Origin of the sequence: Nocardia sp. NPDC056564 (assembly GCF_042793755.1) — a bacterium.
Taxonomy (GTDB): domain Bacteria; phylum Actinomycetota; class Actinomycetes; order Mycobacteriales; family Mycobacteriaceae; genus Nocardia.
In genome coordinates this window covers 1-57,159 of sequence record NZ_JBHTUR010000026.1, presented here as the reverse complement: position 1 = coordinate 57,159, position 57,159 = coordinate 1, and the positions used below count along the sequence as shown (strand labels likewise).

At 67.3% G+C, this 57,159-nt stretch carries 50 protein-coding genes (1 of these 50 only partly in view); 23 read left to right on the top strand and 27 right to left on the bottom strand.

Annotation, left to right across the window (positions count from 1 at the left end):
• Positions 1-221, bottom strand: partial view of an aminodeoxychorismate synthase component I gene (gene pabB, locus ACFQ9K_RS40180; RefSeq protein ID WP_378717397.1) — the beginning only. Its footprint begins 2,020 nt before the window's first position; the window shows 221 of its 2,241 coding nt (coding positions 1-221); the start codon lies at positions 219-221; the stop codon falls past the left edge of the window.
• An 89-nt stretch (positions 222-310) separates the two neighbouring features.
• Here pabB and ACFQ9K_RS40175 point away from each other — a divergent pair, with 89 nt between their 5' ends.
• From ACFQ9K_RS40175 to ACFQ9K_RS40165, 3 genes are all read left to right on the top strand, one after another.
• On the top strand, positions 311-1,366 hold the full coding sequence (locus ACFQ9K_RS40175; protein WP_378717398.1) for a phosphotransferase family protein: 1,056 nt from the start codon (positions 311-313) through the stop codon (positions 1,364-1,366).
• Between the two features lie 71 nt (positions 1,367-1,437).
• A complete protein-coding gene (locus tag ACFQ9K_RS40170) occupies positions 1,438-1,968 on the top strand; it encodes a DinB family protein (protein ID WP_378717400.1) in 531 nt (176 codons plus the stop codon).
• A gap of 145 nt (positions 1,969-2,113) precedes the next feature.
• Positions 2,114-3,244 (top strand): NDMA-dependent alcohol dehydrogenase, encoded by a 1,131-nt coding sequence (locus ACFQ9K_RS40165; protein WP_378717401.1) that lies wholly within the window; start codon positions 2,114-2,116, stop codon positions 3,242-3,244.
• A gap of 31 nt (positions 3,245-3,275) precedes the next feature.
• On the opposite strand, the gene ACFQ9K_RS40160 is transcribed toward ACFQ9K_RS40165, so the two are convergent.
• From ACFQ9K_RS40160 to ACFQ9K_RS40145, 4 genes are all read right to left on the bottom strand, one after another.
• Positions 3,276-3,923 (bottom strand): peroxiredoxin-like family protein, encoded by a 648-nt coding sequence (locus ACFQ9K_RS40160; RefSeq protein ID WP_378717402.1) that lies wholly within the window; start codon positions 3,921-3,923, stop codon positions 3,276-3,278.
• 88 nt (positions 3,924-4,011) lie between these two features.
• Entirely contained in the window at positions 4,012-4,359 is a 348-nt protein-coding gene (locus tag ACFQ9K_RS40155) for a DUF1801 domain-containing protein (protein WP_364728650.1), read from the bottom strand.
• Between the two features lie 85 nt (positions 4,360-4,444).
• Entirely contained in the window at positions 4,445-4,936 is a 492-nt protein-coding gene (locus tag ACFQ9K_RS40150; RefSeq protein ID WP_378717403.1) for a GNAT family N-acetyltransferase, read from the bottom strand.
• A 28-nt stretch (positions 4,937-4,964) separates the two neighbouring features.
• Positions 4,965-6,158, bottom strand: a complete 1,194-nt coding sequence (locus ACFQ9K_RS40145) for a serine hydrolase domain-containing protein (protein ID WP_378717404.1) — start codon at positions 6,156-6,158, stop codon at positions 4,965-4,967.
• Positions 6,159-6,200: 42 nt separating this feature from the next.
• On the opposite strand from ACFQ9K_RS40145, the gene ACFQ9K_RS40140 reads away from it, so the two are divergent.
• The 3 genes from ACFQ9K_RS40140 to ACFQ9K_RS40130 all read left to right on the top strand — a co-directional run bounded on the left by ACFQ9K_RS40140 (position 6,201) and on the right by ACFQ9K_RS40130 (position 10,565).
• Positions 6,201-7,034, top strand: a complete 834-nt coding sequence (locus ACFQ9K_RS40140; protein ID WP_378717405.1) for a serine hydrolase domain-containing protein — start codon at positions 6,201-6,203, stop codon at positions 7,032-7,034.
• A 95-nt stretch (positions 7,035-7,129) separates the two neighbouring features.
• A complete protein-coding gene (locus tag ACFQ9K_RS40135) occupies positions 7,130-7,663 on the top strand; it encodes a DUF3145 domain-containing protein (protein ID WP_150406344.1) in 534 nt (177 codons plus the stop codon).
• An 82-nt stretch (positions 7,664-7,745) separates the two neighbouring features.
• Entirely contained in the window at positions 7,746-10,565 is a 2,820-nt protein-coding gene (locus tag ACFQ9K_RS40130) for a P-loop NTPase fold protein (protein WP_378717407.1), read from the top strand.
• A gap of 30 nt (positions 10,566-10,595) precedes the next feature.
• On the opposite strand, the gene ACFQ9K_RS40125 is transcribed toward ACFQ9K_RS40130, so the two are convergent.
• Positions 10,596-11,360: an IclR family transcriptional regulator gene (locus tag ACFQ9K_RS40125; RefSeq protein WP_378717408.1), complete on the bottom strand. Its 765-nt coding sequence runs from the start codon at positions 11,358-11,360 to the stop codon at positions 10,596-10,598.
• Between the two features lie 145 nt (positions 11,361-11,505).
• Between ACFQ9K_RS40125 and ACFQ9K_RS40120 the strand changes: the two genes are divergently transcribed.
• Genes ACFQ9K_RS40120 through ACFQ9K_RS40105 form a run of 4 tightly spaced genes read left to right on the top strand, consistent with a single transcriptional unit; the run spans position 11,506 to position 16,203 of the window.
• The gene (locus ACFQ9K_RS40120) at positions 11,506-12,327 is read left to right on the top strand and encodes a hydroxypyruvate isomerase family protein (RefSeq protein WP_378717409.1); all 822 of its coding nucleotides are present in this window, start codon (positions 11,506-11,508) and stop codon (positions 12,325-12,327) included.
• Positions 12,328-12,360: 33 nt separating this feature from the next.
• On the top strand, positions 12,361-13,251 hold the full coding sequence (locus ACFQ9K_RS40115) for a 2-hydroxy-3-oxopropionate reductase (RefSeq protein WP_378717411.1): 891 nt from the start codon (positions 12,361-12,363) through the stop codon (positions 13,249-13,251).
• A 2-nt stretch (positions 13,252-13,253) separates the two neighbouring features.
• Positions 13,254-15,029 (top strand): glyoxylate carboligase, encoded by a 1,776-nt coding sequence (gene gcl / locus ACFQ9K_RS40110; protein ID WP_378984368.1) that lies wholly within the window; start codon positions 13,254-13,256, stop codon positions 15,027-15,029.
• Positions 15,030-15,036: 7 nt separating this feature from the next.
• Positions 15,037-16,203, top strand: a complete 1,167-nt coding sequence (locus tag ACFQ9K_RS40105; RefSeq protein WP_378984365.1) for a glycerate kinase — start codon at positions 15,037-15,039, stop codon at positions 16,201-16,203.
• Positions 16,204-17,771: 1,568 nt separating this feature from the next.
• Here ACFQ9K_RS40105 and ACFQ9K_RS40100 read toward each other — a convergent pair.
• The gene (locus tag ACFQ9K_RS40100) at positions 17,772-18,500 is read right to left on the bottom strand and encodes an IclR family transcriptional regulator (RefSeq protein WP_378719539.1); all 729 of its coding nucleotides are present in this window, start codon (positions 18,498-18,500) and stop codon (positions 17,772-17,774) included.
• Between the two features lie 100 nt (positions 18,501-18,600).
• Between ACFQ9K_RS40100 and ACFQ9K_RS40095 the strand changes: the two genes are divergently transcribed.
• From ACFQ9K_RS40095 to ACFQ9K_RS40075, 5 genes are all read left to right on the top strand, one after another.
• Positions 18,601-19,767 (top strand): pyridoxal-phosphate-dependent aminotransferase family protein, encoded by a 1,167-nt coding sequence (locus tag ACFQ9K_RS40095; RefSeq protein ID WP_378719541.1) that lies wholly within the window; start codon positions 18,601-18,603, stop codon positions 19,765-19,767.
• A 298-nt stretch (positions 19,768-20,065) separates the two neighbouring features.
• Positions 20,066-21,418 carry an MFS transporter gene (locus ACFQ9K_RS40090; RefSeq protein ID WP_378719543.1) on the top strand — a complete coding sequence of 451 codons (1,353 nt, stop codon included), beginning with the start codon at positions 20,066-20,068 and terminating at the stop codon, positions 21,416-21,418.
• A 72-nt stretch (positions 21,419-21,490) separates the two neighbouring features.
• Positions 21,491-24,430 carry an FAD-binding and (Fe-S)-binding domain-containing protein gene (locus ACFQ9K_RS40085; RefSeq protein WP_378719545.1) on the top strand — a complete coding sequence of 980 codons (2,940 nt, stop codon included), beginning with the start codon at positions 21,491-21,493 and terminating at the stop codon, positions 24,428-24,430.
• A gap of 7 nt (positions 24,431-24,437) precedes the next feature.
• Positions 24,438-25,232 carry a fumarylacetoacetate hydrolase family protein gene (locus ACFQ9K_RS40080; protein ID WP_378719547.1) on the top strand — a complete coding sequence of 265 codons (795 nt, stop codon included), beginning with the start codon at positions 24,438-24,440 and terminating at the stop codon, positions 25,230-25,232.
• 100 nt (positions 25,233-25,332) lie between these two features.
• Positions 25,333-26,295 (top strand): helix-turn-helix transcriptional regulator, encoded by a 963-nt coding sequence (locus ACFQ9K_RS40075; protein ID WP_378719549.1) that lies wholly within the window; start codon positions 25,333-25,335, stop codon positions 26,293-26,295.
• 6 nt (positions 26,296-26,301) lie between these two features.
• On the opposite strand, the gene ACFQ9K_RS40070 is transcribed toward ACFQ9K_RS40075, so the two are convergent.
• From ACFQ9K_RS40070 to ACFQ9K_RS40060, 3 genes are all read right to left on the bottom strand, one after another.
• Positions 26,302-26,970, bottom strand: coding sequence for a DUF2993 domain-containing protein (locus ACFQ9K_RS40070; protein WP_378719551.1), 669 nt, complete (start codon positions 26,968-26,970; stop codon positions 26,302-26,304).
• 788 nt (positions 26,971-27,758) lie between these two features.
• A complete protein-coding gene (locus tag ACFQ9K_RS40065) occupies positions 27,759-28,106 on the bottom strand; it encodes a DoxX family protein (protein WP_378719552.1) in 348 nt (115 codons plus the stop codon).
• Positions 28,103-28,597, bottom strand: coding sequence for a nuclear transport factor 2 family protein (locus ACFQ9K_RS40060; protein ID WP_378719554.1), 495 nt, complete (start codon positions 28,595-28,597; stop codon positions 28,103-28,105). The genes ACFQ9K_RS40065 and ACFQ9K_RS40060 overlap by 4 nt, the downstream gene beginning before the upstream one ends.
• 123 nt (positions 28,598-28,720) lie before the next feature.
• Here ACFQ9K_RS40060 and ACFQ9K_RS40055 point away from each other — a divergent pair, with 123 nt between their 5' ends.
• Complete coding sequence (locus tag ACFQ9K_RS40055; protein WP_378719556.1) at positions 28,721-29,647, top strand: LysR family transcriptional regulator; 927 nt, start codon at positions 28,721-28,723, stop codon at positions 29,645-29,647.
• Here the strand turns inward: ACFQ9K_RS40055 and ACFQ9K_RS40050 are convergent.
• From ACFQ9K_RS40050 to ACFQ9K_RS40040, 3 genes are all read right to left on the bottom strand, one after another.
• Positions 29,628-30,752: a serine hydrolase domain-containing protein gene (locus ACFQ9K_RS40050; protein WP_378719558.1), complete on the bottom strand. Its 1,125-nt coding sequence runs from the start codon at positions 30,750-30,752 to the stop codon at positions 29,628-29,630. The genes ACFQ9K_RS40055 and ACFQ9K_RS40050 overlap by 20 nt on opposite strands.
• An 87-nt stretch (positions 30,753-30,839) precedes the next feature.
• Positions 30,840-32,000 carry a DUF6545 domain-containing protein gene (locus tag ACFQ9K_RS40045; protein WP_378719560.1) on the bottom strand — a complete coding sequence of 387 codons (1,161 nt, stop codon included), beginning with the start codon at positions 31,998-32,000 and terminating at the stop codon, positions 30,840-30,842.
• 22 nt (positions 32,001-32,022) lie between these two features.
• Positions 32,023-32,523: a hypothetical protein gene (locus ACFQ9K_RS40040; RefSeq protein WP_378719561.1), complete on the bottom strand. Its 501-nt coding sequence runs from the start codon at positions 32,521-32,523 to the stop codon at positions 32,023-32,025.
• 147 nt (positions 32,524-32,670) lie between these two features.
• On the opposite strand from ACFQ9K_RS40040, the gene ACFQ9K_RS40035 reads away from it, so the two are divergent.
• From ACFQ9K_RS40035 to ACFQ9K_RS40020, 4 genes are all read left to right on the top strand, one after another.
• Positions 32,671-33,336 (top strand): epimerase, encoded by a 666-nt coding sequence (locus ACFQ9K_RS40035; RefSeq protein WP_378719563.1) that lies wholly within the window; start codon positions 32,671-32,673, stop codon positions 33,334-33,336.
• Positions 33,337-34,087: 751 nt separating this feature from the next.
• On the top strand, positions 34,088-34,852 hold the full coding sequence (locus ACFQ9K_RS40030; protein ID WP_378719564.1) for an SDR family oxidoreductase: 765 nt from the start codon (positions 34,088-34,090) through the stop codon (positions 34,850-34,852).
• Positions 34,853-34,987: 135 nt separating this feature from the next.
• Complete coding sequence (locus ACFQ9K_RS40025) at positions 34,988-35,386, top strand: hypothetical protein (RefSeq protein ID WP_378719566.1); 399 nt, start codon at positions 34,988-34,990, stop codon at positions 35,384-35,386.
• A 219-nt stretch (positions 35,387-35,605) separates the two neighbouring features.
• On the top strand, positions 35,606-36,541 hold the full coding sequence (locus tag ACFQ9K_RS40020) for an alpha/beta hydrolase family protein (protein ID WP_378719568.1): 936 nt from the start codon (positions 35,606-35,608) through the stop codon (positions 36,539-36,541).
• A 6-nt stretch (positions 36,542-36,547) separates the two neighbouring features.
• On the opposite strand, the gene ACFQ9K_RS40015 is transcribed toward ACFQ9K_RS40020, so the two are convergent.
• The 3 genes from ACFQ9K_RS40015 to ACFQ9K_RS40005 form a co-directional block, all read right to left on the bottom strand.
• Positions 36,548-37,294 carry a HEAT repeat domain-containing protein gene (locus tag ACFQ9K_RS40015; RefSeq protein WP_378719597.1) on the bottom strand — a complete coding sequence of 249 codons (747 nt, stop codon included), beginning with the start codon at positions 37,292-37,294 and terminating at the stop codon, positions 36,548-36,550.
• Positions 37,295-37,358: 64 nt separating this feature from the next.
• Positions 37,359-37,775 carry an STAS domain-containing protein gene (locus ACFQ9K_RS40010; RefSeq protein ID WP_378719570.1) on the bottom strand — a complete coding sequence of 139 codons (417 nt, stop codon included), beginning with the start codon at positions 37,773-37,775 and terminating at the stop codon, positions 37,359-37,361.
• Between the two features lie 143 nt (positions 37,776-37,918).
• On the bottom strand, positions 37,919-38,338 hold the full coding sequence (locus ACFQ9K_RS40005; protein ID WP_378719599.1) for an Hsp20/alpha crystallin family protein: 420 nt from the start codon (positions 38,336-38,338) through the stop codon (positions 37,919-37,921).
• Positions 38,339-38,482: 144 nt separating this feature from the next.
• Here ACFQ9K_RS40005 and ACFQ9K_RS40000 point away from each other — a divergent pair, with 144 nt between their 5' ends.
• On the top strand, positions 38,483-38,842 hold the full coding sequence (locus tag ACFQ9K_RS40000) for a helix-turn-helix transcriptional regulator (protein ID WP_378719571.1): 360 nt from the start codon (positions 38,483-38,485) through the stop codon (positions 38,840-38,842).
• 54 nt (positions 38,843-38,896) lie between these two features.
• On the opposite strand, the gene ACFQ9K_RS39995 is transcribed toward ACFQ9K_RS40000, so the two are convergent.
• From ACFQ9K_RS39995 to ACFQ9K_RS39980, 4 genes are read right to left on the bottom strand one after another with little or no spacing between them, the layout of a single operon-like run.
• A complete protein-coding gene (locus ACFQ9K_RS39995) occupies positions 38,897-39,907 on the bottom strand; it encodes an ABC transporter ATP-binding protein (protein ID WP_378719573.1) in 1,011 nt (336 codons plus the stop codon).
• Entirely contained in the window at positions 39,908-40,732 is an 825-nt protein-coding gene (locus tag ACFQ9K_RS39990) for a carbohydrate ABC transporter permease (RefSeq protein ID WP_378719574.1), read from the bottom strand. It abuts the gene before it with no gap.
• Entirely contained in the window at positions 40,729-41,643 is a 915-nt protein-coding gene (locus ACFQ9K_RS39985; protein WP_378719575.1) for a carbohydrate ABC transporter permease, read from the bottom strand. The genes ACFQ9K_RS39990 and ACFQ9K_RS39985 overlap by 4 nt, the downstream gene beginning before the upstream one ends.
• Complete coding sequence (locus tag ACFQ9K_RS39980; RefSeq protein WP_378719578.1) at positions 41,636-43,021, bottom strand: extracellular solute-binding protein; 1,386 nt, start codon at positions 43,019-43,021, stop codon at positions 41,636-41,638. The genes ACFQ9K_RS39985 and ACFQ9K_RS39980 overlap by 8 nt, the downstream gene beginning before the upstream one ends.
• A 113-nt stretch (positions 43,022-43,134) precedes the next feature.
• Between ACFQ9K_RS39980 and ACFQ9K_RS39975 the strand changes: the two genes are divergently transcribed.
• Complete coding sequence (locus tag ACFQ9K_RS39975; protein ID WP_378719580.1) at positions 43,135-46,158, top strand: alpha-mannosidase; 3,024 nt, start codon at positions 43,135-43,137, stop codon at positions 46,156-46,158.
• Positions 46,159-46,319: 161 nt separating this feature from the next.
• Here ACFQ9K_RS39975 and ACFQ9K_RS39970 read toward each other — a convergent pair whose 3' ends face one another.
• From ACFQ9K_RS39970 to ACFQ9K_RS39950, 5 genes are all read right to left on the bottom strand, one after another.
• Entirely contained in the window at positions 46,320-47,594 is a 1,275-nt protein-coding gene (locus ACFQ9K_RS39970; RefSeq protein ID WP_378719582.1) for a cytochrome P450, read from the bottom strand.
• On the bottom strand, positions 47,591-48,706 hold the full coding sequence (locus ACFQ9K_RS39965) for an alpha-hydroxy acid oxidase (RefSeq protein WP_378719585.1): 1,116 nt from the start codon (positions 48,704-48,706) through the stop codon (positions 47,591-47,593). The genes ACFQ9K_RS39970 and ACFQ9K_RS39965 overlap by 4 nt, the downstream gene beginning before the upstream one ends.
• On the bottom strand, positions 48,703-50,271 hold the full coding sequence (locus tag ACFQ9K_RS39960) for an NAD(P)-binding domain-containing protein (RefSeq protein WP_378719587.1): 1,569 nt from the start codon (positions 50,269-50,271) through the stop codon (positions 48,703-48,705). The genes ACFQ9K_RS39965 and ACFQ9K_RS39960 overlap by 4 nt, the downstream gene beginning before the upstream one ends.
• Before the next feature lie 21 nt (positions 50,272-50,292).
• Positions 50,293-51,690, bottom strand: a complete 1,398-nt coding sequence (locus ACFQ9K_RS39955) for a class I adenylate-forming enzyme family protein (RefSeq protein WP_378719588.1) — start codon at positions 51,688-51,690, stop codon at positions 50,293-50,295.
• Positions 51,691-51,760: 70 nt separating this feature from the next.
• The gene (locus tag ACFQ9K_RS39950) at positions 51,761-52,399 is read right to left on the bottom strand and encodes a WXG100 family type VII secretion target (RefSeq protein WP_378719590.1); all 639 of its coding nucleotides are present in this window, start codon (positions 52,397-52,399) and stop codon (positions 51,761-51,763) included.
• Between the two features lie 35 nt (positions 52,400-52,434).
• Here ACFQ9K_RS39950 and ACFQ9K_RS39945 point away from each other — a divergent pair, with 35 nt between their 5' ends.
• Positions 52,435-52,974, top strand: a complete 540-nt coding sequence (locus tag ACFQ9K_RS39945) for a hypothetical protein (RefSeq protein ID WP_378984360.1) — start codon at positions 52,435-52,437, stop codon at positions 52,972-52,974.
• A gap of 26 nt (positions 52,975-53,000) precedes the next feature.
• Here ACFQ9K_RS39945 and ACFQ9K_RS39940 read toward each other — a convergent pair whose 3' ends face one another.
• Both ACFQ9K_RS39940 and ACFQ9K_RS39935 read right to left on the bottom strand, forming a co-directional pair.
• On the bottom strand, positions 53,001-54,032 hold the full coding sequence (locus ACFQ9K_RS39940; RefSeq protein WP_378719594.1) for a WD40 repeat domain-containing protein: 1,032 nt from the start codon (positions 54,030-54,032) through the stop codon (positions 53,001-53,003).
• Positions 54,033-54,075: 43 nt separating this feature from the next.
• Positions 54,076-57,159, bottom strand: a 3,084-nt coding sequence (locus ACFQ9K_RS39935) for a hypothetical protein (RefSeq protein ID WP_378984357.1), incomplete at its 5' end; no start/stop codon positions are given.

Below are 57,159 nucleotides of genomic sequence, written 5' to 3'. Positions count from 1 at the left end.
AGGTCCGTCTCGCGGATCACCGCGGCCGAGATGCCGACATCGCGGGCGACGTCCGGCCGACCGGGTCCGGGGGAGATGACGATGTTGTCGAAGCGGGCCAGTTCCAGCTCGCCGGCCTCGTCGTTGCGCACGACGGTCGGCTCGATGCCGTTCACCTCGCTGATCAGCTGATACAGGTTATAGGTGAACGAGTCGTAATTGTCGATCAACAACGTGCGCATGGTGCCCGAAACCCTACGCCGCCCAGGTTGGGCCCAACTGTTGTCTAGTGCCCTCAGTTCGGTTCGACCGGTGGTGCACAATGTGGGACATGTCTGTTGCGCAACCAGTCGGCGTCGATCCGGCACTCGTCGATTTCGCCCTCGTCGGCAAGTGGATGGATGAGCAGGGCTTGCCCGCAGGGGAATTCGAGGATGTGACCGCCCTGGGCGGCGGGACGCAGAACGTCATGCTGCGGTTCGGCCGGGGCGGCGCGGACTACGTGCTGCGCCGTGGCCCGAAGCATCTGCGGGCCAAGAGCAACGACGTGATCCGTCGCGAGGCCCGCCTGCTCGCCGCGATCAACGGCACCGACGTGCGCGCGCCGCGGGTGATCGCGGCCTGCCCCGACGACTCGGTGATCGGCGCCGTCTTCTACCTGATGGAGCCGATCGACGGCTTCAATCCGGCCAACGAGCTGCCGGAGCTGCACGCGGGCGATCCGGCCGTGCGCAAGGCGATGGGCCTGTCCGCGGTCGAGGCGATCGCCCGGCTCGGCGCGCTCGACTATCAAGCCCTCGGGCTGGCCGACTACGGCAAGCCGGACGGCTTCCTGGAACGGCAGGTCCCGCGCTGGCTCGGCGAGCTCGAGTCGTACTCCGCCAACGAGGGCTATCCGGGCCCGCAGATCCCCGGCGTCGAGCGGACCGGCGAATGGCTGGACCGCAACCGGCCCGCGCAGTGGACGCCCGGCATCCTGCACGGCGACTGCCACCTCGCGAACATGATGTTCGCCTACGACGGACCGCAGGTCGCGGCGATGGTCGACTGGGAGATGTCCACCATCGGCGATCCGCTGCTCGATCTGGGCTGGCAGATCGCGACCCGGCCGGAGCCGGGCACCACCGGTGCCGCGCTGGTGGGCAAGCTCGGCGCCGCGGGCGGGCTGCCGACGCCGGAGGAGATGGTGGCGCACTACGGGCAGTTCTCCGACCGCGACCTCAGTGCGGTCCCCTGGTACACCGTGCTGGCCTGCTTCAAGCTCGGCATCGTGCTGGAGGGCACGCACGCCCGCGCCTTCGCCGGCAAGGCGCCCAAGCAGGTCGGTGACTTCCTGCACGCGATCACGCTGGAGCTGTTCGAGCGCGCGCACCGATTGATGGAGTGATTGTCGGGATGTTGCCGACAGTTGACTGAATATCCGTGGTTGCTGATATTCGGCCAGGTTAAGTTTGCCGCATGCCGATCGTTCCTGATGTGAAGAACTGGACCTGGGTGCTCGAACGCGCCTGTGCCGATTGTGGTTTCGACCCCGCCGCGACCGGCTACGCGGATGTGCCCGCACTGGCCAGGGATACCGCGACGCGGTTCGCCGACGTGCTGGCCCGCCCCGATGCCCGGGTCCGCCCGGACGACGCGACCTGGTCGCCGCTGGAGTACGGCGCGCACGTCCGTGACGTGTGCCGCCTCTTCGACCACCGCCTCGCGCAGATCCTGGGCGGCACGCCGGACGGCACGGTCCCGCGCTTCGCGAACTGGGATCAGGACGAGACGGCCGTGGCCGACCGCTACGACCTACAGGACCCGGCGCAGGTGGCCGCCGAACTCGCCGGCGCGGCCGAGACGATCGCGCGCGCGTTCGAGTCCGTTCCGCCGGAGCGGCGCGGCCTGCGCGGGGAGCGCAGCGACGGCGCGGACTTCACCGTCGACTCGTTCGCGCTCTACTTCATCCACGATCTGGTCCATCACGTGCACGACGTGCACGGCTGACATCCGGCGCAAGACTAGAACGTGTTCCGAACTCTCGAGTGCCGATACCGGTTAATTTCCAACCCGGTACTAGAACGCGTTCCACTTTTGGCTTAGTGTGGGTGCAGTCACATATAAGCACGTGCATGCGAGAGGGTCGACAGGAATGAAGACGAAGGGCGCGATCCTGTGGGGGATCGACCAACCATGGTCGGTAGAAGAGATCGAGGTCGGCGATCCGGTCTCCGGCGAGGTGCAGATCCGGCTGGAAACGGCCGGCATGTGTCACTCTGATCATCACATCGTGACCGGCGCGACGCCGATGCCCGCGTTCCCGGTGATGGGCGGGCACGAGGGCGCGGGCGTGATCACCAAGCTCGGGCCGAACTGCCCCGCCGACCTGGCCGTGGGCGACCACGTCATCCTGTCGTTCATTCCCGCGTGCGGGCGCTGTCCGTCCTGCGTGAGCGGCAACATGGCGCTGTGTGACCTGGGCGCGGGCCTGCTGATGGGCCAGGCGATCAGCGACGGCACCTACCGGATCCAGGCGCGCGGGGAGAACGTCATCCCGATGTGCCTGCTCGGCACGTTCTCGCCGTACATGACGGTGCACCACACCTCGGTGGTCAAGATCGACCCGAGCATCCCGTTCGAGGTGGCCTGCCTGGTCGGCTGCGGCGTGCCCACCGGCTTCGGCTCCGCCACCCACGTCGCGCAGGTCGAGCCCGGCGAGACCGTGGTGATCGCGGGCATCGGCGGCGTCGGCATGAGCGCGCTGCAGGGCGCGGTGCTCTCCGGAGCCTCGAAAGTCGTTGCCATCGACCCGAATCCGTGGAAGCGCGAGCAGGCGCAGAAGTTCGGCGCCACGCACACCTACGAGAGCATGGCCGCCGCGATCATGCCGCTGATGGAGGCCACCGAGGGCCGGATGGCCGAGAAGGTCATCCTCACCATGGGCGAAATGCACGGCGACTACGTCGAAGAGGGCCTGATCCTCACCGCCAAGGCGGGCACGCTCGTGGTCACCTCGATGGGCCGGATGGACGCGGGCGATGTGAAGATGAACAGCTTCCTGCTGTCCATGCTGCAGAAGACGGTGAAGGGCACCATCTTCGGCGGCGGCAACGCGCGTCAGGACGCTCCCAACCTGCTCCGCCTGTACAAGGCCGGTCAGCTCAATCTCGACGACATGGTGACCCGCACCTACGCGCTCGAGGAAATCAACCAGGGCTACCAGGACATGCTGGACGGCAAGAACATTCGCGGCATCATCAAGTACACCGAGGCCGACTGGTAGTCGAGCGTGTTCGTGACCTGGCTCGGCCAGGTCACGAATGCAGTTCGGCCAGAAGGTCTTTGGGGTGGGTGGGCGGCAGGCCCTCGACCCGGACGTCGATGAAACGCACCGCGCGGTTCTGGTCGAGGATGAGCGTGCTCGGATGGGGGAGTTCCCACTCGCCGTCGGGATTGCGATTACCGACCGCGTAACCGGCCCGCTCGATCGCGTCCATGGTGCTCGGGTCCGCGAAGTGGGCGATGCCGAGCGTGCGGGCGATCACGTTGCCCGCGTCGGTCAGCAGCGGGAAGGTCAGGTTGTTCAATACCCTGGTGTACTGCGATCCGTCGGGCAGTTGGGGACTGATCGCCACCAGTCGCACGCCGCGCCGGGACAGTTCGGGCAGCAGTTCGCGTTCGTATCGGCGCAGACCTTCGGTGCAGCGCTGCGACCAGGCGCCCCGGTAGAAGATCAGCACGGCGAGGCCGTTCGCGACGATGTCGTCGAGCGTGACCCGCCGACCGGCGTCGTCGACCGTGGCGAACGGGGGCACGGTGTAGCCCAGCGGGACCGAGTTCTCCGTGGTGATCACGGCATTGCGAATGTGGGTCTGGCTGAGTTCGGCGATCGCTCGGTCGATCTCGATCAGGCGGTCCCGGATCGGCGGGAGCCGGTCGTACCCATAGCGACCACTTGACATCACGAACCCTCACCGTTGATCGACATCGAGACGTCGATCATCATGCCGCCCAGCGCGATGGCGGCGTAGACCCAGTTGTTGTGGGCGCTCAGGAGCGGGCGGCGAGGGTGGTCGCGATCTGCGCGATGAGGTCGTAGGGGATCGGCTTGGTCAGCGGGAACTTCAGCGTTCCCTTGCCCGCTCGATAGGGTTCGACGGCGCGGTTGAAGGCTTTGTCGCCGTCCGGGATCGGATAAACGCTGATGTGCTTTTTCCAGCCGGCGAAGTGGACGGTGTTGTGGCCGTTCACCTTGAAGGTGGGAATGTCGTAGCTGATCGCCTCGGTCGCCTCCGGCAGGGCGCGCTGAATGGTGTGCCGGATTTCCTCGAGGATGCCGCGCACGTCTTCGGGAAACGCGGCGATGTATGTGTCGACGGTGGTGGGCTGCTCTGCCACGAGGTCCCTCGATTCCGTGCTCGGTGGTGATTCGAATCGCTGAAGCGGGTGGAGCATCGTCAGTGTAAGCAGGACTGCCGTTCGGTCACAGCTTCTTCTGGTACCAGCACTCGGCGTACATCCGCTCGTTGTGTGGTGGCGACTCCGCGTATCCGAGCCGGGCATACAGGGCTCGGGCCTCGACCAGGTCGCGGCGGGTGTCGAGGACGATTCGCGCGGCGCCCAGGGCGCGGGCGTGCTGTTCGGCGGCGGCGCCGAGGAGCTGCGCCCCGCCCCTTCCACGCATGGCGGGGAGGACGAACATGCGGTTCAGTTCCGCGGTGGTGTCATCGATCAGATGGACTCCGGCCGTTCCGGCGGGTTCACCCGCATATCGAGCGACCAGCAGTACGCCGCGCGGCGGCGTGAATTCGGCCCCGGTCGTCGCGGCGACGCCGTGTTCGAGTTCCGCCGGGTCGGTCGCGCGGCCTTCGTGCAGCTGATACCAGCGGTCGCTCACCTCGGTGTAATAGGCGCGCCACAGCAGGGTGGCGGCCGGGGAGTCGAAGGCTTCTCGGGTGACGGTCCAGGTGCCCATGCGAGGATCTTTGTGTGGCACTGAGTAATTAGCCCGCGCTGCGCAGCAGGGCTTCGCGGAGGTTGCGGCTGCGGACGTCGTCCAGGACGGCGAGGCCGAGGCGGTTCATCGTGTAGCCGAAGCCGAGACCCGTTGTCGGGTCGGCGAATCCGAAGGAGCCGCCGAGGCCGGTGGTGCCGTAGGCGCGCTTGTCCGAGCCGAAGCGGAACTCTCCGCCGGACTTGCGGAAGCCAAGGTGATAGCGAGTCTTGATGTGCAGCACCAGATCTCCGGCGGGCACGTCGTCGGCGGTGTCCGCGGCGGCCAGCCGGTCGAGCAGGGCGTCGTCGATCGGCAGGACGCCCGTACGCCCGGCGGCGGCGCCGTAGACGCGGGCCAGCGATCGGGCGTTGCCGACACCGTTGGAACCGGGCAGCTCTACCTCGAGGAATTCGCGTCTCGTCGCCCGCGCCGGACTGCCGGTGCGCGGATTGCTCAGGGCCGCATAGGCGAACCCGCGCTTGGCGGCGATCTCGGCGCCGATGCGCAGCGGGAAATCACGCTCGTACCGCAGCGCGTCCAACCCGCGGGTGGCGGCCATGGTGGCGATGCGTTCCAGACTCTGCTCGGCGGGCAGGCCGATGAAGAAATCCAGGCCGAGCGGTTTCGCGATGTCCTCGGCGAAGATTCGCCCGAGCGTGCGCCGCTGCGGGTCGACCCGGCGCAGCAGCTCGCCCTGGTAGAGGCCGAGGGTGATCGCGTGATAGCCGTGCCGGGTGCCCGGCTTCCACGCGGGCTTCTGCCCGGCCAGGATCGGCGCGAGCCCGTCCAGGTCCGCTATCTGACTCAGCCGCACCACCGAATCGAGGCCGGACAGCCCCGCCTGATGGTCGATCAGCTGCCGCACGGTCACCGCGCCCTTGCCGTGCGCGGCGAACTCCGGCCAGTACTTCGCCACCGGCTCCGCGTAATCGAGCAGCCCCTTCGATACCGCCGACGCGACGGTGAACGCCGCCAGCCCCTTCGTCGAGGAGAACACCGGGACGATCGTGTCCCGTTCCCACGGCAGCGTCCGGCGCCGATCGCGATGACCGGCCCACAGATCCACCACCGGCCGATCGCCGGCGTACACCGCGACCGCGGCGCCGATCTCGCCGTGCTGGGCGAAATTGCGCCGGAAGGCGTCGGCGACGGGCCCGAAGCCGGGCTCGACCGCACCGTGGATCGTCAGCTTTTCACTCATGGTCATTCGATGGTAACGGCGTTCTTCTCGTACGCTCGCTGAGTGGGTGCACTCGAGCAGATCAGGGAATGGCCGGTTCGGCACGCGGCGGCCGCGGTCGTCGTCCGGGACGGGGAGACGGTGACCGAGGGCGACCTCGATCGGGTGTTCCCGCTGGCGTCGGTGACCAAGCCGCTGGTGGCCTACGCGGTGCTCGTCGCGGTGGAGGAGGGGGCGGTCGAACTCGACCAGCCCGCGGGCCCGCCCGGCTCGACCGTGCGGCACCTGCTCGCGCACACCTCCGGACTCGCGTTCGACACCACCGAGATCCAGGCCGCGCCCGGCACCCGCCGCATCTACTCCAGCGCCGGATTCGAGGTGCTCGCGCGATTTGTCACCGAACAGACCGGGATCGCGTTCGACGAATATCTGCACGACGCGGTGTTCGAGCCACTCGGCATGAAAGGTTCGGTTCTGGCCGGGCCCGCCGGTCATGCCGGCCGGTCCACCGCCGCCGATCTGACGCGTTTCGCGGCGGAATTGCTGGACCCGCGATTGATCTCCGCGCAGACCCACGCCGAGGCGACCTCCGTCCAATTCCCCGGGCTCAATGGGGTGCTGCCGGGTTACGGGTCGCAGCGCCCCAATGACTGGGGTCTGGGTTTCGAGATTCGGGACGGGAAGACTCCGCATTGGACGGGTAGCGCCAATTCGGGGGAAACGTATGGGCATTTCGGGCAATCGGGCACTTTTCTGTGGGTTGACCCCGCGTCGTCGTTGGCGTGTCTCGTATTGACCGACCAGAATTTCGGCGACTGGGCGAGAGCGGCCTGGCCGCCCCTCAGCGATGCCGTTATTGCGGAGGCGACACTCCCACGCAACACGGCGGTGAAGTAACACACGTAACATCGGGCACTCCAGTACACTCAGGCAACACCAGCAGACGGGCTCGTTGGGGAAGACGTCCCCCGTCGACGCTGGAGGTGTTAGTAGTGCGCGCATCGAGTCAGTTCGCGGACGTGACGGCGGGTGTGGTGTACATCCACTCGTCGCCCGCTGCGGTGTGCCCGCACGTCGAATGGGCGCTCGCCTCCGCTCTCGGCTCGACCGCCAAGCTGCGCTGGACCGCGCAACCCGCCGACGGCCAACTGCGCGCGACCAGCGAATGGCTGGGCCCGGTCGGCACGGCCGCCCGCATCGCCCAATCCCTGCGCTCCTGGCCGGTGCTGCGGTTCGAGGTGACCGAGGATCCCAGTGAGGGAGTCGACGGCGAACGGTACTGCTTCGTGCCCGGCCTCGGGCTCTGGCACGGTTCGACGAGTGCCAACGGCGACGTCACCCTCGGTGAAATGCGACTGCGGGCCATGTTGCAGGCCGCGGGGGAGCTCGGGAAGTACAACACCTACGACCTGGCCGCCGAGATCGATCGGGCGCTCGGGACGCCGTGGGACGAGGATCTGGAGATCTACCGCTACGGGACCGAATCCGGGGCCGAGGTGACCTGGTTGCGGCGGGACGTAGGTTAGTCCCGCAACCCCCGGCTTCGTCGATGTCTATTGCACTACAATCCTTTTCGGCCTAGTAGACGCAGGCCGGCAGGGGGTGCACGTGGCTGGCGAGGTCCCGTCCGGAATCGCGCTCGGGGTGATCGGCGATGTGCTGTGTTCGGTCGCGCGGACGAGTCGGCCGTGGGACCTGGAGATCGACACGATCGTGGTGTCGCTGGGCAGCAGCCTCGGAAACCTGGGGCGGGCGCTGGAAGGCCGGTTCCCGGACGCGGCGTGGAATTCCATTCGGTTCGGCGAAATCCGCGCCGACGCTCCGGCCGTACTGGAATTGACCGGGGAATCGTCGAGTTTCGCCACGCATCTGCGGCGGGCGATCCTGGCCACACCGCGCGATCAGGTCGGTGACTTCGGCGAAATCACCGACGGTTCCTTGCGACTCGTCGCCAAGAGCGCCGTCGCTGCGGCGGCGGCGAGCGGGTCGCGGGCGCTCGGCTTCCCGCTGCTCGGCACCGGTGCCATGGCCGAGCCCGCGGACGGCATCGCGGCCGTCCTCGTGCCCGCCGTCCTCGACGCGGTGCAGGCGCTGCGGAGCGGGCGCCCGGCTTTCCTCGTCTTCGTATGCCGGACAAGCGAAGACGAGGAACTGATCAATCGCGAGTTCACCCGCTATCTGCAACAGAGCGGATCGGAACTGGCCGGCGGGACCACCCGTGATCTCGTGGACCCCAACGAAGGACTCCCGCTCTCCAGCGACCAACTGGGCTTCGCCCCGTACGTCAGCATGCTGGCGACCGTAATCGCCGACAAGGCAACGCCGTTGCCGCTTTCCATCGGCATCTTCGGTGAATGGGGCTCGGGCAAGAGCACTTTCATGGCGATGCTGCGCGACAGGGTCACCCTGCTCGCCGGATCCGACGGCAACCGATACTGCGGCCAGGTGGCGCAAATCGGTTTCAACGCATGGCATTACGCGGATACCAACCTGTGGGCGAGTCTCGGCGACGAGATCTTCCGGCAACTCGCCGGTCCCGCCGTCGACCCGAAGGAGCACGCGAAGCAGATTCGCTCCGAGCTGGCCGAGCGGCTCGACCAGCGAGATCAACTGGAATTCGTGACGGAGCAGGCCGGGCTGACCGCGGCCCGGCTACAGGCCACCGTGGACCGGGCGATCGCCGAGCGCAGAACCACGGCGGGCGATTTCATGACGGCGCTGCGGGCCTCGCCGGTGTTCGGCAGCCGCGTCGGTCGGCTGTGGAGTCAACTGGGCGTGGACGATCAGGTGGAGCAGGCCCGGCTGTTCACCGCGCAGCTGCACGGCACGCTGACCGAGGCGGACGGGCTGCGGCGCGGGTCGTATGAACGCTGGGGGCGGCGCTCGCTGGCGGTCGCGGTGGTGCTGCTGCTGGTCGGCGCGGTGGTGGCGCTGGTGGCCCCGGTGGTCCGGGAGTGGGCGGCCCCGGTCCTCGCCTCGGTGACGGTGTTCGGCAGCGTGGGGATCGGGCTGCTCGCCCGCACCCGCGAGGGACTGCGGAACCTGCGCGAGATCACCGAGGACGTGCAGTCCCAGCTCAGCCAGGCGACCAGGGGCTCGGCCGTCGAGGAACTGGCCGACAAGCTCGCCGAATTGCGCACGGCCGAGGCCGAACAGCGGGTCGCCCAGGCGCAACTCGACGACGTCGTCGCGCATGTCGGCGAGCTCGGCAGGCAGCTGGCGCAGCTAGCGCCGGGCAGACGGCTGTACTCGTTCCTCGCCGACCGCGCGCAAGGCGATTCCTACTCCGGAAATCTGGGCCTGGTTTCGACAATCCGTAAGGACCTCGCGCAACTCGTGCAGCTGATGGAGGAATGGCGCGCGAATCCGGAGGAATGGGCTGGTACCCAACGCCCTGCGGACCGAATCGTTTTGTACATAGACGATCTCGATCGCTGCCGTCCGGATCAGGTGGTCGCCGTCTTGCAAGCGGTTCATCTCTTACTGGCATTCAAGTTATTCGTGGTCGTGGTCGGCGTCGACCCGCGGTGGTTGCTGCGTTCGCTGCGCAGTCAGTACGCGGACCTGCTGCACGACGGAATCGCCGGGGATATGGCCGATGATTGGCATACGCCCGAGGATTACCTGGAGAAGATCCTCAATATCCCGCTGGCGCTGCCCGTCATGTCCGAAGGAAGTCTCGGCAGACTGCTCAGATCGATCGATCAGGACCAGGCTGCTTCCGCCGCGTCGGCCGAACAAGTAGCGACCCAGGCGAATACCCGTCGACAACCCTTGCCCGATTCCGCGAACCGGGTATACAACGAGGGTGGGTTCACCATCATCGAGCCGGGCTCGGAGGTCGACACCCAGCCCAGGGGCGTCCCGGTGCCGCCGAGACCACTCACCGAACCCGAACTGGCCCTGCTGACTTCGCTCGACCTCCTGATCGAGACCCCACGCGAAGCCAAACGCCTGTTCAATCTCTATCGCATGGTGCGTGCCACCCGTGACCTCTCCGACGCCTCCCGCTTCCTCGGCACCGACGGCGACCCCGGCGAATACCAGGCCGTAATCCTGCTTCTCGGCCTGCTCACCGCCCACGCCCGCCTGCTCGGCGGCGTCCTCGACACCCCACCGGATCCCGCCGGCGGCCTCGAAGGCGGAATCGCCGCCCGCCCGCCGCACACCCCCTGGTCCCGGTTCGTCCGCGACCTGGAGCCCCGCCGCACGGACTCGACCTGGTCCAACCGGGTAGTCGGCCAGTTCCCGAATCCCCAACTCCCACACTGGATCCGCCTCCACCGTGGCTTGACCAAACTCGCCGAAACCATCGACCTCCAAGACCTGTCCGTCCTCCAGGCCTGGCTCCCCCGAATCCGCCGCTTCTCCTACGTCCTCATGACCACCGAGACCCCTCGGACACCCGCCCAGCCTCCGGCAGTCTGATCTGCGCGGGGTATCCGAGCGTTGGCTCGTTCAGCGAAGATCGGTGGAGAGAGCCTCGCTTACTTCGGTGAGGAGGGGGACGGCTCGGTCCACCAGTTGTTCGGACATGCGGCCTACGGGGCCGGAGATGGAGATGGCGAGGTGGGCGGGGGCTTGCGGGACGGCGACGGCTACGCAGCGCACGCCCAGCTCTTGCTCGCCGTCGTCGATGGCGTAGCCGTTGCGGGCCGCGGTCTCTAGTTGGCGGGCGAATTCTTCGGGGTCGGTGATGGTGTGTTCGGTGTAGCGGGGCATTCCGTTGCGCTGCAATAGGTCTCGGGTGCGCTCGAGGGGCATGCCGGCGAGCAGGGCTTTGCCCACTGCGGTGCAGTGGGGGAGGACCCGGCGGCCGACCTCGGTGAACATGCGCATCGAATGGCGGGATGGGACCTGGGCGACGTAGACGATCTGGTCGCCGTCGAGCATGGCCATATTGGCGGATTCGCCGAGTTCGTCGACGAGGCGGGCGAGGTGCGGGCGGGCCCGCAGGCCGAGCATGTGCGCGGAGCTTTCGCCGAGTTTGATCAGCTTCGGGCCGAGGACGTATTGGCGTGACGGCTCCTGCCGGAGATAGCCGAGGTCGACGAGCGTGCGCACCAGGCGATGGATGGTGGGCAGCGGCAGGCCGGAGGCGGTGGCGAGCTGCGAGAGCCCCATCATCCCGCCCTCGTCGGCCATGGTCTCGAGCAGTCCGAACGCCCGCTCGATCGACTGGACGCCGCCGGTGCGTCCCTTGGTTTCGTTCGCTGCGGTCACTGCCTGCCTCCATGTTTCCGGATGGTGGAAGCCTACCGGCGGTGACCGGGCGGAACGTTCCTTGACCAGGTCAGGGCCTGCTCCTAAGATATTCCGTATAACAGAATAGTTTTTCCGCATTGTGGAATTAGATCTGGAGGGATCCATGAGTCATTCGCTCCGATACGAGGTCAACTGCTCGATCCTGTTCACCGAGCTGCCCCTGCTCGAGCGCCCGGCGGCGGTGCGGCAGGCCGGATTCGACGCGGTCGAGTTCTGGTGGCCGTTCGATCGCGCGGTTCCCGGCGACAAGGAGGTCGATGCCTTCGTCACCGCTGTCGAAGAGGCCGGAGTGTCGTTGGTGGGCTTGAACTTCGCCGCCGGCGACATGCCGGGCGGCGACCGCGGGCTGCTGTCCTGGCCCGCCCGCTCCGCGGAGTTCCGCGACAACATCGACGTCACCATCGGCATCGGCGAGCGCCTCGGCTGCCGGGCGTTCAACGCGCTCTACGGCAATCGGACCGGCGCGGACACCGCCGCCGAGCAGGACGAGCTGGCGATCGAAAACCTCACTCGCGCAGCCGAAGCCGCCGCCCGCATCGACGGCACCGTGCTGATCGAGCCGGTGAGCGGTGCGGATCGCTACCCGCTGCGGACCGCCGCCGACGCGCTCGCGGTCATCGATCGCGTGCAGACATCGACTGGCGCGACGAACATCGGACTGCTCGCGGACCTGTACCACCTCGCGGTCAACGGCGACGACGTCGACAAGGTCATCGCCGAGCACACCGCCCGCATCGCGCACGTGCAGATCGCCGACAGCCCCGGCCGGAATCAACCCGGCACCGGCGAACTCCCCTTGCCTCGCCAGCTCGCCGAACTCGAGACCCGCGGCTATGGCGGCTGGGTCGGACTCGAGTACAAACCGTCCGCGGCCTCCGCCGACAGCTTCGACTGGCTGCCGCGCGAGCGCCGAGCGACCACGTAAATCATTGTCGGCGAACGACTTCAGGGATTACAGATGACCACTATCGCTTTCCTCGGCCTGGGCATCATGGGCAGCCCGATGGCCGTCCACCTGGCCGAAGCGGGCCACGACGTGACCGCCTACAACCGCACCGTCGCCAAGGCCGCACCGCTGGTCGAAGCGGGCGGTCGCGCCGCCACCTCGATCGCCGACGCGGTGCACCGCGCCGAGGTGATCTGTGTGATGGTGCCTGATTCGCCCGATGTCAAGGCCGTGCTGGCCGGCGAGAAGGGGGTGTTCGACAGCGCGGAGCCGGGGGCGCTGATCATCGACTTCTCCAGTATCCGGCCCGATGTCACCGTCGAGCTCGCGAAACAGGCTGTCGCACGGGGCTTCCGGATGTTGGACGCGCCGGTCTCCGGCGGGGAGCAGGGCGCGATCGACGCCGCGTTGTCCATCATGGTCGGCGGTGCCGTCGCGGATTTCGAAGCGGCGAAACCGATCTTCGATGTCGTCGGCAAAACCGTGGTGCACGTGGGGCCCAGCGGTTCGGGGCAGACCGTGAAGGCGGCCAACCAGCTGATCGTCGCCGCCAACATCGAGGCGCTCGCCGAGGCCGTGATCTTCCTCGAGGCATACGGCGTCGACACCGAGGCGGCCCTGCGCGTGCTCGGTGGCGGACTGGCCGGTTCGAAGGTGCTGGACCAGAAGCAGGGCAACATGCTGTCCCGTTCCTTCCCGCCCGGATTCCGAATCGACCTGCACCACAAGGACATGGGCATCGTGACCGCCGCCGCGCGCGAGGCCGGGGTGGTGGTGCCGATCGGCTCGCTGGTCGAGCAGTTGATGGCCTCCGCCAAGGCGATCGGTGACGGCGGACTCGACCACAGTGCCCTGCTGCGCGGGGTGGAGCGCCTGAGTGGGCGCGCGGACAAGGAGAACTGACGATGGCACGGATGCGTACGGTCGATGCTGCGGTGTTGATTCTCGAGAAGGAGGGCGCGACGCAGGCGTTCGGGTTGCCGGGGGCGGCGATCAATCCGTTCTATAGCGCGATGCGGGCCCATGGTGGGATCAAGCATGTGCTGGCTCGTCATGTCGAGGCTGCTTCGCATATGGCTGAGGGGTATACCCGCGCCACCGCGGGCAACATCGGCGTGTGCGTCGGCACGTCGGGTCCTGCGGGTACGGACATGATCACTGGGTTGTATTCGGCCAGTGCTGATTCGATTCCGATCCTGTGCATTACGGGGCAGGCGCCGGTGGCCAAGTTGCACAAGGAGGATTTCCAGGCTGTCGATATCGCCTCGATCGCTGGACCGGTGGCGAAGTGGGCGGTGACGGTTCTGGAGCCTGCGCAGGTGCCGGGCACCTTCCAGAAGGCGTTCCGGTTGATGCGTGAGGGTCGGCCGGGTCCGGTGTTGATTGATTTGCCGATCGATGTGCAGCTGGCCGAGATCGAGTTCGACATCGAGACTTACGAGCCGTTGCAGGTGCATCGCCCGGCGGCGACTCGGGCGCAGGCGGAAAAGGCTGTCGCGATGTTGAACGCGGCCGAGCGGCCGCTGCTGGTGGCGGGTGGTGGCATCGTGAATGCTGATGCTGCGGGTCTGCTGGTCGAGTTCGCTGAGCTGACCGGTGTTCCGGTGGTGCCGACGTTGATGGGGTGGGGCACGATTCCCGACGATCATCCGTTGCATGCGGGGATGGTCGGTTTGCAGACCTCGCACCGGTATGGGAACGCGACGATGCTGGAGTCCGATTTCGTTGTTGGTATCGGTAATCGGTGGGCTAACCGGCATACCGGTGGGGTGGAGACCTACACCAAGGACCGCACGTTTGTGCATGTCGATATCGAGCCGACGCAGATCGGGCGGGTCTTCGCGCCGGATTTCGGTATTACTTCCGATGCGGGTGCGGCGCTGAGGGTGTTCATCGAGGTCGCTCGGGAGCTCGCGGGGGCGGGTAGGTTGCGTGATCGGTCCGATTGGGCGGGGCAGGTGCGTGCGCGAAAGCAGCTCGGGCAGCGTAAGACTCATTTCGATAATGTGCCGATCAAGCCGCAGCGGGTCTATGAGGAGATGAACAGGGCGTTCGGGCCGGATGTCCGTTATGTCAGCACGATCGGTCTCTCGCAGATCCAGGCGTCGCAGCTGTTGCATGTCTACCGGCCGCGGCATTGGATCAATGCTGGGCAGGCGGGGCCGCTGGGCTGGACCTTGCCCGCGGCGCTGGGGGTGGCGACCGCGGTCCCGGACGCCACGGTGGTCGCGTTGTCGGGTGACTACGACTTCCAGTTCCTCATCGAGGAATTGGCGGTCGGGGCGCAGTTCGGCATTCCGTATATCCATGTGCTGGTGAACAACTCGTATCTGGGTCTGATCCGTCAGGCGCAACGCGCGTTCAGCATGGACTATTACGTGCAGCTCGATTTCGACAACATCAACAGCCCCGAGGTCGGCGGGTACGGCGTCGACCACGTGAAGGTGGCGGAAGGGCTGGGCTGCAAGGCGATCCGCGTCTTCGAGCCCGAACACATCGGCCAGGCTCTGGAGGACGCCAAGAAGCTGATGGTCGAGCACCGGGTGCCGGTGGTCGTGGAATGCATCCTCGAACGCGTCACCAACGTGTCCATGGGCTTGGAGATCGACAATATCGTCGAATTCGAGGAGCTGGCCCAAACCGCCGCGGACGCCCCCACCGCGACCGCACTGCTGGACTGAGGTAGCGATGACCCGAGTTCTCATCGCACCCGACAAGTTCAAGGGTTCGATGACCGCCGCCCAGGTCGGCGCCGCCGTCGCGGCGGGCATTCGGCAGGTCCTGCCGCATGCGTCGGTGACCGTCGTCCCGGTCGCGGACGGTGGCGACGGTACGGTAGCCGCCGCGCTGGCGGCGGGTTTCGAGGCGGTACCGGTGGTCGCCACGGGGCCGACCGGCGAACCGGTCGACACCGCCTACGCGAGGCGCGACGATCTCGCCGTCGTAGAGCTGGCGGACGTCTCCGGCTTGCTCCGCCTGCCCGGCGGCGAATTCGCCCCCATGTCGGCGACCAGCCGGGGGACCGGGGAGGTGATCGCCGCGGCCGTCGACGCGGGCTGCCGCTGGGTGGTGCTCGGCATCGGCGGCAGCGCAGGCACCGACGGCGGCGCCGGACTGGTGCGCGCTCTCGGCGCCCGGCTACTCGACGCCGACGGCCTCGAAATCGGCGACGGCGGTGCTGCTTTGGCCGAACTGGCAACGATAGATCTGACCGCACTACGCAGACGACTGGCCGAAGTCGAGATCACCGTCGCCTGCGATGTAGACAACCCACTCACCGGACCACGCGGCGCGGCAACCGTTTACGGCCCACAAAAGGGCGCCGACGCCGCCCAGGTATCCATCCTCGACACCGCACTGACCCACTGGGCCGACACCGTCGCCGCAACCACCGGTGCCGACCGCCGAGACACCGCCGGCGCGGGCGCGGCCGGCGGAGTAGGCTTCGCCGCCCTGGCGATACTCGATGCCACGCTGGTCCCCGGCATCGAATTGATACTGAACCTAGCCGATTTCGCCAACCATCTGTCCAACACAGACCTGGTCATAACCGGCGAAGGCACCCTCGACGAACAAACCCTGCACGGCAAGGCCCCCGCCGGCGTCGCCACCGCCGCCCAGGCGGCAGCCATCCCCGTAATAGCGGTCTGCGGCCAAAACACCCTCGCCCAACCCCGATTACACGCCGCCGGCTTCACCGCCGCCTACTCCCTGTCATCAATAGAACCCGACATCACCCGCTGCTTCACCGAGGGCAAAACCCTCCTGAAACACCTAGGCACCCACATCGCCACCCACCACCTACCCCAAACAGCAATCCCCCCACCCCCACCGCCAAACCACCAAACTCCCTAAGCGCCAACCCCTCCGGCCGACTGCCCCCCAACCCTGATCCCGCTCTGCGCCCACCGCCGCCCACCTGCAGACTCGACCGGCACCCCCACCCCACCCACCCAGCACAACCCCACTAGACGCGCAGCCGTACCCCCACCGCGACCCGCCGGAGCACCTACCCGACATTTGCCTCAGCCTGGCCTACCCAGCGTGCGGTGGTACCCCAAAGAGACCTGGCCGAGCGCATACTCGGCGTTTGCCTCAGCCCGGTCCCGTTCAGCGTGCGGTGGTGCCTCGAAGGGGACTTGGCGGAGTGTGTACTCGGCGTTTGTCTCGGTGTGGTCCCGTTCAGCGTGCGGTCGTGCCTCGAAGGGGACTTGGCGGAGTGTGTACTCGGCGTTTGTCTCGGTGTGGTCCCGTTGAGCGCGTGGTGGTACATCGAAGGGGTCCTGGCGGAGTGTGTACTCGGCGTTTGCCTCGGCCTGGTCGTATTCGGCGCGCGGCGATCTCTGGAAGGCGGCGACGAATGTCTGTTCCTGATTACTCCGCCGTGTCCCATTCGGCGCGTGATGGTTTCGGATGGGACCTGGCGTAGTGGCCACCTGGTCCCGTTCAGCGTGTGGTGGTACATCGAAGGGGACCTTGCGGAGTGCATACTCGGCGTTTGCCTCGGCCTGGTCGTATTTGGCGCGCGGCCATCTCTGGAAGGCGGCGCCGAATGTCTGTTCCTGATTACTCCGCCGTGTCCCATTCGGCGCGTGATGGTTTCGGATGGGACCTGGCGGAGCGGCCACCTGGTCCCACTCGGCGCCCGGCAGTACCCGAACGGGACCTGGCCGAGCGTGTACTCGACATTCGTCTCAGTGTGGTCCCGCTCGGTGTGCTGGGGTGCTTGGGGTGGGGCTTGGTGGAGCGGTCTCTCGGCGTTTGGCTCAGCGGGTCCGTTGCGGAGTGCGGTGGTTCGTGAAGTGGGACTTGGCGGAGCGGCCATTGGATATATGCCGCAGCTGATTCGGCTTGGCTTGTAACGGTATACCGAACGGGACCTGGCCGAGCGTGTACTCGACATTCGCTTCAGTGTGGTCCCGCTCGGCGTGCGGGGGTGCTTGGGGTGGGACTTGGTGGAGCGTCTACTCGGCGTTTGGCTCAGCGGGGTCCCGTGCGGAGTGCGGCGGTTCGTGAAGTGGGACTTGGCGTAGCGAGCATTGGATATATGCCGCAGTCTGATTCCGCTTGGCTTGTGACGGTATACCGAATGGAGGCGGGCAGAGCGTCTACTCGAGCCCGGTCTCGGCCCGGTCCCGTTCGGTGGGTGGTTTCTGGAACGGGACGTGATGGAGGTGTCACTCGGCATTTGTCTCGGTGTGGTCCCGTTCCGCGCGTGGCGGTACGCCGAGCGGGATCAGGCTGAGTGTCTGATTGATCAGCGGTGCCGCTCGGTAAGGGGCGATCGTGGGCTGGTGAGATCACGTCGTTGGTAGTCGGGTCTGGCCATCTGCCTGCTGGTGCTGCGGTAACCGATGCACGAGTGCTGTTGCCGCGCAACCTGACTCGCCGACCGGATGTGCGTACGGGGGTGGGGGTGCGGGTTAGGTGAGGCGGGTGGTGAGGGTGGTGGCGGCTGCGTTTACCGCGGTGCCGAAGGTTGGTTCGGTTTCGGCTGTGAGGCGGCTGAAGGGGATGTTGACGCTGAGGCTGGCTACGGGTTTTCCGTTGTCGCCCAGGACGACTGCGGCGACCGCGCCTACGTCGGAGCGCCATTCGCCGCGGTTCACGGCGTATCCCGTTTCGCGGATCACGGCCAGTTCGGCGCGTAGTTCGTCTGGATCGGTGACGGTGGTGTCGGTGTAGCGCGGTAGTTCGGCGCTGAGCAGCTGGCGGACGAACTCCGGGTTGCTGTGTGCGAGAACGGCTTTGCCGTTGGCGGAGGCGTGCATGGGGAGGGAGTGGCCGAGTGCCATGTTGGTGCGCACGGGTTTGTCGGTTTCCAGCCGCTCGATCAGCACCATCCGGCTGTCCTCGGGCACGGTCAGGTGAATGGTTTCCTCGGTCTGCCGCCGCAGGTTCTCCATGATCGGCAGGGCGACCCCGCGCAGTCCGAGGTCCCCGCCGGCCCGGCTGCCGACCGCCAGCGCCTTCGTGGTCAACACCCACCGCGTGACCTCGCCGGACGCGGGCCGGATCCACCCCGCCTCATCGAGGGTGACCAGCGCCCGCTGCACCGAACTCTTGGGCATCTCCAGCACCCGCGCCAGCTCGCCGACGCCGATCGGCTGCCGCGCCGCGACCTCTTCCAGCACTCGGAGCGTATTCAGCACGTTTCGCAAGGTATTGACTCCTTCATCACACATCCCTACCCTTGCTGCACCTTTTCACGGCACAGTGTGCCATATCACGGCACGGAATGGAACCGAAGCAATGACCGCTCACAGTGGACGGCATTTCCTGCAAATCCCCGGCCCGACCAATGTCCCGGACCGAGTGCTGCGCGCGATCGCGCAACCGACCATCGACCACCGCGGGCCGGATTTCGCCGAACTCGCCCTCGACCTGCGCGAACGGGTGAAACCGGTGTTCGGCACCGGCGGCCCGGTCGTCATCTATCCCTCGTCCGGCACCGGCGCATGGGAGGCGGCGCTGGTCAACACCCTCTCGCCCGGCGATCGCGTCCTCGCCTTCGAAACCGGTCACTTCGCCAGCCTGTGGCGCGACATGGCGCAGCGTCTCGGTCTGGTGGTCGACTTCGTGCCGGGTGATTGGCGCCGCGGCGTCGATCCCGCGGTCGTCGCCGAGCGGCTGGCCGCCGACCAGGGCCACGGCATCGCGGCGGTGATGGTCGTGCACAACGAGACCTCGACCGGCGTCACCAGCCGCATCCCGGAAATCCGGGCCGCCATCGACGAGGCCGATCATCCCGCGCTGCTGCTGGTCGACACGATCTCGTCGCTGGGATCGATCGACTACCGGCACGACGACTGGGGTGTCGACGTCACGGTCGGCTGCTCGCAGAAGGGGCTCATGCTGCCACCGGGCTTGGGCTTCAACGCGATCAGCGACAAGGCGCTCGCGCTCGCACCGACGGCCCGGCTGACCAAGTCCTACTGGGACTGGACGCCGATCCTCGACGCCAACGAGCACGGCTTCTACCCGTACACCCCAGCCACCAACCTCCTCTACGGCCTCCGCGAAGCGCTGCTACTCCTCGAAGAAGAGGGACTGCGCAACGTCTTCGCCCGGCACGACCGCCACGCCGCGGCCACCAGGGCCGCCGTCCGCGGCTGGGGCCTCGAGGTGCTGTGCGTGAACCAGCGCGAGTACTCCAGTTCGCTGACCGCCGTGCTGCTCGGCGCGGAACACGACGCGGACAAGGTGCGCCGAATCATCCTGGACCGCTTCGACATGTCGCTCGGCACCGGTCTCGGCAAGCTGTCCGGGCGGGTGTTCCGGATCGGACATCTCGGCGACCTGAACGACCTGACCCTGGCCGGCACCCTCTCCGGCGTGCAGATGGGTCTCGAACTGGCCGGCGTGAGCGTCGACCCCAACGGCTTGCAAGCCGCACTGTCGGTGCTGCGCGCCGAGTGAATTACCCTCCGGTGCAACCGGATACAGCCCATCCCCACTGAATTCGATCGCTCCCGCTGAGCAAGTCGTACGCCCCCGCCCGCCAATGGCGCTGGGCCGCAATGACAGATCCGCCAGATCGGCGCCGCACCGCGATACCGGCCTCCTGATCTCGACCCCTCGATGCTCCGCCCCGAGTGACTCTCCCGATGCTCCGCCACGAGCCGGGATCCGCAATACGCCGGCGCTTTTCGCCGGCAACCTACGAGGAGGTAGGTCGTTGTCTCAGCGAACTTCCCCAGTCCGGCGCCTGTCCGAAATGAAACGGTGGACCTATATTCTGCCGGTCGTCGTCTTCATCTACGTCATCTGTTATATCGACCGAACCAACATCAGTTTCGCGCTGCCGCACCTCGAGACCGACATGGGGCTCACCAAAGCCCAGCAGGGTCTGGCCAGCGGCATCTTCTTCTGGGGTTACCTGCTGCTGCAGATTCCCGGCGGATACATGGCCGAAAGATGGAGTGCCAGACAGTGGATCGCGATCCTGATGGTGCTGTGGAGCGTGGCCGCGATGGCGCAGGGCGTCACCAATTCCGTCGGTCAGCTGTTGATCGCGCGTTTCCTGCTCGGGGTGGCCGAGGGCGGGGTGCAGCCCGCCCTGATGGCGACCATCCGCTCCTGGTTCCCGTTCGCCGAACGCGGCCGGGCCTACGCGATTTTCAAGCTGTACACCCCGATCGCGGCGATCGTCGCGGCCCCGTTCTCCGGCATCATCCTGACCTACTTCGACTGGCGCTGGATGTTCATCATTCAGGGCGGTGCTCCGCTGGTTGTCGGGCTCATCGCCTGGCTGGCCGTGGTCCGCGATACACCGGCCAAAGCGGGTTGGCTGTCGACGGCCGAGCGGGACTATATCGAGCGTTCCCGGCTCGAGGAGGGCGAGCCGCTCGAGCATCACGGAACGTTCAAAGCCGCGTTCAAGAGCAAGATCGTGTGGCATTTCGCGCTGATCTACACCTGTACGCAGATGGGCCTGCTCGGGCTCACGCTGTGGCTGCCCAGCGTGCTCAAGAAGGCGTTCCACACCGATTTGAAGGTGGGGCTGGTCGCCATGCTGCCGCAGATCGCGGCGGGTATCGCGATCATTCTCGTCGGCCGTTCGGTGGACCGGCGCGGCGGGCACATCGCGCACATGGCCCTGGTGCTCGGGTCGGCGGCCATCATCCTCGGCGGCGCGAGTCTTGTTTCACCGCAACAGAAGTGGGTGGTGCTCGGGGCGATGATCCTGGGCACGGCGGCGTCGATCGCCTGGTATGGGCCGTTCTGGGCGACGGTCACCAAGCTGGTTCCGGCCGCCGCGGCCGGCGCGGGTTTGGGACTCATCAACGGGGTGGGCAATCTGGGCAGCTTCTTCGGGCCCTATATCGGTGGCTGGCTCAGCGATCTCAGCGGTGGCGGGTACGCGCTCACGCAGGCGTTCTTCGGTGGGATCTTCGGCGTCGCCGGTTTGCTCGTCCTGACCTTGCGAAAGAAGTTGCGCGCGGCCACGAGTCAGGAGGGCGCGCCGCCGGAGCCGAAACCGGTTCTGCCGGAGGCGAAACCGGTGGTCATCTCGAAATCGGTCAAGACGGACGCACATCCGGCGACGGACCCCGCGCCGCTCGGCTAACCGCCGTGGCGGCCGATTCGCAGGACGGATCGGCCGCCCTGGCTGTCGGAATCGCCAACCAGAAGGACTCTCATGAACCAATCCACGACCGACCCCGAGCTATCGACCGTCGCCGAACGGCTGGAACACGCGCTTCGCGCGACGATGGACGGCGAGGTCGCCTTCGACGATTACAGCAGGCACCTCTTCTCGCGCGACGCGAGCATGTACTCGATAACCCCACTGGGCGTGGTATTTCCGCGGCACGCCGACGATGTCGCCGCTGCGGTGCGGGCCGCCGGTGAACACGGCGTGCCGATCGTGGCGCGCGGCGCAGGCACCAGCCTGGCCGGGCAGACCGTCGGTCCCGGTCTGGTGCTGGACCTTTCGCGGTACATGAACCGGATCGTGTCGATCGATCCCGAGGCGCGCACCGCGCTGGTGGAGGTCGGCGTGGTGCAGGACCAGCTCAACCAGGCCGCGGCCGCGCACGGTTTGATGTTCGGCCCGGACACCTCGACCAGTAACCGGGCCACCATCGGTGGGATGATCGGAAACAATTCCGCCGGAAGCGGTTCCAGGACCTACGGCATGACGATCGATCATGTGCGTGCCCTGGATGTGGTGCTCTCCGATGGGTCGCGGGCCAGATTGGAACCCGTCGACGAGATCGAACGACAACGGCGGGCCACCGCGCAGACGCTGGAAGGGCATCTCTACCGGGCACTTCCGGAGTTGGTCATCGCCGAGGAGGCGGCGATCAGGGCGGGGATGCCTGCGTTCTGGCGGCGCGCCTGCGGCTACCGGCTCGACCGGCTGCTGGGCTTCGGCGCGGACAAGCCGTTCGATCTGGCGAAATTCGTCGTCGGTGCGGAAGGCACGCTGGTGGTCGCTACGCACGCGCTGGTCGACCTGGTGCCCAAGCCGGCCCGCACGGTGTACGCGGTGGGGCACTTCACCGATACCGTGAGCGCCATCGCGGCGACCGCGGACGCGCTGAGCTGCGAACCGCACCAGGTCGAGCTGATGGACCGGACCATCCTGGAATTGTCCCGGCAGAAGATCGAGTACGCCGAGCTCGGCACCATCCTCGTCGGCGATCCCGGTGCGCTGCTTTTCGTTTCGTTCAGCGGGGACGACGAGGAGCGGTTGATCGCCGATCTGGACCGGCTCGAGCTGCTGTGGCGGCAGAATGGGCACGGATATCACACGCTACGGGCGATCACCCCCGCCGATCAGACCGCGCTGCTCAAGGTGCGCAAGTCCAGTCTCGGGCTGCTGATGGCGGCGGGGGAGGGCACCCGGCGGCCGCTCGCGTTCGTGGAGGACACCGCCGTCGATCCGGCACATTTGGCCGAATACACCAAGCGGTTCAAGGAGATTCTGGACGAGCACGAGCTGGAGGCGGGGTTCTACGGGCACTGCTCGGTCGGCTGCCTGCACATCCGCCCGTTCGTCGATCTGACCGACCCGGACCAGGTGATCACGATGCGCACGGTCGCCGAGGCGGTCAAGGATCTCGTCGCGGAGTACGGCGGGGTGAACTCCAGCGAGCACGGTGACGGTCTCGCGCGCAGCGAGTTCAACCGGGAGATCTTCGGTGCTGAACTGTACGAGGCGATGCGAAAGGTCAAGCGGCTCTTCGATCCTGGCAACATCATGAATCCGGGCAAGATCGTCGACGCGCCACCGATGACCGACAACCTGCGCGACCGTGACGCGTTGCCGCCCGCACCGCCGCTGACGACGGCGTTGACCTTCGAAGTGATCGGCGGGATGCGGGGCGCAGCGGACCGGTGCATGAACATCGGGTTGTGCCGTAAGTCGGCCTCGGGGGTGATGTGCCCGTCGTACATCGCGACCAAGAACGAGGAGCATGCCACCCGCGGGCGGGCGAATGCGCTGGTGAAGGCGTTGTCCGAGCCCGATCCGCACGCCGCGCTCGGTGATGAGCGGTTGCACGAGATTCTCGATCTGTGCTTGATGTGCAAGGCGTGTAAGAGCGAGTGCCCGATGAGCGTGGATATAGCGTCGCTCAAGGCCGAGACGCTCGCGCATCATCATCAGATACACGGAACACCCTTGCGATCAAGGGCTTTCGGGGCGATCAGGCTGCTCAATCGGATCGGTTCGGCGACCGCCCCCTTGTCGAATCTGCCGGGGCGCAACGGATTCGCGCGCCGGATGATGGACCGCACGCTCGGCATCACCGCCGCCCGCCCGCTGCCGGTGTTCCAGCGAGTCAACCTGCTTCGTTGGTTCCGTCGTCGCGACGTCATCGTCGGTCAGGCCCCGCTGGGCACGGTCAATTGGCTCGCCGACTCGTTCACCACGTTCACCGAGCCGCATATCGGTGCTGCGGCAATCGAATTGCTCGAGCGTTCCGGGTGGCGGGTCGAGCTGGCCAGTGGTGGGTGCTGCGGGCGGTCGAGCATGTCCAAGGGGTTGCTCGACGATGCGAAGAAGAAGGCGTCGACGCTGGTCCGTTCGCTGACCGAGGACACCGAACCCGGTTCGCCGATCGTCGGCTGCGAGCCGTCGTGTTTGTTCATGCTGCGCGACGAACATGCTGCGCTGCTGCCGGATTCGACGGCGGTGCGTGCGGTCGCGGAGCGGGTCAGGCAGGTGGAGGAACTGCTCGTCGAGGCGATCGACGCGGGACGGCTGACGCTGCGCGCGGATTCCTCGCTCGCGGGCCGGCGCATTGTGTTCCATGGTCATTGCCACCAGAAGGCGGAGGTCGGAACGGCGGCCACCATGGCTCTGCTGCGCCGGATTCCGGGTGTGCAGGTCATGGAGATCAACTCCGGATGTTGTGGGATGGCGGGTTCCTTCGGATTCGAATCCGAGCACTACGAAACATCGATGGCCGTAGGCGGCGACCGGCTTTTCCCAGCCCTCGCCGCGGAACCGGAGGACACCATCGTGGCCGCGACCGGCGTGTCCTGCCGCCAGCAGATCTTTCACGGCGCGGGGCGAACCGCGTGGCATCCCGTCGAGCTGGTGCGTGCGGCGCTGGCCGGGTCCGAATAGGAGAGTCATGCGTATCGTCCGCTATTCACTCGACGGACGGACCGGAACCGGTGCGCTGGTCGGCGATGTCGTGCACGATCTGCTCGACGTAGAGCTCGGGGCGGTGGTGGGAAGGCTCTCGGAGCTAACGCTTCTCGCGCCGTGCGAACCCCGCACGATCGTCTGTGCGGGCAGCAACTACGCCGGGCAGATCATCGAGAAGGGACGGCCCTGGCCGCAACAACCTTCGCTGTTCCTGAAGTCCCCCAACGCGATTACCGGGATGGATGCCTCGATCCTGCGCCCGCCCGAGGTGGAGCGGCTCGAGTACGAGGGTGAACTGGCCGTCGTCATCGGGCGTCCGGCTCAGAACGTATCCGCTGATCGTGCAACGGAATTCATCCTCGGATACACCTGCGCCAACGACGTCACCGCCGACGACTGGCGGGCCGACGGGCAATGGACCCGCGCCAAGAGCTCGGACACCTTCTGCCCCGTGGGTCCATGGATCGAGACCGACATCCCCGACCCCTCGGCCCTGCACGTCACCACCCGGCTGGGCGGCCGGATCGTCCAATCCGCCCGTGCCTCGGAAATGGTATTCGGCGTCGGGGAGCTATTGGCCTACGTCACCCGCTGGATCACCCTGCAACCCGGTGACATCCTGCTGACCGGCAGTCCGTCCGGGGTCGGTCCGATGAGCCCCGGCGACACCGTCGAAGTCGAGATCACCGGCATCGGCACCCTCCGCAACACGGTGACGGAGCGAAGCGACCGCGCACGGCCCACCGCCGGGACGGGGGCAAGCCCATATCGGTGCTGAAGTCGAAATACGCAGGGAGGCCGCGGGCGTCTTCGTGGTCGGTCGAGCAAGCTCGAGGTAGCGGACAGGATGTGTCCCCTTCTTCGGGCAGTATGGCGGCATGCCGAAAACGTCCGCGCGACTGCTCGCGTTGCTCTCGCTGTTGCAGGCGCGGCGGGACTGGCCGGGGGCGCTGCTGGCCGAGCGGTTGCAGATCAGTGCGCGCACCGTGCGCCGCGACGTCGACCGGCTGCGCGAGCTCGGGTATCCGATCGCGGCCAGCAAAGGGCCGGACGGTGGGTATCGGCTCGAGGCCGGGACCGAGCTGCCGCCGTTGCTGTTCGATGACGAGCAGGCGGTGGCGCTGGCCGTCGCGTTGCAGATCGCCGGCACCGCCGGTGCGGGCATCGAGGAGGGTGCGGCGCGTGCGCTGAATACCGTTCGACAGGTCATGCCTGCGCGGTTGCGCAGGCGGATCGATATCGTCCGGGTGACCGCCGTCGAGCAGTCGAATCCGCAGGTCGACAGCACGGTGCTGATGACACTCAACGCCGCCGTGCACGCCGGCGAAGTGCTGCGTTTCGACTACGCCTCGGCTGCAGACGCGCCGCCCCGTCGCGTGGAGCCGCATCACCTCGTCACCTGGGGCGGGCGCTGGTATCTCGTCGCGTGGGACCTCGACCGCGCGGACTGGCGCACCTTCCGGGCCGATCGGATCACGCCCCGCATTCCCGCCGGTCCCCGGTTCACCCCGCGTGATCTGCCCGGTGGCGACGTCACCGCCTTCGTGGCCAGCAGGTTTCGCGGGTCCGACTCGGCTGACTGGCCCTGTCGCGGGGAGGTGATCCTCGACCTTCCCGCCACCGTCGTCGCCGGCTTCGCTCCTGAGGGAGTAGTCGAGGAGGTCACCCCGGACCGCTGCCGACTCACCCTGGGCTCATGGTCGTGGCCCAGCCTGGCCGCCGCGATCGGCAGATTCGACGCCGACATCGAGGTCGTCGGCCCGCCCGAACTGGCCGCCGCCTTCGGTCGGCTGTCCCGCCGTTACGCCGAGGCCGCCCGGAGGCCGACGGGCCGAGGGTGAGTCGGCTCAGTTCAGGTCGGAGAACCGCACATCGTGGGCCACCGCGGTGACGTGCAGACCGTCGGGTCCGGGCTGGATCGAAGTCAGCCGTGCGCCGAGCGGCAGCCGCTGCAACGGGACGGTGAAGGTGAGCGTCTGGCGCAGCATCGCCAGCGGAATCGTCGGTCCACCGATCGCGGACTGCACCGACACCGGCGTGACCTCGATCCCGTTCTCGACCGGCGCGACGGTGACGATCACCGTTCCGGGCACCGGGATGCCCTCGATCGGGAAGGTGCCCGTGACCCGCAGCCCGTCCGGAGCATCCGACATGGACTCCACGCCCGACGTTGCGAAGCCCCGCACGGTGTCGTAGGGCACCACCGCCGTCGCCGAGGCCGTGGCCGCGATCAGGTTCGATGTGCGGTTGTTGAGCAGGTCGCTCAGTGGCGCGGACACGTCGGTCAAGGTCACGTCGAGGTTGTGCACGGTGACCTTCTGCTCGCTCCAGTCACCGACCCGGATATCGATATCCCGATACTTCCCCTCGACCGCCTGGGTCAGAAACGGAAACCCGCGAATCTCCACCCTGGGCCGCTGCGCCAGCTGATAGTCCGCCGCGATCTTGCGCCCGATCTCGTTCTGCGCCATCACCACCGCAACCCGATCGCCCACCACCAGCCCAATCGCCAGCACAACGACCAATATCAACAACCCACGCATACACTCACCAACTCAGCCATCCCCCCATCATGCTGCGAACCGCCAACCAATGCCCACAACCCGCCCTCGTCATTCCGGTTCAGAGTCCGGACCCACGGATCGAAGGCAACGATGCGATGGACCAGACAGGAACGGGTGTAGCCTCCGCGGCCGCGCGCTGCGGATCACGTTACCGGCGAACCGGACAGTCGTTCCGGCAGGATTCCAGCCGCGCTGATGGATTATCCAGCGCAGCTGGGGATTACATTCGTTCGAGTGATGGATGGGTTGTGTACTTGTCGGCTCGAGGCGGTGGGGTTGCGTGCGTTTCTGATGGATTGTTTCGGGGTTGGGGCGTCGGAGATCTTTGTTGGGCATGCGGATCGGGTGGATGAGTTGCTGGGGGATGTGCGGGGGCGGGGGCTTTCGCGGTGTTTTGTACCTTTTCGGATGTCGGAGGGGATTTCTGTTCTGGTTTCTCGATCGGTGTCGAGGCGCGGGTGGCCGGGCGGGCGGGGGTCGATGGTGAGAGGTTGGCGGTGGCGTTGGCCGGGTATTCGGGTGGCGGTGTTCTCTGCGGGCTGGGGACGGAGCCGGAGCCGTGGTTGTGGACTCTCATTGGGCCGGAGGGGAATCGGGAGCTGGTTCATCTCGATGAGGACAACGAAGGGCTCGCTGCCACCTGCCCCTGCCGGTATCTGCATCGTGCGGTCATCTGACGGATCGGGCGGCAACAGATCTCGGCCGGACGGATGGAGCTCGCCGCCACGATCGTCTGCGGCTCAGCGGGCCGTTTGCAGTATCAGGGTTGCGGCGGTGGGGATCAGGTAGAGGAGGGGGAAGATCGAGGTTTGGTAGGAGCGGGCGCGCAGGGCGGTCGCGGTGGCGCCGAGGAAGTAGATGATCAGCGCGATCGCTGCCGCGATGCCGATCGGGGGGACGAAGAAGCCGGCGATAAGCCCAAGGGCCCCAGCCGATTTGGCGGTGGCCAGCCAGTTCCACCACGGCCGTGGGACGCCGTACTGTTCGAGCGGCTCGACCACGAATTGTTGCTTGGAGAACAGCGAGTATCCGGAGAAGCCGACCCATAGCGCGGCGATCACGCCGACGATGTGGTACGCGATGTTCATTGAATTCCCTTTTCTCTCAACAGAATTGATTGACCGGATCGTTGACGATCCGGGGTGCGGCAATAGATGGCGGCGGGATCGCCCCGGTATCGGACCGTTTCGAGGTCGATGCGTCGCAGTAGCCACTGCGACCCGGTGCTGACCAGCTCGGTGGTGTAGCGATAGATGAGCTGCACGCCGACGGCGCGGTCGGTGATCAATCGATGTCGTACATCGGCCAGTGCGCGCAGATGTGCGCGGCCGCCATCGATCACGACCTGCGGTTCGACGAGGGTGTGCGTGGTCTCGACCCGTCCGGCGAACATCCCCAGCACGATGTCGGCGATCGTCTCGCGTCCGATCAACAGCGGGCTGTGCGCGACCCACGCCTCGGTAGCGCGGCCCGGGTCCAGTTCGGCATCGGCGGCGAGGGTCGATACCAGCAGTTCACGGTCGCACAATTCGGCACCGCGACCGAACCGGCGCAGCACCTCGGTCACCTGCCGGTCCACGTGTTCCTCCTCTGCTCGATAGCGCCGGGTACCGGCGCAATCAAGGGTGCCGGTGCGGGAATCGCGCATCAAGCAGGCATTATGGAACCGACGTTTAGCTGGACTCACAGATCGGTGCGCGGGATGTTCGAACGTTTCGAGGTGGAGACGTTCCTGACGTTGTCCGACGAACTGCACTTCAGCCGAACCGCCGAACGGCTGCGCGTGACCCCGGGCCGGATCAGCCAGACCATCAAGAAACTGGAACGCCAGATCGGCAGCCCGCTGTTCGAACGCACCAGCCGCCGGGTCGCCCTGACGCCACTCGGGCACCGGCTCCGAGACGATCTGTTGCCCGCCTACCAGCAAATCCGTATCGCCTTCGACACCGCGGCCGCGATCGGACACGGTATTCATGGCGTCTTGCGGGTCGGCTTCACCGCAGCATGGGCGGGCAACCTGATCCTGCGGGCCACCGACCCGTTCCGCACCCGCCATCCAGGGTGCACGATCGAGTTGCGCGAGGTCACCTACGGCGCCGTCCGCGAGGTGCTGCGCACGGGCGAGCTGGACCTGGTGCTGGCGGAAGTCGCACTCGTCGAGGGCGAATCCGAGTTCGTCATCGGGCCGACGGTGTTCTCCAGACCGCAGGTGCTCGCGGTCCCCGCCGCGCACCCCCTCGCCGAACAGACGAGCTTGTCCGTCGAGGACCTCGCCACCGTGCCGCTGATCATCGTCGACGGCATCCCCGAAGCCGATCTGGACAGCCACCTTCCGCGGCACACGCCGGCGGGTCGGCCGATCTCGCGCGGTCCAGCGGCCGCGGGCTGGCAGGAGATGCTCACGCTGGTCGGCAGGGGGAAGGGTGCGACGCCGGCATGCGACTGGGCCGCGGACTACTACGCCCGTCCCGACGTGGCCTTCGTCCCCTTCGCCGGCACCGCGCCCATCGACCAGGCGATGATCTGGTCACGCGCACGCGAGACCGCCGCGATTCGCCTGTTCACCCAGACCGTCACAGATTCGGCGTCGGCGCTGCCGGGCGGGACGCTCAGCACAGGGCGTGGCTGAGCATCCCGCCGAGATCCGTGTCGGCCACCGTGCCGGTGTAGGAAAAGGCAACCGCTCGACCGGATTTCGTCGCGCCGGCGACGGCGGCGAAACCGGGAACTCCGCCGACGTTGCCGACAAACTGCGCGCCACAGGGCAGTTGGGCGTATCCGACGCCGAGCCCATAGGACATGCCATCGCCGTTACCCATGTCGACACCGTCGAGCATCTGCCCCAGTTGGGTTTGCGGCACCACCTGACCGGCCAGCAGCGCGGTGAAGAAGCGGTTCAGATCGGCGCCGGTGCTGACCAGCGCGCCCGACGTCCACGGCATGGACGGCTCGATCCGCGTCTGGTCGGTCACGATGCCGTCGACCGTCGCGTAGCCGGTCAGGTGCGGGTCGCGCAGACCGGTGTCGCCGGTGGCGGGCAGGTAGGTGTCGGACAGGCCCAGCGGAGTGAGGATTCGGTCGCGCAGCTCGTCGGCGTACCGGTGCCCGGTCACCGCCTCGATCAGGAGACCGGCGACCAGATAGTTGATGTTGGTGTACTCGAATCGGGCACCGGGAGCGAACGTGGCCGGATGCCGCAAGGCGAGAGCGACCTCCTGCGCGGGCGTGTAGGTACGTCCCGCGCGGGCCGCCGTGTACTCGTTCAACCCTTCCGGTTCGACCGGCTCGGGCAGCCCACTTCGATGACCCAGGATCTGGCGGACGGTGATGATCCGCCCGTCGATTCCGTCACCGACCAGCAGGCCCGGCAGGTAGGTGTCGATCGACCGGTCGAGGTCGACCCGCTGTTCGGCCACCAGTTGCAGCACGATCGCCGCGGTGAAAGTCTTGGTGACGCTGCCGATCCGGACATGCTCCGGGCGATCGGTGCGGATCGAGGTGCGAGCAGCGGCATCCGCCAGGCCCGCGGTCAGGACCGTCGTGTCGCCCTTTTCGGTGAGTGTCGCGAGCGCCCCGACCGCGCCGGAACGGACCAACCCGTCGAGATCGCCACGCACCGCGTCCACCCGGGCACCATCCGCCGGCCGCGCCGCCGCCTCGACCGGGTCCGCCGCACAGCCGGCCACCAGCACCGCCGCCGCGCAGATCAAAAGAGCAAAACCTGGAATACGCATGATCCGACGGTAGGAAGCCCGGCCCCGCAAACACATTGGACTCCGGTACTACAGCCCCTCGCACCGGAGTACCAGACGGGTGGCGAGCTATCGCGAGCTGCGCTGTCCGGCTCCGGCCGCGATCGCCTCGGCGACCTCCCATTGCGCGCCGATGGCGGTCAGCTCGGTGACCTCGTCGAGCAGGCTGTCGGCGGTGGTGAGGGCGAAATAGCGTCCGCCGGTCGGTGGCGTGCCGTGCGCTTTGGCATCGCGGGCGCGCACGAGCATGACGGCGCGGTCCAGCGCGTCGTGGGCGGGGTTGTCCGGCGCGGTGCCGAGGATGGCCGCGCCGATCTCGGCCGGATGCGGTGTGGCGTAGCGGGCCAGGTCGAGGATGCTGTCGCGGATCTCGATCACGGTGCGGTGCAAGAGATATCGGTCGGGCTGGGCGCCGTGCGGTACGGGGCTGTGGTGCACGATCTCCGGGCACGCGGCGGTCAGTTCGGCCCAGAGCGGGCGAAGCGCTCGTCGATGGCGGGTCAGATCGTTGACATCGCGTCGGGTGCGCGCCGCGGCGACTATCGCGGTCAGGGTCAGTCCCATGCAGAGTAGGAGATCGAAGAACACCCCGTTGCGGTCGATCACGGCCTGGACATCGGTGAACGAGTTGCGCTGCCCGGAGATCCGGATGGTGGCCGCCACCAGGGTGGCGCCGACCCGGATGAGGACCGCGATGCCGCACAGGAAGATCGCCACATACACCGCCGACTCGCGGCGGCCGACCTGGTTGCGCAGTTCGGCCATGGCCGCGCGGATGATGAGGACCGCCATCGCCGTACCGATCGGCATCGTGCACAGCCAGTAGCCGAACTGCGCCCAGCCGGTGCGTTCGAAGATTGTGCCCGCGCCGTCGTCCACCGTGCTGAAACACAGTGCCACCACACTGAATACGACGGCCATGCCGTAGGCGGCACGCGGCGAGCGGGTGCGATGCAGCAGTGCCGCCCCGATCAGCAGACCGCCCGCATAGCCGACATTGAAGCCGATCACCCCGAGCTCGAGAATGCGTTGTTCGGAGAGCCATCCGCCGGAGAGCTCGCTGACCAGGTGGGCCACCGTCGGTTCCCGGGTCGCCGCCGTGGCGACGAGACAGCCGAAGGCGATGGTGACTTGGCGGTCGAGGCCGGTGCTGAGCAAGCCGACCAGACGGCCGGCGAGCAGCAGGAAGGCGGCGATCACGGTGGGCAGCGTCACCGCCGTCGGCAGCATCGAGGTCATGGTCGCGCGCGACTCAGCGCCGGAAGACCAGGCGGCCGAGCACCGAGCGCGGGCGTTCGACCTCCACATCGGACATCAGCATGGAGGCGAACAGTTCGGCCTGGTTCTCGTCGATGTCGTCGTAATCGCTGCGGGCGAGCACGCGCAGCACGCTGTCGATGTCCAGGTCGGGAAACAGGGTGGCGAGCGTCCGGCGCTGGGCGCCCATCGAGACGAATCCGGCGTGATCGAGCAACAGATGGGCGATCTCGTGCATCACGATGTGGTCGGTGTGATAGCCGGTGCTGGCCGCGTCGTAGGCGATGACGATGTCGTCGGCGCGCTCGACGACGAGTCCGCAGGGAAACCCGCCCGTGGTCAGGTCGTGCCGGGGAACGATCACAATCGGCTTGCCGACCCGGTCCGCCACGCACTCGACGAAGGTCGCCAGATGCCACGGCCGCGGTACGTCGAGCGAATCCGCCAGCTTTCGGACTTGTTCGACCGCGGGGTCGACACCGGCGCGTCGGAACATGGAGCTATCTTTGCCGCCGATGGTCCGGATTGTCCAGGGGAGCGGGCTGCCGTTCGTTTGCCCGAAATCGCCGAAACGCCACGATGGTCGGCGCCGGCCGACCGGCACCTCCCTCGATCCGTTTACCGGTTGGGGCAAGATTCGAGCATGCAGGTAATCCTCTACGGCGCGACGGGCATGATCGGGCAGGGAGTGCTCGCCGAGTGCCTCCGGGACGAGCGGGTGGAGCGGGTGCTCGCGGTCGGGCGCAGCGCGCTGGGGATCGAGAACGCCAAGCTGCGCGAGCTGGTTCAGCCGGACCCGAGCGATCTTTCAGCGATCGAGGGCGAGCTGGGGGAGTTCGACGCCTGCTTCTTCTGCCTCGGTGTCTCCTCGGTCGGGATGAACGAGCAGGACTACCGGCGAATCACCTACGACCTGGCCTTGCGCGTCGGGCGGACGCTGGCGGCGGCGAATCCGGCGTTGACCTTCATCTACGTCTCCGGGCAAGGCACCGACAGCACCGAGCAGGGGCGGTCGATGTGGGCGCGGGTGAAGGGGAAGACCGAGAACGATCTGCTGGCACTTCCGTTCCGGGCGTTCATGTTCCGGCCGGGGTTCGTGCAGCCGACGGACGGCGTGGTGTCCAAGACTCGCTTGTACCGCACCGCGTATACGATTACGCGGCCGTTGATTCCGCTGTTCAAACGGCTGGCGCCGAACGCGTTCAACGATAATCGGGAGATCGGCCGTGCGATGATCGCCGTCGCGGCTTCCGGGTCGGATACCCGGCTGCTGAACCCGCGGGACATCACCGCGCGAGCCTTGCCTTAGCCGGACCCGCTGGCGCCCAAGATGATTCGGGGATCTGAACGACCCGGTCCGACCATCGACCTGCTCCGCTGGACCTGGGTGCGGATCGCCATAGTTAGTGGAAGTCTTTCGCCCGCAGTTAGGTTCGGCGCTACGTAGGTGTTCACTCGCACCCCCTGGCCGTCCGAGGTCGGCCGTTTCGCGGCTGTGGTTGGCCGCCTGCCGCCATCAGGCCAAACTAGCCTTGTCTTACACCGGCGTACCGCTCGCGTGAAGCGCCGGAGTCGGCTATTTGTGCTGGGCCGCAATGTATTACAGATTCTCGGGCGAAGCCTACGCCCGCCGGAAAGCGTTGCCGAATACCGAGCGAAGGAGATTCGATCATGATCGTCGACACCCGCCGCCCCCTCCGCGACCCCGTGGGCAATGCGGTCATCGACAAACTCGCCGCGGCGCAACAGTATCCGCGCCACGGCCGTGAGCGAGATCCGCACGCCTACAGTGCGATCCGCACGGGTGACGCGCGAACCATCTTGCGCGACCTCGGCGGTCCGATCGATGTCGCCCCGACCGATGGCCGGCTCGGCGCCGAACCGTCGCTCGCGCCCGAGCTGTTCGAGATCGTCGCACCGCAGCTGCGCCTCGGCGGGTACGTCATGAACGCCGAGCCCGAGTTCCTGGCCTACGTTCTGGATCCGGCCAGCGGCTTTCTGTCGGTCACGCCGCCGCCGCACGGCGGGACCGAACTGTGCGTCAAGGTGGGTGAGCGACAATGGGCGATCTCAATGGGAAGGTCGCGCTGGTCACCGGCGGGAGCCGGGGCATCGGCCGGGGTATCGCCGAGCGGCTGGCTCGCGACGGCGCCCTGGTCGGCGTGCACTACGGCAGCAACGAGGCGGCGGCGAAGGAGACCGCCGCGGCCATCGCCGAGGCCGGTGGGCGGGCGTTCGTCGTGGGCGCGGAACTGGGCGTCACCGGCGATGTGGACACGTTGGTGGCCGGGCTGATGGCCGGACTGCGGGAGCACGGGGAATCGGGGATCGACATCCTGATCCACAATGCCGGGCTCAACATCATGGGGCGGTCGATCGAGGAGCTCACGCCCGAGGAGTTCGATCGGATGATCGCGGTCAACGTCAAAGCGCCGTTCTTCCTCACCCAGCGGTTACTGCCACTGCTGCGCGACGGTGGCCGGATCGTCAATATCTCCTCCGTTTCCACCCGGATCGCCTCGGCGCACGGAATCGGATACCCGCTGACCAAGGGTGCGCTGGACGTGTTCAGCCATTCGCTGGCCAAATATCTCGGACCGCGAGGAATCACCGTCAATGCGGTCGGCGTGGGGTACACCCGCACCGATATGACCGCCGCGGTGCTGGCCGATCCGGCGAACGTGGAACGCAACATCGGCGTGACCGCGCTGGGGCGGCTGGGGCAGGTGCCCGACATCGCCGATGCCGTGGCGTTTCTCGTCTCCGCCGACGCTCGGTGGGTGACCGGTACCAAGCTCGATGTCAGTGGTGGGGTGAACCTGTAAGGGGCCGAGCGCGGTGTCAGCGGAGGTGTCAGGTGCGTGTCAGTGCGATGTCAGCAGGCCCGGACAAAGTGTGTACATCGAACAAAACGACCGGCACCGACCCGGTGCCACAACCGATTTCGAGGAGTACACGACATGTCCACCATCACCCTGACCGATCAGGACAAGAGCACCCTGCGCACCGCCGCCTACGGAGCGGTCGCGCTGCTGGCCGCCGCCGGCGCACCGCACAAGGGCATCGCGCAGGGGTCCACCGCGTTGACCTCGGCGACCGGAGTGGTCGGGCACGTGCTCGCGGCCAAGTCGAAAGATATCCAGCTGCCGGGCAAGTCCGTGGCCGAGCTCGCGGACCAGGTGCTGCCCGCGCTGACCGCGAGCGTGCGGCTGCTCGCCGAGCAGTCTCCGGTCGAGGCGGGCAATTTCCGCGACACCGTCCTGGTCGCGGTCGAAGCCGCAGGCCAGTCCGGTAAGGGGCAGGTGAGCCCCGCGGTGGCCGCGATGGCGCGCAAGATCACCGCGGCGCTCGACGCCTGACCAATGTGATCGCGGCACAGCCCGATCGGGCGCGGGGTCCGCATCGGGCCCCACGGCCCGGCCGCTCTTTGCCGGTACGTGGCGCTCCCCTCGTCGTCCCCTTGTCAACCGGAGCACTGTTCCGTATATTCGGAACAGTGCTCCGGTTCATCTTTTGTGCCCGCCGGAATGTGCGTCCATCCCAGGACGCGGCGCTCATCACGTTCGAAGGGAACCCCCATGCCCGCACCCGCCCCGAGTGCCGTCCCCGCCCTGACCACACCGATCATCAGTATCAAACCGATTGTCCTGCCTGCGCCGGAACGCGGGGACGACCTGCAGGTCCGCCTCTCGGCGCCGGTCTCCGGCGCAGGCCTCCCGGTCGTCGTCCTCGCCCACGGCTTCAGCAAATCGATGGTCTCCTACGACCCGCTGGTCGATTTCTGGGCAGGCAACGGGTTCGTCGTCATCCAGCCGACCTTCCTCGATTCGCGCACGCTCGCCCTCACCCCGTCCGACCCGCGGTATCCGGACATCTGGCGCACCCGCGTCGACGATGTCGTACGCGTGCTCGACCAGCTCGATCACATCGTCGCCGCGGTCCCTGGCCTGGTCGACCGCGTCGACCGCGACCGCATCGCCGTCGCCGGACACTCCTGGGGCGGGCAGACCGTCGGCATGCTGCTCGGCGCGCGCGTCCTGGACGCCGACGGGCAACCCGGTGCGGACCTGACCGACCCGCGGGTGAAAGTCGGTGTGCTGCTTGCTACTACCGGCATCGGCGGCGGTGATCTGACTCCGTTCGCGGTGCAGAACTTCGCCTTCATGAACCCCGACTTCACCGGCCTGACCACACCGACCCTGGTGGTCGCCGGGGATCACGATCAGTCCCTGCTCTCGACCCGAGGTCCCGACTGGTTCACCGATGTCTACACCCACAGTCCCGGCGCGGAAAGCCTGCTCACCGTGTTCGGCGCCGAACACTCACTGGGCGGAATCCACGCCTACGACGCCAAGGACACCACCGACGAGAGCCCGGACCGGGTCGCCCTTATTCGTCGGTCGTCGTGGGCCTACCTGCGCAGTGCGCTCGGGATCGACGAAACAGGGTGGAAGCAGTGCCAATTGGACCTCGCCCGATCCGCCGACCCGATCGGGCGCATCGATAACAAGTAGGCCGGGCTACCGGCGCTTCGTCGCCTCGCGGCGCACTTCCGGGTCGGGATCGGCGGCCAAGCGGGCCAGCAGCTGCCGGGCCTCGGTGCCGCGATATCGGTGCAACGCCCACGCGAGCGCAGACCGGACGTCGGGGTTTGCGTGGTCGGCGTAGCCGGCGACGTCGTCGACATCGCCACGACTGCGGCGGCCGAGACCGTAGAGCGCGATCATCACGTCGTCGTCATTGGTCGCGTTCCGTAGTTGTTCCAGCAGTTGGGGTTTCGTGCGTTCCGGCGGGTCGGGATGGAACCGGCGGCGCAGGTCGACGGCCTTGTATTCGCCGCGGCGCAGGCATGCGGGACACGCGCAAGGTCGCCGGCCGTGCGCGTTCGGCTGGTAGCGCCACCCGGTCACCTGGCGGACCTGCCGAACCCGATGCAGCTCGGTGGGAGCGATCGGACGCGGTATGACGATCTGGTATCCGCGCGGATCGTCGGCGTGCAGAATCACCGAAACGGCTTCGGCCGCGGTCATTTCCGCGCCGGATTCCGAATAGTGGCCGACCCGGACGAGTTCGTGGTCGGGAACGCGGAAGTGCACCGCGACCATCAGTCGCTGCCCGCCGCGACGCAACTCGCGCAACCATTGATGCGACAGCACATAGGACGGCAGCACCGGCATGCAGAACACCCCATGCCGATATTCGGACATGGCGATGCCCGCCCGGCGGATTCGGCGGGCGTTCTTCTCCGGTGTCAGGTGCACGAGCATGACCACCGACCAACCGTAGCGATCCTATGGCGCTCGCGGGTAAGGGTTTTCGCTGGAGGCGGGGTCAAGCCAAGCGAGGGGTCTCTCCTGATCGCAGCGCGGCTTGCAGGGTCTCGAACAGATCGAGCATCCCGTCGAGTCCGGTCACCTCGATCGGGCGCCGCACCTGCGGCGAGGCGACCACCCGCAACCTGTCCTTCGCGAGCCGGTCCAGCGCGAGCAGCAGCACGCTGAGCCCGGCGGACCCGAAGAAGCCCACTGCCGAAAGATCGACCACGAGCACCGCCGGCTTCCGCGCCAGCGCGTCGTCGATCCCGGATTGCAGTTGGGGCGCCGATACCGCGTCGACCTCACCGCTGACGGTCAGCACCGCCGCCGAGCCGACCTGGTGCAGGCTTACCTGCACCGCGCGCGACTCGGCGCTCATCGGCGCCACCGTCGTCGTGACATGTGCGTTGACCGCGGCGCCGGGGTCGTCCACCTGGGTGTGCCGTCCGGCGTAGCTATTGGGGACGCGGCCATGGCATACCTCCTCGCGTAGTTGTTTCGAATGGTGGACCGGGCGGATCCGGTGCCGGACGCCGCCCGGAACGCCGGGCTTTCGTCGGTCTCGGGGCGGGCGGATCAGGCGTTGATCGACTGTCGCCGATCGTGGTGCTCGATCTCGATCTTGCGTGGCTTGGCCTGCTCCGCGACCGGAATGGCCAGGCGCAGCACCCCATCGGTGTAGTCGGCGCGGATCCGGTCGGTATCGAGGCCCTCGCCGAGGAACAGCTGGCGGCTGAACACCCCGCGGGAGCGTTCCGCGGCGATCATCGACCGCCCCGAATCCAGCTCCGGCCGAGCCGCTTTCACGGTCACCACATTGCGTTCGATGTCCAGATCCAGTGATTTCGGATCGATCCCCGGCAGGTCGAACTCCACCAGGAACTCGTCGCCCTCGCGCCAGGCGTCCATCGGCATCACCGCGGGTCGAGCCGCTGTGCCGAACACCTGCTGCGTCAGACGGTCCAGATCACGGAACGGATCGGTACGCATCAGCATGGTCGCCACCTCCAGCACACTCCATTTCTTCATCGAGTCAGATAACCTGTGCCAACTGGCATAGATTTGTTGTAGCACTCTCGACATATGAGTGCAAGTGTCTAGAATAGAAAACCTGACCGGCACCTACAGATGAGGAGAGCGATGCAGCAGGACCCCCAGCCAGGATCACATCTGCCCGACCCGGGCCAGGCCGTGTATGGAATCTCGGTCGCCGCCGACCTCGCCGGGATCGGTGTGCAAACGCTGCGACTCTACGAACGTCACGGCCTGCTCACCCCCGCCCGCAGCGACGGCGGCACCCGCCGCTACAGCGGTGACGACATCGCTCGGCTCCAGCGGATCGCCGCCCTCGCCGCGGCCGGGGTGAACCTCGCGGGCATCGGACGCATCCTCGACCTCGAAGACACCAACGCCACCCTGAATATCGACAACGACCGCCTCCGCGACGACAACACCGCCCTGCGCGCCGACCACCGAAGCCGCAGCGAGACAGCCAAATAACATCGATCGATGCGACGCTCGCGGTTTACCTGATGACGGTTGGGCGGCGTGGGGTCAGGGGAGCAGATCGCCCGACTCTGCGTCGTAGCGCAGGACGCGGTCGGGTTGCGGGACTACCCACCCGTCGGTGCCCAAGCCGGGCTCCGCTGCCTCGGGGACGGTGACGCCCACGGTGAATCCGTTGCCCTCCACGGTGACAAGGGACGTCGCGCCGAGGTGTTCGACGGTGGATACGGTGCCGTGCAGGGCACCGTCCACGGCCGTGGCGGAGAAGCCCAGGTATTCCGGGCGGGCTCCCCAGATGACGGATGATTCGAGTCCGACCAGCTCGCCGGGGATCAGGTTCATCGGGGTGGAGCCGATGAAGTTGGCCACGAACGTGTCTGCGGGCCTGCGGAATACCTCGCGGGCGGTGCCCAGTTGGCGGATCCGGCCGTCGGACATGACGGCGATCCGGTCAGCGAGGGCGAGTGCCTCGGCTTGATCGTGGGTGACGAACACCGTGGTCACGCCGAGTTCGTGTTGCAGCTTCTTCAGAAACGTGCGGGCTTCCAGGCGCAGGCGGGCGTCGAGGTTGGACAGGGGCTCGTCGAACAGAAAGACCTTGGGGTGGCAGGCCATCGCGCGCGCCAGCGCGACCCGTTGTTGTTGCCCGCCGGACAGTTCGGCGGGGCGGCGGTCCATCAATCCCTGTAGCGACAGCTGATCGCCGGTCTCGGTCGCCTTCGCCGCGCGGGTCCGCCGGTCCGCGCCGCGCACTTTCAGCGGGTAGGCGATGTTGTCGAGCACCGTCATGTGCGGGAACAGCGCGTAGTCCTGGAACACCATGGCCACGTCGCGCCGGCCGGGAGACAACCGGGTGACGTCCCTGTCGTCGATCCGAATCCGGCCGCCGGTCGGGGATTCCAGGCCGGCGATGGTGCGCAGCAGGGTGGTCTTGCCGCATCCGGACGGGCCGAGCAGTGCGAAGAACTCGCCGTCGTGGATCGTGAAGCTCAGGGCATCAAGGGCTTTCACGTCACCGGGAAAGACCTTGGTGAGGTCGGACAGATCGATCCGCGCCATCTAGGACTTGATCCCTCCGTGGAGCCGGAAGCCGTAGCGCCGGTTGACGAACAGGTACATCAGCACGACCGGGATCGAGTACAACAGCGAGAACGCGGAGATCGGGCCGAGCTGTGCGCCGCCGCCCTCGTCGTAGAAGGTGCGCACGACCACGGCGGCCGGCTGCTTGTCCTGGTCGCGCAGCAGCAGGAACGGCACCAGATAGCTGCCCCACACGTTCACGACGGTCCACACCGCGATGGTGGCCAGTCCCGGTCTGGCCAGCGGTACGACGATGTCGCGCAGGATGCGCAACGGACCCGCACCGAACACCAGGGCCGATTCCTCATAGGAGCGGGGCACCGAGTCCATGAAGTCCTTCAGGATGAAGATCGCCGCGGGCAGCAACCCGCCGGAGAGCACCAGCACGACGCCGAATTCCCGGTCCAGCAAACCGATCTTCCAGATCAGCAGGAAGATCGGCACCATCGCCGCGGTGCCGGTGACTACGCTGGAGAGCAGTAACAGCAAGTACAGCAGGGCATCTCGGCCGGGGATCCGGACCCGGGACAGCGCGTACGCCGCGAGTGCCGCGCTGGAAACCACGAGCACCATGCAGAAGCAGGACAGCAGCACGGAGTTCCACAACGAGCCCATGGTGAGGTCGTTCTCGAACAGCGCCGAAAAATGTTGCAGTGTCGGCTTTTCCGGGACCCTGGGGGCATACCCGGGGTTGGCGTCGAACGGCGCCGAGGCGAGCCACAGCATCGGCACGACGAAGAACCCGGTCACCACCGCGACGAAGGCATAGAACCCGATCCGGCCGACGAGCTGGCGTGGATTCATCGGGTCCTCCGCCGCAGCAGCCGCAGATAGAACAGCGCGAGCACCAGGTTGATCAGCAGCATCAGCACCGACGCCGCGGCGCCGTAACCCAGTGCCCCGTCGTCGATTCCCTGCCGGTACAGGAAGATCGGGAGGGTCTCGCTGCGATGGTTCGGCTCGCCGCGGGTCAGCAGGTACGGGGTGAAGTCGTTGAAGGTCCACAGGCTGATCAGCAGGGTGTTGGTCAGGACGTGCCCGCGCAGGTGCGGAAAGAGCACGTCCCGCAGGACTTGCGGTCCGGAAGCCCCGGCGAGCCGGGCGGTTTCGAGGTGCGACGGCGGCACCGTGGACAGCGCCGCCGAATACAGCAGCATCGAGAACGCGGTACCGCGCCAGATGTTGAACACGATGATGACGGCCAGCGGCTGCTGGATCATCCACGCGTATCCGGGGGTGTTCAGCAGCCGGTTGGCAGTGCCTTCATCGCGGTCGAGCATCGCGATCCACAGCACGGCGACCACACTCGCGGGCAGGATCCAGGCCAGCAGTACAAGGCTTTCCACCACCGCGCGCACCCACCGTGCGGCGGTGCGCATCGACCAGGCCAGCGTGAATCCGAGGCAGTTCTGCCCGATGACGGCCGAACCGAACACGAACAGCAGCGTGATCCACACGCTGTTCCCGAACAGCGGATCCTGCAGCGCCTTCGTGTAATTGTCCAGGCCGACAAAGGAAACATCCACCGAGGTGCGCCCGGACACGGTGAGGTTCGTCAGCCCGATCCACAGCAGCCAGAGCGCCGGAAAGACCAGGAACGCGGCGATCAGCAGCAGCGCAGGCGTGACGAACGCACTCGCCCGCCAGCGCCCCAACCCGACGACGTCGGTGTCGGCTCCGCCCTGCGGTACCTCGGTGACGACGGGTTCAGTCACCGGCCACCCTGTCCTTGCCGACCGCATCCGCCACCGCTTTGCCATACGCCGCAGCGGCATCCGCGGTGCTCCGGCCGGTGACCACATCCAGCGTCGCCTGCGCCAGCGCCTTGGACACCTTGGTGTACTCCGGCAGCACGGGGCGCAACGACGTGATCGGCAGGATCTGCTCGGAGACGAAGGTCAGCATCGGATCTTCGCCAAGGGCATCGGCATTCACGTCCTGCCGCGCGGTGATCCGTGGCCCGCCGCCGGCGATCAGCGCGCTGCAGGCCGCCGGCGAGTTCATGAATTGCAGGAGCTCCCACGCCAGTTCGACGTGTTTGCTCTTCGGATTGATCACCCGCCCGCCGCCACCAGACACGCTCACGAAGTCCTGGTTGTGCACTCCGGTCCCGGGCGAGGCCGCGGGGATCTTCGCCCAGCCCACCTGGGTGTCCCGGTCGGCCATCGGAAAGCTGCCGCCGCGCGGGTTCAGCACGCCGCGCCAGAAGTAGTCGCTCTCCAACAGGATTCCCACCTGGCCCTTGGCGAACTTCTCGAAGCTCTTCTCCCGGCCCTTGGCGTCCTGCTGTAATTCCGCGTCACCCAGCTTCGCTCCGTACAGAGCGCGGTAGAAGTCCAGCACCGCACGCAATTTCGCGGTGTTGCCGACCCACTTCCCGTTCTCGAACAGCGTGCTCCCGGTACCGGCCAGCAAGGGCAGAATGCCCTGTGTGGTGGTCGCCTCGCCGAAGCTGGTGCCCGCATTCAGTTGCACCGGAATGATTCCGGGCACCGCCGCCAGCTTCCGGCCTGCCTCCAGCACCTGGTCCCAACTGCTCGGCTGCCAGTCCGCCGGCATGCCCGCCTGCTGGAACAGCTTGCGGTTGAAGAACAGCACCCGGCCGTCGGTCTCCTGCGGTATGCCGTACTGCTTGTCGTGGTACGAGGTCAACCGCTGCACGGTGGCCGGAATGTGCTGCCAGCCGTCCCAGGCCCGCACCCGGTCCGCGCCGACCAGCTCATCGAGCGGCTTGATCTGCTCGCCCTCGGCGAACTCGCCGACCCAGATCCCGTCCAGCGAAACGACATCGGCCCCGGTGCCGGTCTTCAGGTCCTTGGCGATCCGGCTCTTGTAGTCCTCGTCCGGAACTCCGGTCGCCTGGAACCGCACCTGCACGGTGACGCCCTTGGCCTGCTGCTGGGCCACGAACTTCGGGATGACCCAGTCCTGGATCCATTTCGCCTCGGCCGCGTTCTTCCCGCCCGCCGAGTTGATCGCGTTCGCGGTGATCGTCACCGTGTCCCCGCGGCTGTCCGACCCGCACGCCGCCCCTCCCACCAAGAGCGAGCTGACGCTCACCACCGCCGCGAACAACCGCCAGTTCGACGCCATGGGCTCCTCCTGCAAGGCAGATCCAATACTCACTGTGCCGGAGAATTCACCGCGCTGTCGCAGAATGGGTGCAGTTCGATCATCATGCCCACGATCCGATCGGAGCCACCGCTATGCACGACGACCGTCGGTTGATCGAGAGCCGCCTCGGACGAGTCCTGACCGAACGGATCGCGCCGGCGATCTATCCGGAGTCGGTGCCGCTCACCGCCGGTATCTGGGTGGCGCCGGATGAGCCGGTGCCGGTGGCCGAGGGCTTGGCCGCGCCGCGGACGCCGGTCCGTCCCGGCACACAATGGGGTGCGCCGTGGGGGACCAGCTGGCTCACCGTCGAGGGGACGGTGCCGGCCGAGTGGGCGGGCAAGACGGTCGAGGCGATCATCGATATCGGCTTCGACCCGAACATGACCGGCTTCCAGTGCGAAGGGCTGGTCTACCGGCCGGACGGCTCGCCGGTCAAGGGGCTGCATCCGCGCAGCCAGTGGGTGCGGGTGGCGGCGCCCGCGGTCGGCGGCGAGCAGGTGCTGCTGCACGTCGAGGCGGCCTCGAATCCGGTCATCCCGTTCTTCGCGCCGACCGCGCTCGGTGACCGGTTGACCGCGGGCTCCGATCCGCAATACCGTTTGGGCCGAATGGATCTCGTGGTGTTCGACGAGGAGGTCTGGCAGCTGGTGCTGGACCTTGAGGTGCTCGGCGAGCTGATGCACGAGATGCCGGAGGATCCGGCCCGGCGCTACGACATCGTCCGGGCGATCGAGCGCGCGCTCGACGCGATCGATCTGCAGAATGTCAACGGCACCGCGGCGGATGCCCGCGCCTGCCTGGTCGAGGTACTGGCCAAGCCGGCCACACCGTCCGCGCACACGATCTCGGCGGTCGGGCACGCGCATATCGACTCGGCGTGGCTGTGGCCGCTGCGGGAGACGGTGCGCAAGGTCGCGCGCACCACGGCGAACATGACCGCGCTGCTGGACGAGGAACCCGAGTTCGTCTTCGCGATGTCCCAGGCGGCGCAGTACGACTTCATCAAGCGGCATCGGCCGGAGGTCTACGCGAAGGTCAAGGCGGCGGTGGCGGCGGGGCGATTCGTGCCGGCCGGCGGCATGTGGGTCGAGGCCGACACGAACATGCCCGGTTCCGAGGCGATGGCGCGGCAGTTCGTGCACGGCAAGCGGTTCTTCCTGGCGGAGTTCGGGATCGAGAACGAGGAGGCGTGGCTGCCCGATACGTTCGGCTTCGCCGCCGGGCTGCCGCAGATCATCAAGGCCGCCGGGAGCAAATGGCTACTGACACAGAAGATTTCCTGGAGTCAGATCAATCAGTTCCCGCACCACACCTTCCTGTGGGAGGGGGTCGACGGTACCCGGATCTTCACTCACTTCCCGCCGGTCGACACCTACAACTGTTCCATGCAGGGGCGCGAGATCGCGCATGCGGCAAGGAATTTCAAGGAGAAGGGCCGGGCGACGAGGTCGCTGGCGCCGACCGGTTACGGCGACGGCGGTGGCGGGACGACGCGGGAGATGGTGGCCAAGGCGGCCAGGATGAAGAACCTCGAGGGTTCGCCGAAAGTGGTGTGGGACAAGCCGGCCGACTTCTTCGCCAAAGCCGAAGCGGAGTACGAGAACCCGCCGGTGTGGGTGGGCGAGCTGTACCTGGAACTGCATCGCGCGACGCTGACCAGTCAGGCGAAGACGAAGCAGGGGAATCGGCGGAGTGAGCATCTGCTGCGGGAGGCCGAACTGTGGGCCGCGACCGCCGCGGTGCGCAAAGGCGTCGAGTATCCGTATGCGGCGCTGGACCGGATCTGGAAGACGGTGCTGCTGAATCAGTTCCACGACATTCTGCCGGGGTCGTCGATCGCCTGGGTGTATCGAGAGGCGGAGCAGACGTACGCCGAGGTGGCCGAGGAGCTCACGGCGATCATCGAGCGGTCCCAATGGGCGCTCGGCGGTGAGCAGGCCGGGCCGAACGTCTTCAATCCGGCGCCGCACCCGTGGCGCTCGATTCCGGCCGGTGCGGCCGGCCCGGAGGAGCCGGGTGATCCCTGCCCGGTGACCGAACGCACGGAGGGGGGATTCGTACTCGACAACGGTCTGCTGCGGGTCGAGGTCGATGCGCGCGGCCTCATCGTGTCGCTGTTCGATGCCGAGCATGGGCGCGAGACCCTGCCGCCTGGCTCGGCCGCGAATCTGCTTCAGCTGCACCCTGATCTGCCCAACTCGTGGGACGCATGGGATGTCGATATCTTCTATCGCAACCGCGTCACCGACCTCGTCGAGGTGGACTCCATTGCCGCAGAGCCGGATTCGAGCGGCATCCGGATCCGCCGCGCATTCGGGTCCTCCACGGTCGAACAGACCCTCACCCTGCGCCCGGGCGCGCACGGCCTGGACATCGACACCACCGTCGACTGGCACGAAACCGAAAAACTCCTCAAACTCGCGTTCCCGCTGGACATTCACGCCGACCGCTACGCCGCCGAAACTCAATTCGGCCACCTGTACCGCCCCACCCACACCAACACCAGCTGGGAATACGCGAAGTTCGAAGCCTGCAACCACCGCTTCGTCCACTTCGCCGAGCCCGGCTGGGGCGTAGCCCTCGTCAACGACTCCACCTACGGCCACGACGTCACCCGCACCGTCCGCCCCGACGGGGGAACAACGACCACCGTCCGAGCGTCGCTGCTGCGCGCCCCGCGGTTCCCCGACCCCCACACCGACCACGGCGCTCACCACTTCCGCCACTGCCTGATCCCCGGCGCCGCCATCGGCGACGCGGTCCGAGCCGGCTACCGCATCAACCTCACCCCGCTCCGCCCCGGCGTAGCCGAACCCGTAGCCCCCCTGTTCACCATCGACAACGATGCGGTAGTCACCAGCGCCGTCAAACTCGCGGACGACGCCACCGGCGACCTCATCCTCCGCGTCTACGAATCCCACGGCGGCCGAGCCGCAACCCGGATAACCCCCGGCTTCGACTTCACCGAATTCCAGGTCTGCGACCTACTGGAGCGCCCGATCCAGCAAGACACCCCCGCCACCCCGGAGGCCCCCGGAGTCCGCCTCCACCTGCGCCCGTTCCAACTCGTCACCCTCCGGTTCACCCGTCCCGCCGAACCAGCCGCAGGCTGAGCGGGCTTCGCCGCTCTCGCCTGATCAGTGCGGTGGGGCTGGGGAAGGGTGGTGTGGGTGGGCTAGCGGGCAGCTGGGCGCCGTTTGACGATCTGCGGTGGCGAAGTGGGTTTCGCAGAGGTGGAGGCGGCGGGCGTCGAGGACCATCCAGGTGCCGAGGATCAGTTGGGTGGTGCCGCGCCAGACGTCCTCGAAGCGGTCTCGTGCGCGTAGGGCGGTGAGGCCGGCACGTACCCGATGCGGTGATGGGGGCGGTCGGTGGAGAGGAGGAGGCAGGGGGCTCGGTGGGGGATGGAGCGGGTGTGGGAGACGGAGGAGCGTAGGTGATGGTGGGACAGGACCGTCCGGGTTACGGCGCGCATGGCTATCGGGGATAGTCGCCAGGCGGGGCAGGGGCGGTTGGCGGCTACGCCGAAGGGGATGTGGTGGGTGTCCTTGGGGCGGTGGGTGGCCCACCGGTCGGGGTTGAAGCGGTCGGGGTCGGTGTGGCCGGTGCGTTCGAATTCCTGGTAGTTGAAGCAGAGGACTGTTCCGGCGGGGATCGTGGTGCCGTTTCCGATGGCGATGTCGGCGGTCGTGATCCGGTGGGCGATGCCGAAAAGCGGGAACTGGCGCAGGGTTTCGTCGAGCACGTGGTCCAGGTACTGGGTGTTCGGCTCGGCGAGCAGGCGGTCCTGGACGTCTCGGTGCTGGGCGATCGCCAATAGCAGGTGGGCCATGCCTTCGGACATCTGCACGACGGCGGTGTTGAAGAATGCGCCTTGCAGGTAGTGGGCGCGTTCGCGCCGGTTGAGCGAGCTGGGCAGCTGGTGCGGTACGTCGCCGGCGTCGATCCGGGCGAGCAGGTAGCGGGTCAGTCGGTCGCGGCGGCGCATGTGGCGCAGGCCGGTGCATTTCAGCGAGGTGACCACGTCGTCGGCGTTGCCGACGATGAGGTCTCGGGCGGCCGGCGGGCAGGGCTCGCGAAAGACCAACTCGTAGAAGAACTCCGCCCAGATCGGCATCATCAGATCGCGTAGCCGGACCGAAGTCAGTGGACGGCGGGGTAGTTCGCGGAGTACCCGGCGGGTGCAGCGGTCCGCCAGCCGCTCGATCTCCGGGGTGGGTAGCGACAGGATGGCTCGGGTGGTGCGGGCCGCCTCGTCGTAGCGCGGGCCGTCCTCCAGGTGTTCCTGGTGTACTTCGGGTCCGGGCGCGAGCCAGTACCAGAACAGGTCCGACAGCGCCGCTCCCCGGCTGCGTCCGTTGGCCGCCGGGTCCGAGTACAGGCGCAGGAACAGGTCGGGGCCGCCGCGTTCGCCGGGCAGGGTTATCTCGTTGCTGCCGTTGACTTTCGCGAAAATCCACACCCGCAGGGCCACCACTGCCCGCGGCAGCCACCGCGACACCGCCCATAGTGCGCTCGCGGTCGCCAGCAGCGACAACACTCGGCTCACGACCTTGCCGCCCCGCGCACGGTGACCAGATCCGCGTTCAAGTCGGACAGTTCGGCCACGCCGCACATGGTCAGCGTGTGCTCGAACTCCGAGCGCAACGTGTCCAGCACGTCCGTGACCCCTTTCTCACCACCGACGGTCAAGCCCCACAACACCGGCCGTCCCACGCCGACCGCCGTGGCGCCGAGGGCCAACGCCAGCACCACATCCGAGCCGCGCCGGACACCGCCGTCGAGGTACACCGGGATCCGCCCGGCCACCGCCGCGTTGATCGCGGGCAGCGCCTCCAGCGTCGCGGACACCGTATCGAGTTGACGTCCACCGTGATTGGACACGACGATCGCGTCGGCTCCGTGCTCCACCGCCAGACCCGCGTCCTCGGGGTGCAGGATCCCTTTGAGCACCAGCGGAAGCCGGGTCAGCTCGCGCAGGCGACGCAGATGGTCCCAGGTGAATTCGGCCGACATCGCGATCGACCGAACCCCGTTTCCGGTCGTCCCCGGCAAGCCGCGCATGTTCTCCGCGTACATGCCCGCGGGCAGATCGTGGAAGCCGTGCCGGTCCTCGCGAAATCTGCGGCCGCGCACCGGGGAGTCGACGGTGACCACCAGTGCCGTGCAGCCTGCCCGCTCGCCGCGCCGGACCAGCTCCGCGGTCACCTCCGGCTCGGGGTGCAGGTACAGCTGGAACCACACCCGTGCCTCGCGATCGATCTCCCTGGCGGCCGCGGTCACCTCGCCGATGGGCACGGTGCCCGCCATGCTGGCGATCAGGACGAGGCCGGCCGCCGCCACACCTCGCGCGGTCGCCCGCTCACCGTCGGGATGGGCCAATCGGTGAAACGCGGTGGGAGACACGAATACCGGCATGCTGCTCGGGTCGCCCAGCAGATCGATGGCGCTGGATCTGCCGGTGGTATCGCGCAAAACCCTGGGCAGCAACGCGAGCCGCCGGAACGCGCGCTCGTTGTCGGCCAGCGTGATCTCTTCGCCCGCGCCGCCGGCGAAGTAGTCGTAATGCGCGGGGTCGAGCAGTTCCCGTGCCCGCTGCTCGAGCGCGGCGAGCGGCCCGCGGTCGCCCGCCTGCGCGGCGCGCGAATGCTCCGAGCTCATCGCGACGGCTCCGGCGCGGGCAGCGCCGTCTCGAGAAAGTCGAAAAGCGGCTTGCGGTGGACTGTTTCGTGCACCCACTCGTTCTCGAGGTTTTCCGTGATGTGATGTTCGGCGATCTGCTCGCCGTCTCGATATTGCCGCAGCACGGGGTGCAGATAACGACCGTCCAAGGCGTTCTCGGCGTCGGACTGCGCGATGCGCTTGGCATTGATGTCGAACGGATCGACCCGGTCATGGTCTTTGCCGTACTCCAAGGTGATCACGAAGTAGGTGTCCACCTCGCCGAGCGACCCGGTCGCGATCGCGTCCGCCACATAGTCGACCGGCAACTCTTCCCAATACCGCGCTGTCCCGGTCGCGTTCAGCGTGACGACATCGCCGAGGAACCCGAACAGCTGCCACAGTGCCGACGTCCGGTTGACCCGCGCCAGGATCGCCTCACCGACGTCGTCGGCGGTCCCGGCCAGCTCGCGGTTCGGCCAATCGCGCGCATGCTCCCGCTGTTCCAGTATTCGGTGCAATGCCCTTGTCCCATAACGGAACCCATGGATGAACGCACTGGTCGACTTCTTGAAGTCGCGGATCTGCGTGATCGTGCCCGCGAAGTACAACCCGGGCACGTTGACCGACTCCCAGGCCGGCGTCTGGGCCGGGAATCGATTGTTGATCGCCAGTTCCGGGCGGCACTCCGGTGCGAAAATCGAAGCGTCGAACCGGAACCCGGTCGCCACGATCACCCGGTCGTAACGGATGTCCTTGGTGACCTCGTCGGCCCGGGAGAAGCTCACGGTCACCAGATACGACGAATCGGACTGCCGGGCAATGTCGATGACGTTGCCGTCCAGGATCGCGTTCTGCGACTTCAGCTGATAGGTGTCCAGGAAGTTGTTGTTGACCGCGCGCAGGTGCCCGAGGAAGTGCGACTGCCAGGCCAGCCGGATGGAATGCGGACCGGCGACGTGGATGACGGCGGTGGTCTCGATGAGGTTGTCGGCAGTCTCGAAGGCCGAGTTGCCCTTTCCGATGATCAGCACCCGCTGGTCGGTGAAATCCGCCGGGTCCACGGACACTTCGGTATACAGCTCGGCGGTCTCGATGCCGGGGATCTCCGGGACATAGGGTTTCGAGACGCCCGTGGCCACGATCAACCGTCGCGCACGCAGCACATTTCCGTGCTGATCGACGGCCTCGAACGCGTCCGGCCGGGTTATCCGCTCGATCCGGGTGTCGTACCGGACCGAAAGCTCGTGCCGCGCAGCGAAATCGCCGAGGTAGCGGACCATGTCGTCGGCGGCGGGGAAGAAGCGCGGGGTGTATTCCTTGAACAGCGGCCCTGGCAGCAGCGAGTTCCAGTCCATCCGCATATTGAGCTCGGGATCGTCCCACCCGGTGTGCACCTTGTTGATGGAGATCAGCTGACGATGCCGGGGATACCGGCTGAAGAACGTGCCCGCGGCCGATCCGGCCTCGACGATCAGATAGTCGCGACCGGCCGCCTGTAAATGGTGGCCCATCTGGAGACCGGCCGGACCCGCGCCGATGATCAGGTAGTCGAGCTCTGACAAGGTCTCCTCCAAACGTCGTGCTTACCGTGGATATAGCTCCAGCAAGGCTTTCTTGTCCGGCTTGCCGCTGGCCGCGATCGGAGCGTCCGGCACCACCGTGTAGGTCTGCGGCACGCTCGATTCGCCCAGTTCCGCGCGCACCAGGGCGGACAGCGCGGTGGCGTCGGGGGAGTGGCCGGCGCGCGGGACGATGAAGGCGTGCACCGCCTCACCGCGACGATCATCGGGTGCGCCGACGACGTAGGCCTGGTCCACATCGGGATGCCCGGCCAGTACTCGCTCGATCGGGCCGGCATACACCGGCAGCGCGTCGACGATGATCACGTCGCGGGCCCGGCCGGTCAGGTAGAGGTATCCGTCGGCCAGATAGCCCAGGTCGCGGGTGCGCATCCAGCCGTCGACGAGCACGGCGGCCGTCTCGGCCGGATCGCCGAGGTACTCCGACATCATGTAGTCGTTGCGGACGTAGATCTCGCCGTCGCGGATATCCACCCCCACCCCGGGCAGTGGACGGCCGACCGAGGCGAGCACGCCGCCGCCGATGTCCCGCGGCGTCAACGCGGCCAGTCCGCCGGTCTCGGTTTGGCCGTAGGCCTGGTGCACCACCGGTCCCAGCACCTCGACCGCCTCCGCGAGCCGGTGCGCGGCCAGCGGCGACCCGGCGACCACCATGGCCCGCAGGCTGCCGGTGTCCGTCGGCGTGGTGCGCAGCGCGTCCAGCATCTGATAGAGGCGGGGCACGTTCATGATCGTCGCGGTGATCCGCAACCGCTCGATGACCTCGGGAAACAGTTGCGCGCCACCGGGTTCGGGAATCACCGCGGTACCGCCGCCGAGCAGGCACAGCGCGAGGTAGTCCTGCACGACCGCGCTGGCCAACGTGCCGAACAGCAGATAACGGTCGAAGCAGGCAGCCAACTCCGTGGTGTCCTGGCTCCACGTCGGTTCGCCCCAGGACCAGTGCGCGGACATCGCCCCATAGGTCTGCGCACAGCCTTTGGGGAGCCCGGTGGTGCCGCTGGTGTAGGACACCCGGGCGATGTCACTCGCCCGCGCCTCGATTGTCAACGACCGTGCCGGCCCGCGCAGCAACGCGCCCACCCGCCGGTCGTCCAGGACGGCGTCCACGCCGTTGTTCAGCACATGCCGCTGCTGACGCTCGCTGAGCCCGGGCCGCACCCCGATCACCCGGCAGCCGAGCGTGTATGCCGCGAGATACGCGGCCAGCGACTCGGCGCTCACGTCCACGACCATGGCCACGCCGGACCCCGGCCCGAGCCCGGACCCGCGCAGTCCCTCGGCGATCGTGCCCGTCATCGCGAGCAACTGCCCCCGGGTGACCGCCCGGGTCCCGTGCTCGACCACCACTTTCTCCGGAGCGGCACGCAACGCCTGAACGATCGACCCCGGAAAGCTCACCGGGCCGATGATAGTGATTCCGCCCTCGAGATACTTTGAGATTCAACAAGTTTGGCCGCTAGGCCAAACGCTATTCGGGTTCGGTGACCTCACCTTCGGGCGTGTACCTGTCGACGCGAACCGCGTCGAGTGGTGCGCGGTCGGGCAAACGCAGGGGTTCGGGTTCGGTGACCTCGCCTTCGGGCGTGTACCCGTCGGCGCGTACCGCATGGCGTGGCGCGACATCGGTCGCACGCAACGGTTCCTGGAACGGCTCGACGGGTGTCGCGTCGTTCTGCGGCTTGAAGTCGGCGCGCAAGAGCCTGCTGCGCGGCATCGCGGCGATGGAATCGTGCAGAGCCGGACGGTAGCCGTCCGTGAAGCGCCGTACCGCGCTCGTTCGAGTGGGGTGCAGCGGTTCCCTGGCGCGCAATGCCGCCTGCTCGTTCTCCTCGAATGTCTTCGCCGAGTCCCGCAGGTTCTTCGCGTTGTCCTGAAAGACGCCGACGAGGCTGGACAGCGACGAGAACGTGCCGTCGCGGTTCTTCTTGTACCCCTTTTCCCCGTCGGCGAATTTCTCCCCGGCGTGGTCGTGCCCCCACGGCTCGCCTTTGCTCTCCGACGCGGTTTTCAACCGATCCAGCACCTGTTTGGCCCGATCGGCGACATCATCGAATTCGGTTGCGGCGCGGCGCAGTCCCTCGGGCTTGATCTCTACGGGTTTGTCCATCGTGCTCCTTCGGTCGGTCGGGGTAGCATTTCCAGGTGCTTATCGCTCGGTCATCTGTTGAATGCCAGCTCTATATGGATCTGCACGCCTGTTCCTGCGGCGAGACGAAATTCGAAGCCGAACATGTGCTGCGTGAGGATCCGGAGGGGCGCCTGCTCGCGGTCTACGCGGGTAGTTGTGCCCGGTGCGGGCTGCCGCGGCAATTCACGTTCGAGCTGGACGAAGCCATCCCGCCGTCGCCACCCGCGTTCGGCGGCCCCACCGCGTCGCGGATCATCTGTCCCGGCGAATTCCTGCTGGTCGCCGAGCAGGCCGCCGCGTCGGTCGCGCTGGTGCCCGCGGCCGGCGCCGCACCGGACCAGGGCGACCGCGACCGTCTCGCGGTGGCCACCGCCGTCGAGGCCGTGTCGGAGGTCCTGAAGTTCATCCCCGACTCGATGGACGCCGTTCCCGAGGACGCGTTCATCTCGACGGTCGGTCGCGCCGCCTACGCCCGCGAACCAGGGCGATTCACCCGAGCGCGGCTCGCGGCGACCGCGAGTGCCTACCGCGAGGCACTGTCCGCGCGCCTCTAGTTCCCGGCTGTCGAATGTGCTGCGCATCACGGCGTTTCCGATCGGCGCAGCAGTTGGACCCGGTCACCCCACGGAACGATGACATCCCCGTCCGGGGTGACCGCGCAGCTCGAAATGCTGCCGGTCCCGGTGCTCGTTTCGGCGATCAGCCGCCAATCACGCGGATCCCACATCCGCAGCCAGTTCCGCCCGACCGCCCGCACATCACCGCCGCCGGCCAGCACCACCGGTCCGCTCGTGGTCTGCCCCCAGACGATCGCCTCGATCCGGCCGGGGCATGCGACCGTCGTCCGCGCGCGCCGCTCGGCGAGATCCCACACGAACAGGCCCTCGCCGCCCACCAGGACCGCGACCCCACGTCCGTCCAGGACGGCCGCCGCCATAGGTGCGGCCACCGAGTTGCCGCTGAGCAGGATCGGTTCGCCGAGACCCGCACCGGTTCGGATATCCCAGGTCGTGAGCTGTGATTCGGAGTCGTCCGGATCGAGCAGCGGTCGCGCGGCATACGTCGATCCCACGACCGCCACCGTGTGGCCGCCGTGGTCGATGACCGCGACCGAGTCCGTGTAGCCGCCGTGCCAGAGCGAATGGATGGATTGCCCGGTCGCGATGTCGCACACCTCGACCGATCCCGAACTGGCCGGAACCTCGTACACCGACGACGTCGCGCCCGCGCCACGGCCGATCAACAGCAGCTCACCCGCCGCGACGAGGGCGGCCGCGCGTCCGTACAGTTCGGTGACGGGCTTCGCCAGTGGTTCACCGCCGGTCAGGTCCCAGGCGTGGACGCGGCCCGCGATGTCGGCGGTCACCGCGATCGGGGCTCCGTCGAGGCGCCCGATCGTCAGATTCACCAACGTCGAATTCTCTTGCTCGCCCGGAATGCTCGACCGGATGAGCGGCGCTCCGGATTCGAGGTCCCATGCGGCGAGCGTGGGCCCGGCGACGGCGATCGCTGCCGGTCGTCCGGCTACCTCGGCCCAGGCGACGGCCCGCACCCACTCGTTCGGCCGCTCCACCGCTGCCGTCCGCCATACCTCCGCGAAGGCCGCGGTCATGGTTCGCTACCCATTTTGTCCTCCACGCCATCGGTGTGTTCGTTCATGAGAAGGCTCTACCGCCTCCGCGTCGCCACGCTGCATAGTGTGTGGCCTGGATGGCAGAGGCGACGTATCCGCCGTCGAAGTTTCCGCCCTCGGGCGGTGCGTCCCGGTTCGAGGCGGTCTGTGCGGCGAAGCCGCTGCCCGACCGCGACAGCGCGTAGCGAGAGTCGTTGGTAGCCCACACGGCGCCGGGATCGGTCGCGGGTAGCGGCGCGACGACTCCGGTCCCCGGCTTGAAGAGCCGACCGCCGGGGAAGAAGCGAGAGGCCGCGCCGGTGACGTCGATGTCGCGACCGTCGACGGTGATGCGGTAGCCGAGGTACTGGCCGTCGCTGTCGAACAGCATCTGTCCGGACACCGAATCGGGGTCGCGTTTGATCGCGGCGTCGACCAGGTCGGCGACGGCGGGCGGTACCGAATTGCGGGTGCCGAGTGAGGCGATGACGCCATCTCCCTCGAATCCCGCGACCACGAATGGAGCGGGACCCGACTGTTTCGTGATGCCGGTGATGTCCATTTTTCCGTCGAACGACATCGTCAGTCGACCGGTCGCGCCCGGGTTGGGCCACACACCGTTGATCTGCTTGCTGGCCGCCCTGGGGTTCTTGTGGTCATAGCCGAGGTCGTGCTGCGCGCGTACTTCTTTCCACTGGGTGTTGTCGGCGAGTCCTGGTGGTGCGTTGCGGCCGATCATGGTGAATTTCGCGGTGGTGCTGAGTTTGAGCATGTTCTCGACGCCGCTGATGCCGGTGCCGCCGGTGCCGGCGACGATCCAGTGTTTGGCCAGGTCGGGGTCGACGCCGGCCAGGTTGGCTTCGTCACCGGAGAGGATCTGGCCGGGGTGGTCGTCGCGCAACGACTTCCAGTTGCTGAGTGAATCCAGTGCGTGGTTGACGTTGTCGGACAGCGTGGATCGGTCGATGTTGTTGTCGGACAGGATGGTCATGACCTTGTCCGCGGAGGCGGGGTCGCGCCAGGACAAGGCCTCGACCTGAGCCTTTGCCGCGGTGGCGGCGGGTGTGTTGAGCTGGCCCAATTCTTTTGCGGCCGTGTCGAATGTCCCGTGCATACCGCCGACCTCGCGGGTGCCGGGAATGATCTCGGGCGGGAAGCCGGTCGCGATGACCGGTGTGCCTTGGACTTCCACGGTGATCGGCGGACTGCCGTCGAGCGGGGTGATGTCGGAGAGCAGTTTTCCGTTCTCCATCCGGAAGGTCGCTTTGCCGTCGACCACCGGTCCTTGGGACGCGATGGAGTCCTCCCAGTAGCGGACCGCGTCGAGCGGCACCCGGGCGCCGGGTCGGCCTTCGTCGACGAACTGGTAGGGGTCGCCGAGTCCGGTTTGGCGCAGATTGCGTAGTTGGTCTGCGGTTTGGGCGATGCGGTCGCCGTTGTCCGACTGCCACCGTCCGCGGTCGTCGACGAGCAGTGCTTGTGGATCGCGCGCGGCGAGCGCGGCCCCGCCGCCCGCCTCGATAACGGACAGTTTCGGGTAATCGCCGCCTGCGGCTTGCTCGCGCAAGTCGGCGAGGGTCGTCGCGCTGCGTTCCGCGCGTTGCTGGGTGCTCTGGTCGGCGAGCGCACGCGTCTGTTCCGGGGTGGCTCGTTCTCCGTCGAACGCGATCGGTCGCTCGAAGGCCGGTCGCAAGGCCGCCCGGTGCGCGTCGAACATGGCTTGGTCGATCCCGGCCTGGCGCTGGATGGAGCGCAGCAGGCGCTGATCGTTGGAGGAGAGCTGGTTCCGGTTGGCGCCCGCGTCGTCGAGCAGATGACGCACCTGATCGCGACCGGCGGGGGTGGACTCGAGGTGCTCCAGCACCAGGGCTCTGCGTTGCTCGGCGCCCGGCGCGCCGTCGCGCAGGCCCAGGTGCTCGACCAGTGCCATCGCTTCGCGGTGGAGGTCGTCGTATCGGGCTCGGTCTTCCGGAGTGCGGTTTGCCGGGCCGGGTAGCTCGTCGAGTTGCCCGCCGAGGACGCGGAGTTCCTGGATGCGACCGGCGTCGTGCGGGGTGAGCGCGGGCGCGTCGGTCGGTCCGCCCGGGCGCAGAACACCCTCGTCAGCGCCGAACGCATCGAGCTGATCGAGCAGATAGCGCTTGCGGTCGGCCACGATCTCGCCGATCTCGTGCGCCAAGGCGCGCGGTATGTGTTTGGTGGAGATCCGGTCGGAGATCTGGATGACGTGCTGGCCCTTGTCGTGGTTGAGAATCGAGCGGGCCGCGGTGTCGTCACCGATGCGCTGGGTCTCGATGCGCACCGTGAAGGTGCGTTGATCGCTGCCGTAGACACCGCTGGTATCGGTGACGCGGTATATCCCCTTCGCCGTTTCGGCCGCGGCGATCGGCTCGATCCGCAGGCTGCCGTGCCCATCGATCGCGCTGTGCAGCGCGCTGTCGACTTGGCCACGGATCTGGTCGACGTGGCTGGTCGACGGCGGTTCGACGTGGCCGTGGAAGTCCGAGCCCGGCACGGCCGCAGCGGTAATGACGTTCGACCCGTCTGCGTCGCCGCGTCGCCATGCCGCGTAGTGCGTCGCCTGGGTGGCGGAGGCGACGTAGCCGCCGTCGAAGTTTCCGCCCTCGGGTGGGGCGTCCCGGTTCGATGCGGTTTGCGCGGCGAAACCGCGGCTCGAACCCGACAGCGCGTATCGGGAATCCTGTGTGCTCCACACCGTTCCGGGGTTCACCGCGGGCAGCGGTGGGAGGTCGCCGGTTCCGGGCTTGAAGAGTTGCCCGCCGGGGAAGAACCGGGAAGCTGCGCCGGTGACATCGATATCGCGACCGTCGACGGTGATCCGATAACCGAGATATTGGCCGTCGTTGTCGAACAGCATTCGCGCCGATACCGAATTCGGGTCGCGTTTGATCGCGGTGTCCACCAGGTCGGCGACGGCCGGTGGCACCGAATTGCGGGTGCCGAGTGAGGCGATGACGCCGTCGCCTTCGAATCCGGCGACCGCGAAACGGGATCCGGGGCGTTGTTCGATTCCGGTGATGTTCATGGTGCGGTCGAAGGCCATGGTCAGTCGGCCGGTCGCGGTGGGATTCGGCCAGCTGCCGTCGGGATTCTGGCGGCTGGCCGC

Bases quoted from the DNA above. Each gene is read 5' to 3' on its own strand.
- ACFQ9K_RS40015 (WP_378719597.1), bottom strand. From the start codon at position 37,294: ATGCTCGTGCACCTGACACCGGAGAAGAACGCCCGCCGAATCCGCCGG.
- ACFQ9K_RS39950 (WP_378719590.1), bottom strand. From the start codon at position 52,399: ATGGACAAACCCGTAGAGATCAAGCCCGAGGGACTGCGCCGCGCCGCA.
- ACFQ9K_RS40175 (WP_378717398.1), top strand. From the start codon at position 311: ATGTCTGTTGCGCAACCAGTCGGCGTCGATCCGGCACTCGTCGATTTC.
- ACFQ9K_RS40065 (WP_378719552.1), bottom strand. From the start codon at position 28,106: ATGAACATCGCGTACCACATCGTCGGCGTGATCGCCGCGCTATGGGTC.
- ACFQ9K_RS40095 (WP_378719541.1), top strand. From the start codon at position 18,601: ATGACCGCTCACAGTGGACGGCATTTCCTGCAAATCCCCGGCCCGACC.
- ACFQ9K_RS40075 (WP_378719549.1), top strand. From the start codon at position 25,333: ATGCCGAAAACGTCCGCGCGACTGCTCGCGTTGCTCTCGCTGTTGCAG.
- gcl (WP_378984368.1), top strand. From the start codon at position 13,254: ATGGCACGGATGCGTACGGTCGATGCTGCGGTGTTGATTCTCGAGAAG.
- ACFQ9K_RS39940 (WP_378719594.1), bottom strand. From the start codon at position 54,032: ATGACCGCGGCCTTCGCGGAGGTATGGCGGACGGCAGCGGTGGAGCGG.
- ACFQ9K_RS40035 (WP_378719563.1), top strand. From the start codon at position 32,671: ATGCAGGTAATCCTCTACGGCGCGACGGGCATGATCGGGCAGGGAGTG.
- ACFQ9K_RS40170 (WP_378717400.1), top strand. From the start codon at position 1,438: ATGCCGATCGTTCCTGATGTGAAGAACTGGACCTGGGTGCTCGAACGC.
- ACFQ9K_RS40055 (WP_378719556.1), top strand. From the start codon at position 28,721: ATGTTCGAACGTTTCGAGGTGGAGACGTTCCTGACGTTGTCCGACGAA.
- ACFQ9K_RS40025 (WP_378719566.1), top strand. From the start codon at position 34,988: ATGTCCACCATCACCCTGACCGATCAGGACAAGAGCACCCTGCGCACC.
- ACFQ9K_RS39975 (WP_378719580.1), top strand. From the start codon at position 43,135: ATGCACGACGACCGTCGGTTGATCGAGAGCCGCCTCGGACGAGTCCTG.
- ACFQ9K_RS40160 (WP_378717402.1), bottom strand. From the start codon at position 3,923: ATGTCAAGTGGTCGCTATGGGTACGACCGGCTCCCGCCGATCCGGGAC.
- ACFQ9K_RS40120 (WP_378717409.1), top strand. From the start codon at position 11,506: ATGAGTCATTCGCTCCGATACGAGGTCAACTGCTCGATCCTGTTCACC.
- ACFQ9K_RS39990 (WP_378719574.1), bottom strand. From the start codon at position 40,732: ATGAATCCACGCCAGCTCGTCGGCCGGATCGGGTTCTATGCCTTCGTC.
- ACFQ9K_RS40105 (WP_378984365.1), top strand. From the start codon at position 15,037: ATGACCCGAGTTCTCATCGCACCCGACAAGTTCAAGGGTTCGATGACC.
- ACFQ9K_RS39980 (WP_378719578.1), bottom strand. From the start codon at position 43,021: ATGGCGTCGAACTGGCGGTTGTTCGCGGCGGTGGTGAGCGTCAGCTCG.
- ACFQ9K_RS40045 (WP_378719560.1), bottom strand. From the start codon at position 32,000: ATGCTGCCGACGGCGGTGACGCTGCCCACCGTGATCGCCGCCTTCCTG.
- ACFQ9K_RS40090 (WP_378719543.1), top strand. From the start codon at position 20,066: ATGAAACGGTGGACCTATATTCTGCCGGTCGTCGTCTTCATCTACGTC.
- ACFQ9K_RS40085 (WP_378719545.1), top strand. From the start codon at position 21,491: ATGAACCAATCCACGACCGACCCCGAGCTATCGACCGTCGCCGAACGG.
- ACFQ9K_RS40150 (WP_378717403.1), bottom strand. From the start codon at position 4,936: ATGGGCACCTGGACCGTCACCCGAGAAGCCTTCGACTCCCCGGCCGCC.
- ACFQ9K_RS40020 (WP_378719568.1), top strand. From the start codon at position 35,606: ATGCCCGCACCCGCCCCGAGTGCCGTCCCCGCCCTGACCACACCGATC.
- ACFQ9K_RS40005 (WP_378719599.1), bottom strand. From the start codon at position 38,338: ATGCTGATGCGTACCGATCCGTTCCGTGATCTGGACCGTCTGACGCAG.
- ACFQ9K_RS40115 (WP_378717411.1), top strand. From the start codon at position 12,361: ATGACCACTATCGCTTTCCTCGGCCTGGGCATCATGGGCAGCCCGATG.
- ACFQ9K_RS40000 (WP_378719571.1), top strand. From the start codon at position 38,483: ATGCAGCAGGACCCCCAGCCAGGATCACATCTGCCCGACCCGGGCCAG.
- ACFQ9K_RS39965 (WP_378719585.1), bottom strand. From the start codon at position 48,706: ATGAGCTCGGAGCATTCGCGCGCCGCGCAGGCGGGCGACCGCGGGCCG.
- ACFQ9K_RS40080 (WP_378719547.1), top strand. From the start codon at position 24,438: ATGCGTATCGTCCGCTATTCACTCGACGGACGGACCGGAACCGGTGCG.
- ACFQ9K_RS40030 (WP_378719564.1), top strand. From the start codon at position 34,088: ATGGGCGATCTCAATGGGAAGGTCGCGCTGGTCACCGGCGGGAGCCGG.
- ACFQ9K_RS40050 (WP_378719558.1), bottom strand. From the start codon at position 30,752: ATGCGTATTCCAGGTTTTGCTCTTTTGATCTGCGCGGCGGCGGTGCTG.
- ACFQ9K_RS40040 (WP_378719561.1), bottom strand. From the start codon at position 32,523: ATGTTCCGACGCGCCGGTGTCGACCCCGCGGTCGAACAAGTCCGAAAG.
- ACFQ9K_RS39995 (WP_378719573.1), bottom strand. From the start codon at position 39,907: ATGGCGCGGATCGATCTGTCCGACCTCACCAAGGTCTTTCCCGGTGAC.
- ACFQ9K_RS40165 (WP_378717401.1), top strand. From the start codon at position 2,114: ATGAAGACGAAGGGCGCGATCCTGTGGGGGATCGACCAACCATGGTCG.
- ACFQ9K_RS40145 (WP_378717404.1), bottom strand. From the start codon at position 6,158: ATGAGTGAAAAGCTGACGATCCACGGTGCGGTCGAGCCCGGCTTCGGG.